The sequence below is a fragment of the Lactococcus petauri genome, assembly GCF_002154895.1.
GTDB classification, from domain to species: Bacteria; Bacillota; Bacilli; order Lactobacillales; family Streptococcaceae; genus Lactococcus; species Lactococcus petauri.
The window spans coordinates 1-57,671 of record NZ_MUIZ01000001.1 but is presented as its reverse complement, the minus strand read 5'-3'; the positions used below and the strand labels follow the sequence as shown (position 1 = coordinate 57,671).

Annotated in this window: 57 protein-coding genes and 2 tRNA genes (1 of these 59 running past the window's edge); 56 read left to right on the top strand and 3 right to left on the bottom strand. The window is 36.9% G+C overall.

Going from position 1 to position 57,671, the window contains the following annotated elements; all coding sequences use genetic code 11:
- From BZZ03_RS00310 to BZZ03_RS00240, 14 genes are all read left to right on the top strand, one after another.
- Positions 1–1,084 carry the 3' portion of a YceG family protein gene (locus BZZ03_RS00310; protein WP_086581927.1) on the top strand. 542 nt of this gene lie to the left of the window's left edge, so the window shows 1,084 of its 1,626 coding nt (coding positions 543–1,626); its start codon lies beyond the left edge, outside the window; it ends in the stop codon at positions 1,082–1,084.
- A 17-nt stretch (positions 1,085–1,101) separates the two neighbouring features.
- Positions 1,102–2,265 (top strand): toxic anion resistance protein, encoded by a 1,164-nt coding sequence (locus BZZ03_RS00305; RefSeq protein ID WP_086581925.1) that lies wholly within the window; start codon positions 1,102–1,104, stop codon positions 2,263–2,265.
- A 62-nt stretch (positions 2,266–2,327) separates the two neighbouring features.
- Positions 2,328–2,954 (top strand): TerD family protein, encoded by a 627-nt coding sequence (locus BZZ03_RS00300; RefSeq protein WP_086581922.1) that lies wholly within the window; start codon positions 2,328–2,330, stop codon positions 2,952–2,954.
- Positions 2,955–2,966: 12 nt separating this feature from the next.
- On the top strand, positions 2,967–3,542 hold the full coding sequence (locus tag BZZ03_RS00295) for a TerD family protein (protein ID WP_086581920.1): 576 nt from the start codon (positions 2,967–2,969) through the stop codon (positions 3,540–3,542).
- A 14-nt stretch (positions 3,543–3,556) separates the two neighbouring features.
- Entirely contained in the window at positions 3,557–4,132 is a 576-nt protein-coding gene (locus tag BZZ03_RS00290) for a TerD family protein (RefSeq protein WP_086581918.1), read from the top strand.
- Positions 4,133–4,276: 144 nt separating this feature from the next.
- Positions 4,277–5,350, top strand: a complete 1,074-nt coding sequence (locus tag BZZ03_RS00285) for a DUF475 domain-containing protein (protein ID WP_086581915.1) — start codon at positions 4,277–4,279, stop codon at positions 5,348–5,350.
- A 633-nt stretch (positions 5,351–5,983) separates the two neighbouring features.
- Positions 5,984–7,702, top strand: coding sequence for a glycoside hydrolase domain-containing protein (locus tag BZZ03_RS00280; protein WP_086581913.1), 1,719 nt, complete (start codon positions 5,984–5,986; stop codon positions 7,700–7,702).
- A 498-nt stretch (positions 7,703–8,200) separates the two neighbouring features.
- Positions 8,201–8,926, top strand: coding sequence for a hypothetical protein (locus tag BZZ03_RS00270; protein ID WP_086581908.1), 726 nt, complete (start codon positions 8,201–8,203; stop codon positions 8,924–8,926).
- Between the two features lie 11 nt (positions 8,927–8,937).
- Positions 8,938–9,549, top strand: a complete 612-nt coding sequence (locus tag BZZ03_RS00265) for a hypothetical protein (protein ID WP_086581906.1) — start codon at positions 8,938–8,940, stop codon at positions 9,547–9,549.
- A gap of 215 nt (positions 9,550–9,764) precedes the next feature.
- The gene (locus BZZ03_RS00260) at positions 9,765–10,772 is read left to right on the top strand and encodes a LacI family DNA-binding transcriptional regulator (RefSeq protein WP_086581904.1); all 1,008 of its coding nucleotides are present in this window, start codon (positions 9,765–9,767) and stop codon (positions 10,770–10,772) included.
- 208 nt (positions 10,773–10,980) lie between these two features.
- Positions 10,981–11,826 carry a 5-dehydro-4-deoxy-D-glucuronate isomerase gene (gene kduI / locus BZZ03_RS00255; protein WP_086581902.1) on the top strand — a complete coding sequence of 282 codons (846 nt, stop codon included), beginning with the start codon at positions 10,981–10,983 and terminating at the stop codon, positions 11,824–11,826.
- A gap of 32 nt (positions 11,827–11,858) precedes the next feature.
- Positions 11,859–12,665 (top strand): gluconate 5-dehydrogenase, encoded by an 807-nt coding sequence (locus BZZ03_RS00250; protein ID WP_086581900.1) that lies wholly within the window; start codon positions 11,859–11,861, stop codon positions 12,663–12,665.
- 30 nt (positions 12,666–12,695) lie between these two features.
- Positions 12,696–13,664, top strand: a complete 969-nt coding sequence (locus BZZ03_RS00245) for a sugar kinase (RefSeq protein WP_086581898.1) — start codon at positions 12,696–12,698, stop codon at positions 13,662–13,664.
- Positions 13,664–14,308, top strand: coding sequence for a bifunctional 4-hydroxy-2-oxoglutarate aldolase/2-dehydro-3-deoxy-phosphogluconate aldolase (locus BZZ03_RS00240; protein WP_086581896.1), 645 nt, complete (start codon positions 13,664–13,666; stop codon positions 14,306–14,308). The genes BZZ03_RS00245 and BZZ03_RS00240 overlap by 1 nt, the downstream gene beginning before the upstream one ends.
- Positions 14,309–14,378: 70 nt before the next feature.
- Here the strand turns inward: BZZ03_RS00240 and BZZ03_RS00235 are convergent, their stop codons facing one another.
- A complete protein-coding gene (locus BZZ03_RS00235; RefSeq protein WP_158092854.1) occupies positions 14,379–15,356 on the bottom strand; it encodes an AraC family transcriptional regulator in 978 nt (325 codons plus the stop codon).
- Between the two features lie 320 nt (positions 15,357–15,676).
- Here BZZ03_RS00235 and BZZ03_RS00230 point away from each other — a divergent pair, with 320 nt between their 5' ends.
- The 38 genes from BZZ03_RS00230 to BZZ03_RS00035 all read left to right on the top strand — a co-directional run bounded on the left by BZZ03_RS00230 (position 15,677) and on the right by BZZ03_RS00035 (position 51,807).
- Entirely contained in the window at positions 15,677–17,092 is a 1,416-nt protein-coding gene (locus BZZ03_RS00230; RefSeq protein ID WP_086582379.1) for an MFS transporter, read from the top strand.
- Positions 17,093–17,112: 20 nt separating this feature from the next.
- Entirely contained in the window at positions 17,113–17,355 is a 243-nt protein-coding gene (locus BZZ03_RS00225) for a hypothetical protein (RefSeq protein WP_023889185.1), read from the top strand.
- Between the two features lie 17 nt (positions 17,356–17,372).
- Entirely contained in the window at positions 17,373–18,491 is a 1,119-nt protein-coding gene (bglB, locus tag BZZ03_RS00220; RefSeq protein WP_086581892.1) for a beta-galactosidase BglB, read from the top strand.
- Positions 18,492–18,506: 15 nt separating this feature from the next.
- The gene (locus BZZ03_RS00215) at positions 18,507–19,337 is read left to right on the top strand and encodes a sugar phosphate isomerase/epimerase family protein (protein WP_086581890.1); all 831 of its coding nucleotides are present in this window, start codon (positions 18,507–18,509) and stop codon (positions 19,335–19,337) included.
- Between the two features lie 165 nt (positions 19,338–19,502).
- Positions 19,503–20,954, top strand: a complete 1,452-nt coding sequence (gene rhaB / locus BZZ03_RS00210; protein WP_086581888.1) for a rhamnulokinase — start codon at positions 19,503–19,505, stop codon at positions 20,952–20,954.
- A 12-nt stretch (positions 20,955–20,966) separates the two neighbouring features.
- Positions 20,967–22,223 (top strand): L-rhamnose isomerase, encoded by a 1,257-nt coding sequence (gene rhaA / locus BZZ03_RS00205; protein ID WP_086581886.1) that lies wholly within the window; start codon positions 20,967–20,969, stop codon positions 22,221–22,223.
- Between the two features lie 13 nt (positions 22,224–22,236).
- Positions 22,237–23,058 carry a rhamnulose-1-phosphate aldolase gene (gene rhaD, locus BZZ03_RS00200; RefSeq protein WP_086581884.1) on the top strand — a complete coding sequence of 274 codons (822 nt, stop codon included), beginning with the start codon at positions 22,237–22,239 and terminating at the stop codon, positions 23,056–23,058.
- A 15-nt stretch (positions 23,059–23,073) separates the two neighbouring features.
- Positions 23,074–23,382, top strand: coding sequence for an L-rhamnose mutarotase (gene rhaM, locus BZZ03_RS00195; RefSeq protein WP_086581882.1), 309 nt, complete (start codon positions 23,074–23,076; stop codon positions 23,380–23,382).
- 24 nt (positions 23,383–23,406) lie between these two features.
- Entirely contained in the window at positions 23,407–24,558 is a 1,152-nt protein-coding gene (gene fucO / locus BZZ03_RS00190; RefSeq protein ID WP_086581880.1) for a lactaldehyde reductase, read from the top strand.
- A gap of 321 nt (positions 24,559–24,879) precedes the next feature.
- On the top strand, positions 24,880–25,173 hold the full coding sequence (locus tag BZZ03_RS00185) for a hypothetical protein (protein ID WP_086581878.1): 294 nt from the start codon (positions 24,880–24,882) through the stop codon (positions 25,171–25,173).
- 506 nt (positions 25,174–25,679) lie between these two features.
- The gene (locus BZZ03_RS00180) at positions 25,680–26,387 is read left to right on the top strand and encodes a hypothetical protein (protein WP_086581876.1); all 708 of its coding nucleotides are present in this window, start codon (positions 25,680–25,682) and stop codon (positions 26,385–26,387) included.
- Positions 26,384–27,514, top strand: coding sequence for a PARP domain-containing protein (locus tag BZZ03_RS00175; RefSeq protein ID WP_086581874.1), 1,131 nt, complete (start codon positions 26,384–26,386; stop codon positions 27,512–27,514). The genes BZZ03_RS00180 and BZZ03_RS00175 overlap by 4 nt, the downstream gene beginning before the upstream one ends.
- Positions 27,515–27,570: 56 nt before the next feature.
- The gene (locus BZZ03_RS00170; RefSeq protein ID WP_086581872.1) at positions 27,571–28,650 is read left to right on the top strand and encodes a hypothetical protein; all 1,080 of its coding nucleotides are present in this window, start codon (positions 27,571–27,573) and stop codon (positions 28,648–28,650) included.
- 9 nt (positions 28,651–28,659) lie between these two features.
- Complete coding sequence (locus BZZ03_RS00165; RefSeq protein WP_086581870.1) at positions 28,660–31,053, top strand: SNF2-related protein; 2,394 nt, start codon at positions 28,660–28,662, stop codon at positions 31,051–31,053.
- Positions 31,054–31,214: 161 nt separating this feature from the next.
- Entirely contained in the window at positions 31,215–31,517 is a 303-nt protein-coding gene (locus BZZ03_RS00160; protein WP_086581868.1) for a hypothetical protein, read from the top strand.
- Positions 31,518–31,528: 11 nt separating this feature from the next.
- A complete protein-coding gene (locus tag BZZ03_RS00155) occupies positions 31,529–31,849 on the top strand; it encodes a hypothetical protein (RefSeq protein WP_086581867.1) in 321 nt (106 codons plus the stop codon).
- A gap of 183 nt (positions 31,850–32,032) precedes the next feature.
- Positions 32,033–32,386, top strand: coding sequence for a hypothetical protein (locus tag BZZ03_RS00150; RefSeq protein ID WP_086581866.1), 354 nt, complete (start codon positions 32,033–32,035; stop codon positions 32,384–32,386).
- 1 nt (position 32,387) lies between these two features.
- On the top strand, positions 32,388–32,918 hold the full coding sequence (locus BZZ03_RS00145; RefSeq protein ID WP_086581865.1) for a hypothetical protein: 531 nt from the start codon (positions 32,388–32,390) through the stop codon (positions 32,916–32,918).
- Between the two features lie 8 nt (positions 32,919–32,926).
- Entirely contained in the window at positions 32,927–34,903 is a 1,977-nt protein-coding gene (locus BZZ03_RS00140; protein ID WP_086581864.1) for an ATP-binding protein, read from the top strand.
- Positions 34,903–35,232, top strand: coding sequence for a hypothetical protein (locus BZZ03_RS00135; RefSeq protein ID WP_086581863.1), 330 nt, complete (start codon positions 34,903–34,905; stop codon positions 35,230–35,232). The genes BZZ03_RS00140 and BZZ03_RS00135 overlap by 1 nt, the downstream gene beginning before the upstream one ends.
- 2 nt (positions 35,233–35,234) lie before the next feature.
- Entirely contained in the window at positions 35,235–36,071 is an 837-nt protein-coding gene (locus BZZ03_RS00130; protein ID WP_086581861.1) for a coiled-coil domain-containing protein, read from the top strand.
- A gap of 133 nt (positions 36,072–36,204) precedes the next feature.
- Positions 36,205–37,164 carry a DNA/RNA non-specific endonuclease gene (locus BZZ03_RS00125; protein ID WP_086581859.1) on the top strand — a complete coding sequence of 320 codons (960 nt, stop codon included), beginning with the start codon at positions 36,205–36,207 and terminating at the stop codon, positions 37,162–37,164.
- A gap of 9 nt (positions 37,165–37,173) precedes the next feature.
- A complete protein-coding gene (locus BZZ03_RS00120; RefSeq protein WP_086581857.1) occupies positions 37,174–37,725 on the top strand; it encodes a hypothetical protein in 552 nt (183 codons plus the stop codon).
- A complete protein-coding gene (locus BZZ03_RS00115; protein ID WP_086581855.1) occupies positions 37,715–40,603 on the top strand; it encodes a hypothetical protein in 2,889 nt (962 codons plus the stop codon). The genes BZZ03_RS00120 and BZZ03_RS00115 overlap by 11 nt, the downstream gene beginning before the upstream one ends.
- The gene (locus BZZ03_RS00110; protein ID WP_086581853.1) at positions 40,596–41,903 is read left to right on the top strand and encodes a phage tail tip lysozyme; all 1,308 of its coding nucleotides are present in this window, start codon (positions 40,596–40,598) and stop codon (positions 41,901–41,903) included. The genes BZZ03_RS00115 and BZZ03_RS00110 overlap by 8 nt, the downstream gene beginning before the upstream one ends.
- Positions 41,903–42,508 (top strand): hypothetical protein, encoded by a 606-nt coding sequence (locus BZZ03_RS00105; RefSeq protein WP_086581851.1) that lies wholly within the window; start codon positions 41,903–41,905, stop codon positions 42,506–42,508. Before BZZ03_RS00110 ends, BZZ03_RS00105 begins: the two co-directional genes overlap by 1 nt.
- Positions 42,509–42,665: 157 nt before the next feature.
- Positions 42,666–43,367 (top strand): DUF2786 domain-containing protein, encoded by a 702-nt coding sequence (locus BZZ03_RS00100; RefSeq protein WP_086581849.1) that lies wholly within the window; start codon positions 42,666–42,668, stop codon positions 43,365–43,367.
- A 26-nt stretch (positions 43,368–43,393) separates the two neighbouring features.
- Positions 43,394–45,481 carry a DNA topoisomerase gene (locus BZZ03_RS00095; protein WP_086581846.1) on the top strand — a complete coding sequence of 696 codons (2,088 nt, stop codon included), beginning with the start codon at positions 43,394–43,396 and terminating at the stop codon, positions 45,479–45,481.
- Positions 45,478–46,023, top strand: coding sequence for a topoisomerase C-terminal repeat-containing protein (locus tag BZZ03_RS00090; protein ID WP_086581844.1), 546 nt, complete (start codon positions 45,478–45,480; stop codon positions 46,021–46,023). The genes BZZ03_RS00095 and BZZ03_RS00090 overlap by 4 nt, the downstream gene beginning before the upstream one ends.
- Complete coding sequence (locus BZZ03_RS00085; protein WP_086581842.1) at positions 46,020–46,736, top strand: hypothetical protein; 717 nt, start codon at positions 46,020–46,022, stop codon at positions 46,734–46,736. Before BZZ03_RS00090 ends, BZZ03_RS00085 begins: the two co-directional genes overlap by 4 nt.
- Positions 46,737–47,432: 696 nt before the next feature.
- Positions 47,433–48,314 carry a hypothetical protein gene (locus tag BZZ03_RS00080; RefSeq protein ID WP_086581840.1) on the top strand — a complete coding sequence of 294 codons (882 nt, stop codon included), beginning with the start codon at positions 47,433–47,435 and terminating at the stop codon, positions 48,312–48,314.
- Positions 48,315–48,337: 23 nt separating this feature from the next.
- The gene (locus tag BZZ03_RS00075) at positions 48,338–48,538 is read left to right on the top strand and encodes a hypothetical protein (protein WP_086581838.1); all 201 of its coding nucleotides are present in this window, start codon (positions 48,338–48,340) and stop codon (positions 48,536–48,538) included.
- Complete coding sequence (locus BZZ03_RS00070; protein WP_086581836.1) at positions 48,528–48,740, top strand: hypothetical protein; 213 nt, start codon at positions 48,528–48,530, stop codon at positions 48,738–48,740. Before BZZ03_RS00075 ends, BZZ03_RS00070 begins: the two co-directional genes overlap by 11 nt.
- A gap of 837 nt (positions 48,741–49,577) precedes the next feature.
- A complete protein-coding gene (locus BZZ03_RS00055; protein WP_086581827.1) occupies positions 49,578–49,829 on the top strand; it encodes a hypothetical protein in 252 nt (83 codons plus the stop codon).
- 27 nt (positions 49,830–49,856) lie between these two features.
- Positions 49,857–50,318, top strand: a complete 462-nt coding sequence (gene ssb, locus BZZ03_RS00050; protein ID WP_086581824.1) for a single-stranded DNA-binding protein — start codon at positions 49,857–49,859, stop codon at positions 50,316–50,318.
- A 105-nt stretch (positions 50,319–50,423) separates the two neighbouring features.
- Complete coding sequence (locus tag BZZ03_RS00045; protein ID WP_198943941.1) at positions 50,424–50,738, top strand: hypothetical protein; 315 nt, start codon at positions 50,424–50,426, stop codon at positions 50,736–50,738.
- A gap of 13 nt (positions 50,739–50,751) precedes the next feature.
- The gene (locus tag BZZ03_RS00040) at positions 50,752–51,087 is read left to right on the top strand and encodes a hypothetical protein (protein WP_086581822.1); all 336 of its coding nucleotides are present in this window, start codon (positions 50,752–50,754) and stop codon (positions 51,085–51,087) included.
- Between the two features lie 27 nt (positions 51,088–51,114).
- Positions 51,115–51,807 carry a hypothetical protein gene (locus tag BZZ03_RS00035; protein ID WP_086581820.1) on the top strand — a complete coding sequence of 231 codons (693 nt, stop codon included), beginning with the start codon at positions 51,115–51,117 and terminating at the stop codon, positions 51,805–51,807.
- Between the two features lie 140 nt (positions 51,808–51,947).
- On the opposite strand, the gene BZZ03_RS00030 is transcribed toward BZZ03_RS00035, so the two are convergent.
- Positions 51,948–52,529, bottom strand: coding sequence for a recombinase family protein (locus BZZ03_RS00030; RefSeq protein WP_086581818.1), 582 nt, complete (start codon positions 52,527–52,529; stop codon positions 51,948–51,950).
- A gap of 368 nt (positions 52,530–52,897) precedes the next feature.
- Here BZZ03_RS00030 and BZZ03_RS00025 point away from each other — a divergent pair, with 368 nt between their 5' ends.
- Positions 52,898–54,604: a DUF2325 domain-containing protein gene (locus BZZ03_RS00025; protein WP_086581816.1), complete on the top strand. Its 1,707-nt coding sequence runs from the start codon at positions 52,898–52,900 to the stop codon at positions 54,602–54,604.
- A 23-nt stretch (positions 54,605–54,627) separates the two neighbouring features.
- On the opposite strand, the gene BZZ03_RS00020 is transcribed toward BZZ03_RS00025, so the two are convergent.
- Positions 54,628–55,464, bottom strand: a complete 837-nt coding sequence (locus BZZ03_RS00020) for a hypothetical protein (RefSeq protein ID WP_086581814.1) — start codon at positions 55,462–55,464, stop codon at positions 54,628–54,630.
- Between the two features lie 242 nt (positions 55,465–55,706).
- Here BZZ03_RS00020 and BZZ03_RS00015 point away from each other — a divergent pair.
- The 3 genes from BZZ03_RS00015 to BZZ03_RS00005 all read left to right on the top strand — a co-directional run bounded on the left by BZZ03_RS00015 (position 55,707) and on the right by BZZ03_RS00005 (position 57,522).
- A tRNA-Leu gene (locus tag BZZ03_RS00015) sits at positions 55,707–55,790 on the top strand.
- Between the two features lie 95 nt (positions 55,791–55,885).
- Positions 55,886–55,958 (top strand) — tRNA-Thr (locus BZZ03_RS00010).
- Between the two features lie 1,129 nt (positions 55,959–57,087).
- The gene (locus tag BZZ03_RS00005) at positions 57,088–57,522 is read left to right on the top strand and encodes a GNAT family N-acetyltransferase (RefSeq protein ID WP_158092853.1); all 435 of its coding nucleotides are present in this window, start codon (positions 57,088–57,090) and stop codon (positions 57,520–57,522) included.
- Positions 57,523–57,671: the final 149 nt, after the last annotated feature.

Here is a 57,671-nt window from a genome sequence, read left to right as displayed (position 1 = left end):
GCGTATTCTCTTTTGGTATAAAACAACTCCATTAACGGACAGTCACATTTGGTTCATTGAATTAGCTCAAATTCTAGGATTTAGTTTGCTCTATATTGATATTACTCAAGAATATTTGAGCCCGGAAATGCTGAGTTTAAACTTGCCTCTAAGTTCTGATCCCTTGCCCTTTCCAACGGAAAAGAAAGCCATTGTATCTACTGTGGCTAAAGAAGCGTCCGTTGAATTTGAGGGGCTTATGAATCAAGAGAGTTCTCTCTTCTTTAAACCTTTTCAGTATAAGAATGCGAAGATACAAACGGTAAGATTACAAACCACATATGACGAATTAAAAATCATTGGAAACTCAGAGGCTTATTTGCGACCGGCCTTCCGTGCAACATCCCAAGAGGTGACCCTCCCCGTTCTTTTTTGTAAAGTCAATGGCGTATTGGATAATGAAGGAGAATATTGGGCACAGATTCAGAGTCTCAAAGGAAGTCTAGAAAATGTGCAATTTATTCAAGAGTTTCCTATTTGTAAAGCGCAAGCTGAAAGTTCTGAAAATCGAATTTTAGCACGAGATTATGCCATGCATGGCTTATTTATGGCAAGTGAAGACTTTGTCCCAGAAGCTCTCTTGAGTCAACCGGATTGGCCCTACAATAAGTTGCCTAGAGGTACACAATTGGCTTTGGCTGAACGAATAATTTCGTTTTGTATATCTCCTCCGGTTCGATTGAAGTACAAGGAAAAAGTAGAAGTGCTGCAGGCTCATATTTATGAAGTATTGCTTCATCTTCCAAAAGCCTGGGTAGAGGTCTTTCAAACAACAGACTATCCTCGTGCTGTACCGAAAATTTTGGCTTTTGTGGACAGTGCAGAAGATGAATTAAGTCGTGAAGATGCGATTCTCCTTTCTTTTATGTCATCAATTGGTTTTGATATCGTGATTTACAATCCTTTAGGTCAGAACGATATCGAAAGCTATATTGAAGATGACCTTATAGATATTCATTGGTTGGACCAATTAAAATCTGTGAGTCAAGAAGAAATGAACATACATCTCACAAAGAAAAAAATTAAATTTTTAAATTTTATATAGGAAAGTAAAGGAAAAATATGGATTTACACCAACCTGGAAAAAAAGTTGAGGAAAGTATTACAGCGCCTGAAGTTCAAACGCAAGCCTTTCAAGAGGTGCAGACACTGACAGGAGAAACTCTCCCCATCACAGTTGAAGAAGTGGCTCCGTTGGGAGAAGCACAGAAAGAATTGATGACAGACCCTCAGGTTGTTGCATTGGCAGGTCAAATGGACTTGAAAGATGAAGTCTCAATCATGGAGCTTGGAAAAGAGCCTGCAGAAGCCATTTCTTCTTTTGCCAGTCGTATCTTAGAAGGTATGAGTGTGGCAGATACTCTGGCATCCAATAAATTAATGGACCAACTGGGTAAGCTTATGGATCAGTTTGATATGCAAGAGGTCTTAGGAGAAAAGAAAAGCGGTATTGCAGGTTTCTTCCAGAAGAAAGGGCGGGATTTAAAGCGTCTCTTGGCTAAATATCAAACCTTAGGGGGTGAAATAGACAAGGTTTATCAGGAACTGGTCAAATATGAACAAACAACCAAGCAATCCATAAAAACAATGAAAGAACTTTCCGAACAAAATATAACTTATTCACAAAATTTGGATGGTTATATTGCGACAGGATATGTTCTGCAGAATAAATTGAGTCAAGAGATTCTTCCACAGCTTCAAGCAAAAGCAGATACGGGTGATCAAATGGCACAAATTCAGCTGGGACAAATGCAGACAGCACGTGATGCTGTGGACCGCCGTACGATGGACTTGGAAATGTCTAAAACAACGGCACTGCTTACCAGCCCCCAAATTGACATGATCCAAAAGAATAATGTGTTGTTATTGGCTCAACTTCATTCTGCTTTCATTACGACAATCCCTCAATTTAAAATTGCAATGATTCAGGCTGTAGAATTGCAAAAACAAAAAAATACTCAGGCAGGACTTGATGCACTTGCCGCAAGAAATAATGAGTTGATCAAACGAAATGCTCAAAATCTTGCTTCAAATTCTGTAAATATCGCACGTAGTGCAAACAAGACTTCAATTTCAGTTGAAACCTTAGAGTTTGCCTATAATACAATGAAACAAGCGATTGTGGACACGAAGGCTATTGAAGCTCAAGCACGAGCAGACCGTCAAACGACACGTCAACGTCTTAACGACTTGCAAAATATTATTCAAGAAGCAGCCTTAAATTAAGTATTGAAAAAACAGAGAAGACGCACAGGATGAGAGTATGTGCATGATTAAAGGAGAACACTATGGTTATCAATTTATCGAAAGGCCAAAAAATTAACCTTTCAAAAGAAAAAGAAACACTAAATAAAATTACTGTCGGTTTAGGTTGGGATCCTGCTACAAGTGGGCGAGATATTGATGTTGATGCGTCAATACTATTGCTAGACTCAACCACTGGTGGGGAGCGTATTGTAGAAAAGAAAGGTTTTTTGGGGTTTGGGAAAACACACCGTGTGCCGTTAAATAATGTTCCAGACCATGAGATTGTCTACTACGGCCATAAACGTTCAGGAGACGGAGCTGTCAAACATGCGGGGGACAACTTAACCGGAGAAGGTGAGGGTGATGATGAACAAATCTTTGTGGAACTTCAAAAGGTTAACCCTAAATTTGATACCTTATCTATCGTTGTAAATATCTATGATGCTTTCCGCCGCAGTCAGGACTTTGGCGAAATACAAAATGCTTATGTTCATATTATGGACGATAAGGGACATGAATTAGTACGTTATAACCTAACGGAAAGCTACGAGCAAAGCACAGGTATTTTAGTAGGAGAATTAAAACGTGTAGCATCAGAGTGGGAATTTAAGGCTGTTGGTGAAGGATTAAAAGTAAGCCAAGTTTCAGATTTCTTGAAAGAGTACTAGGAGGACAAACAAATGACAGTTTCATTAGTAAAAGGACAACGTACAGACTTAACAAAAACAAATGCAGGGTTAACACATTTGCATATTGGTCTTGGCTGGGATGCCAATGCAATGGATGGCGCAGCCTTTGATTTAGATGCTCAGGCTTTTCTCTTGAATACAGAAGGGAAAGTTCGAACTGACGAAGATTTTATTTTCTATAATCATAAAGCTTCTGAAAATAATGCGGTTGTGGCTGGAGAAGACAACCGTACGGGAGCTGGTGATGGTGATGATGAATATTTAAAAGTTGACTTATCAAAAGTTCCGGATGATATTACTAAAATCGACTTTACAGTAACGATTGATCAATATGAAGAACGCCGTCAAAACTTTGGAATGGTTAACAATGCTTTTATCCGTATTGTTAATGATGATACGAATGAGGAGCTGATGCGTTATGATCTTACAGAAGATGCCTCCATTGAAACCGCAATGGTAATGGGAGAACTCTACCGTGCCGGAAGCGAATGGAAGTTTGTGCCAGTAGGTGCAGGTTATCAAGGGGGGCTTGCCGCATTAGCTGTGGGCTTCGGTGTAAATATTTAAAGGAGTAGCGAGATATGGTAATTCGACTTGAAAAAGGAATGGGAATCAACCTTAATAAACAGGGGGAGACTTTAACAAAAGTACGGCTAGGTATGGGGTGGGACCCTTCTCGTAGCAGTGCGGCATTTGATTTAGATGCTTCTGCCTTTATGCTCGGTAGCAATGGTAAAGCTACACGGGAGGAAGATTTTGTCTTTTATAACAATTTATCTGATGCAAGCGGGGCTTTAGAACATTCTGTAGATGATCGTACAGGTGGCTCAAGTCTTGATGGAGACGATGAATATATCATTGTTGACTTGTCAAAAGTTCAAGAAAAATACGAAAAAATTATTTTTGTTGTAACTATAGACGAATATGAAAGTCGCCGTCAAAACTTTGGTATGGTGGATAATGCCTATGTCCGTTTAATTAATGAGCAGAATGGCAGCGAGATTGCCCGTTTTGATTTAACAGAGGATATGTCCACGGCAACTGCTCTCACCTTCTGTGAATTAAAGCGTGAGTCAGGAGACTGGAGTTTTAATATTATTGGACAAGGCGAAAATGTGAATTTAAATGCCTTTCTTATGCGTTATGGTTTAGCATAATGAATAAAACCTTAAATTTTTGATAAATGTGAATTAAAGTCGTTTAATGGTAAGACAACTACTGAAGTAGAAGACAGCGGTTCGATTCCGCTCTTTGATTTTTACTCATTCAGAGTAATAAAATATATTTTTAGGAGAAATTTTGTGAAACATTTTCGAGGTTCAATCCTTATCACAGTCGTCGCATTGATCGTCGCCTTTTTATATGGTGGGTTAAATGCATTCATCTTAGCTGCCATCTTAGGAATAATGGAAGTCTCCCTGTCCTTTGATAACGCCATTGTCAATGCTCGAATTTTAGAGAGAATGTCGCATAAGTGGAGAAATCTTTTCTTAACTTTAGGAATGCTTATTGCCGTTCTCGGGATGCGTTTCTTTTTCCCGCTTGTTGTGGTCTCTATATCTGCACAAATGAGCCCAGCAGAGGCTTTAAAACTTGCCTTTGCGAAGGGTAATCCCGAAGTACCCGGTACTTATGGTTATATCCTCGCACACGCACATCCAATGATTGCGGCCTTTGGGGGAATGTTCCTCTTGATGCTTGCCTTAAATTTCTTTTTTGATAGTGAGAAAGATTTTCATTGGTTTATCTTGCCCGAGTCTGTCTTAAGTAAAGTAGGGAACTTTCCAGCCGCAACACCATTAATTTCTATGCTTGTCCTTATGGTTTTGGATCACTTTATCGCAAAAGATTCCTTTACGGTCATGTTTGCGGGTGTTGCGGGTATGGCTCTCTACTTAGCAGTAGAAGGATTGGGTGCTATTATGGAAAACCATGGGGCATTAGCCGAGACTGCGGCAGAAGTAGAAGATGATTTTGAACATTCCTCAGGTCCTCATCAAGTCCCACTAGTCGCAGGTAAGGCAGCACTTGGGTTGTTCCTATACTTAGAGATGGTAGATGCCTCATTTAGCTTTGACGGGGCAATCGGCGCCTTTGCGATTACCCCTGACCCCATTATTATTATGTTAGGACTTGGGCTTATTGGGGCAATGTTTGTTCGTTCCTTGACTATTTTCTTAGTGGAAAAAGGGACTTTAAATGACTTAGTCTATCTGGATCATGGTGCACACTGGGCCATCTTGATTCTCTCTATCTTATTATTACTCTCTGCACAAATTGAGATACCAGAAGTTGTGACAGGATTAATTGGAGCTATTATTATTTGTGCTTCATTAATCTCAAGCCTTATCTATAATAAAAAGCATAAAGTATAAAATATCTCTGATATTTACTAAAGAGAAACAGTCTAAACATGTTGTTTGGATTGTTTTTTTTATGGTATGGTATCAGTTGTCTAACTATTCACAGAGTGCTATTATATATTTGCGAAAGCGAATACAATTTAAAGGGAGGTGAAATTTTTATCCGAAATGACAAATGTTTTCTACTAGAATATATGGAAGAGCCAATGGGAAAATATTAATATAATTAAATAGTTTTCTCAACCTAAAACTATTTAATTTTGACTGATATACTAATTTTAAGATAATTTAGAGGCCTCTGTTTATCTTATTGAACTACAGAATTAGAAGGAGACAATATATGGCAGATGAAATGGTGTTGGCTACGCAAAAGTGGTTAAATAAAACTTATTGAATTAGATATCCCAAATAATAGTCTTTCTCCAAATTTTGGACCAACAACTTCACAAAAATTTGATGAGCAAGTAACACCCAATTTAATAAATGGTTTTAAGGGCAATATAGTTTTTCTCATCCAAGGAGCTTTTTTGGTGTAAAGGTATTGGACCGGCAGCATTTGATGGAGTATTTTCGGACTATACACGGCAAGCTATTTTAGAACTTCAAGGTGATGCAGGTTTCGACCCGGATGGAGTATTCAGTTCTATGTGGGCAAAAGCATTATTTGATATGAGTGCATTTGTTCTTGTACCTGGGGGCGATAATAATATTCGTACTATTCAACAACAGCTCAATAAAGCATATAATGATTATTTTGGTATCTTACCATGCGATGGCATTTATGGACCAGGAACTACATCAAGGACACCTGTACTTTCTCCAGGAGATGACAATAAATTTGTTACTATTCTAGGATACGGACTTTATGTTAATGGCTTTTATCAGGATCATGATTTCATCCCTAATAAACCGGATACACTTTTCACAAGTGAAATGGAAAGTGCGGTTGTAGAATATAAGAGATTTATGGCACTAGGACAAGGTCCAGTAACTGGAATTGCTGATTTATCTGTTATGAAGGGACTATTATCAAGTGCTGGAGATACAGATAGACCAGCAAGTGGTGCTGATACAGCTACACAGCTTACTAAAGAACATATTCAAACTTTAGTAGATGAAAAAGTCACAGTAGTTGGGCGTTATCTTACTGGAAGCGTAGGTACAGGAGATGATAAGAGAGATAAATTCCTTACCATTGAGGAGCTACAAAATCTCTTCGAAGCAGGTATTAGCGTCTTTCCTATTTACCAAGATGGTGGTTGGTATGAAGAATACTTTACATCTGAACAGGGGAGTACAGATGCCAAAATTGCAGGTCAAACTGCATATGATTTAGGAATTCCAGTTGGAACAACCGTATATTTTGCAGTTGATGTTGATGTACAAGATGGAAATATTCCTGGTACAATTATTCCTTACTTTAATTCTGTATTTCTTTCATTAAAAGACTACGGATATGAAGTGGGTGTCTATGGTACTCGAAATGTGTGTAGTAGGGTTATCGAAGAAGGTTTTGCAATTAATGCATTTGTTTCTGATATGTCCACTGGATTTAGTGGGAATCTAGGATTCAAGATGCCTAAGGAATGGTCATTTGATCAATTTGTTGAGCTTTCAATAGGTGCTGGTGCTGGTCAACTTGACATTGATAGAGTTGCTGTATCCGGTCGGGACTTTGGGTTCAGTAGTTTCGAAGATACCAAATTACAAGAAATCCGGAAGAAATTGATAGCTATTGGTGATATTATCCCCATATTAAAGGGACCGGCAGTCGGTACAATTAGTTTTAATCATGAAGAAATGATTCCATATGGTCCTTACCATATTTATGTGAATTTAGAGGAAAGTGCGGTGGGAGATGATGGACCAACTGCAATCAATATAGAGAACGGGAAGATTTCTACAAAACTGACAGATCAACTAAACACATTCTACGGTAATATCGTGCTTCCAATTGAAAAACAAAAAATTGAATTTTACAATAAAATCGCAGAAAAAATTCAAACGGGTTCTATTACTGTTACTCGAGCCAACCGAGTTACTGAGTCAGATTATGGTGTAAAAACTGTTTATGAGTTTAAACCCACTGATGATACAAAGATTTCTACAAAATGGACGGTTGAGGTTTATTTACGTCGTAATACAGTTTCAGAAATACAACCTGATGATATGGATGCTTTTGAAAATTTGTTAAAATTAACTGGGCATGTTACGAATTCTAATGAAGCTGCCGATTTGGTGCGGATGTTCGAAATATTTTTAAGTATGACAGTCCAACCACCATCAGTAACTTGTCTTACGATTGAAGCAGGAGGAATGATTGCATCCTTTGCGTTAGAGATGTTACTTGTACTCGTCCTCTAAAAAGACAAATGTTGTATAAATGTATAAAATAGTTTAAGATATAGAAATGATAAAAAAATTAGTTTGTTATTTCTTTCTCTTATTGCACTCGTGACATTTTTTGGATGTACTGCACAACCTAAAAAAAATGTACTATCTTCGAATGAAAAATTTAATACCACTGGGCATTATATTAATGCACACTTCAGTGAGTTAAGGGATGTCTTTGGCAAAGATACGAGTTATGAAATGATATCACCATTTGGTGTCAATAATAATTATGACTTTGAACTGAGGTTAAAAAAGTAGAACCCATGTCTCAAAGTTCGTTAGATAATATTAAAGTAAAAGCAACCCCTTTTATTAGAAAAATCTTGAATAATATGAAAGAACTTGGAACTCAGAATCCAGAAATTAACTTGAAAATATTGAACGAGAACGGGTCACCATTAAAAGGGAGCGAAAATTTAATTACAACATATAAAATTAAGCTTTAAAGAAAGAGGAGAAATTGAGCTTATGAAAATAATAAAAGGGATTTTATCTCTTGGAACTCTATTTATTCTGTGTTTACTCTTATTTACTAATATAAATGTCTCTGCTTCTGCGAAAGTAGGAGAAGTTAGAGAAGGACAAGACCCCGCTATTACATTAAAAGAGGTTTTTAAAGCTTACAAAGACACTGACACTATTGTAAAATTGTCAAGTGGAGCTCTGGTACACGGAAAGGTTAGCATTGCTAATATATCTGACCCCGATAAAATTATTTTCTCTATAGATACAGATAAAGATAGTAGAGCAAGAACTGTAGCTGACATTAAAAAAGGTGTAAGTCTTGAAACTGTTAAAACCCCTGATGTACCTTCTTTAAGAGACCGTACAACGCCACCAACTCAGCTGATGAACCTTGGTGAAGATTCATCCTCAACTCTACATTGGACAGCAGGAGGTGGTATTTGGAGATATGCAGCCTATGCTTATCAACCTGTCCCTGTTACAACAGCGGTTAAGGGGTTATGTTTCCATGCCTATCATGATACAATGCTAGCTGGAGATTCACAAGACTGGAATGATACATATAATACTGGAGTAGGACATGGGGTATTTTGTTATACAAATGAGCAAGCGAGCTATGTTAGTCAATGGGTAACATCGAATTTGGGAAGTAATATTTTATCTTGTTGGTCATGGAGCCCAGCTGCGGGATCCTACTATACAGTAAAAAATGGTGAGATACCTTTTTAAGGAGAGTTTTAGTGTTAAGAAAAAGAATAATTATTATCCTGTCTCTAATCGTTATTACTTTAGGAGTGGCTGTTACAATAATCTTTAGAATGAATATGGACCACCAAAAAGTAATGACCAGCAAAAGTTCATCCAGTTCTACTCTACAGAGCTCCAAAGAGGTGAGCTTAGATGGTCCTGAAACAATAAAGTATGATAATGCGGCTCATAAAGTCATAGGCGACAAAGAAATAATTCAAGTCCAAAATTGGGAAATTTCGAAGGATTCGTCAGGACAGCCGGTTCTAAATGTTAAAGTGAGCTTTGAAAATAAAACTTCACAGACTCTTTACATGCAAGAACTTGTGAAAGATAAAATTAGAATAGGTCAGTTTCGTGGAGAAGTACCTGGAAGAATGGATATTAATCCATCCAGTGTAGCAGATGTTGTAATTGATCCTAATCAAAAAGCAGAAGCTACAATTAGTGCTCATCCTATTTTTGATGTCCCCTTTGATATGGAAGATATGTCAAAAAATCAATTTGTCTTTCAAGTAATAGCACACCCAGATAAATCAGAGTATAAGGAACAACCTATCGAGGGTCTTAAACTTGGGTTTAATAAAGACGGTGAAAATACTTAGTGTTACTATATCTTTTAAAATAGTATGATTTCCCCAGTTTGTTTTTATTTCGTCTACAAGACAGAATACTATCAAGACTAATGTGAAAGCAATCTGACAAATGGGTATATAATGATTAAGGGTGATAATTTCATATTATGACTATAAATGCAAAGTGGATTTTGACATTTCATAGTTTTTTTAGATTTTAACAAAAGTAGCGGTAATAGAGGCATATGAATAAAAAAATAACGATTAACGATATAGCAAAGTTAACAGGTGTATCAAAGTCAACGATATCTAATTTTTTAAATGGTAAATTTGAGGGGATGTCTAAAAAGACGCACGATCGTATTCAGGATAAAATTAAAGAACTTGATTATCGTCCGAATCGTCAGGCGCGTGCTTTAAAATCAAGTTATTCTTCATTGATTGGAATTTCGGTTACGGATATTTCAATCCTCTATACTTCACGTTTGTTAAAAGGAATGATGGAGAGGCTACAAAATACTAAATACCACACGATTATTATGAATTCAGACCTTGATAAAGAATATGAACAGTATAATATCGAAAAATTATTAGATGAAAAAGTGGACGGGATAATTCTTCAGCCTCTTAGAGCAGAGTCAACAGATTATAAATCTATAGATTCAAGTCTGCCACTTGTTCAAGTTGACCGCTATCTGCAACCTTTGATGTGGCCTGCCATAATATCGGACAATGCTGAGCAGTCACGACTACTGGCGGAAAAAATAGTGGAAAAAGGATATCAGAGAATCGTCATCTTAAGCCCACCAATGGCAAATTCTGCAACACGGTTAAAAAGATACGAAGGCATTAAACAAGCAATTCAAAATACCGAAGTTGAGATAGAAGTAGTACTTACTGACGAAGTACAGGGCGTATTTTCTAGCGATCAGACAATCTGGGGAAATATCCGTGATTTCTGTGAAGACGATAAAAAAACAGTGATTTATGCTTTCAATGGTGGCCTACTTTATGGGGTTATCAAAATTCTTAAAGAGAAGAATATTTCAGTACCCAATCAAGTAGGTGTTGTCGGATATGATGATGGTGCTTTAGGAGAATTAATCAGTCCTGGTCTGACTTCTATCGTACAGGATCCGATAAAGATTGGCTATGAAGCAGCTGAACTGTTGGTAAAAAATATTGAAACTAAACAACAAAGAGCAGAGCTTCTCGTTGTTGAATCAAAATTAAAAATACGAAATTCATTATAAAATATCAAGGAAAATATTTCCTATGATATTTTTTTTGGGTTTAAAAATATTTTATACTTGACAAAATATCTGAAAGCGAATACAATAGGTGTTAGTAAATCGGTTTAGTAAAACGGTTTACGTCTGCTGAAATAAATAGAGATTTGGCCAATCAGTCTAGGAATTTCATTAAGCAAAGTAAAATTCATTATATTTAAGGGAGAGTCAGATGAGCAATCAAACAATGGACACACGCTATACACATTCACCAAAGGATATTGCCAATTTCACAACGCAAGAACTTTGTGAAGAATTCGCCGTAGAAACTATTTTTGAACCAAATTTTATTCATTTGGTTTATTCTCACAATGACCGTTTGATTTTTGGGGGAGTTGAGCCCACAGAGCAGCCTTTAGAAGTTGTTCTGGATAAAGTTCTTGGTGTAGAGTATTTCTTAGAACGTCGTGAACTTGGGATTATCAATATTGGTGGTGACGGAAGTATCGTTATCGAAGGTCAAGAAGATGAAGTTCTTCATCGTGATGGTTATTATATCGGCAAAGGTACAAAGGAAGTTATCTTTAAATCCAAAGATCCGCAAAACCCAGCAAAATTCTACGTAGCCTCAGCGCCAGCACATCAAAAATATCCGAATAAGAAAATCGCTTTGGCCAATATCAATCCTTTAACCCCAGGAGATGACGAACATATGAATAAACGTAAAATCAATCAATATGTTCATCCAAACCAAGTTGAATCTTGCCAACTCCAAATGGGTTTAACATCACTTGCTCCTGGCTCTGCATGGAATACAATGCCGTGTCATACGCATGAGCGTCGTATGGAAGCTTATCTGTACTTTGAATTGCCAGAAGACAATGCCATTTTCCACTTTATGGGTAAACCTGAGGAAACAAAACATTTAGTGCTTCAAAACGAGCAAGCAGCAATCAGCCCAAGTTGGTCTATCCACACAGGAGTCGCCACAAGTAATTACTCCTTTATCTGGGCAATGTGTGGCGAAAATATCACTTATGATGATATGGATATCGTCCCAATGAACGAACTTAAATAATAAAAAATAAGCAAAAAAAGAAAGAGAAAATTATGACTGAGAATATTTTAAATGCCTTTTCACTTAAAGGAAAAATCGCCCTCATAACAGGAGCGACTTACGGTATCGGCTTTGCCCTTGCTTCAAGCTACGCCAAAGCAGGAGCAACCATTGTATTTAATGACATCAACCAAGAAGCAGTTGATCGTGGTATGGCAGCCTACAAAGAAGAAGGTATTACAGCGTACGGTTATGTTTGTGATGTGACAGATGAAGCAGGAATTAATGCCATGGTTGAGCAAATTGAAAAGGAAGTCGGTATCATTGACATCTTGGTCAACAATGCTGGTATCATTAAACGTACACCGATGATTGAAATGTCAGCTGAAGATTTCCGTCAAGTGATTGATATTGATTTGAATGGTCCATTTATCGTTTCTAAAGCTGTTATTCCGGGCATGATAAAGAAAGGCGGCGGAAAAATTATCAATATCTGCTCAATGATGTCAGAGCTAGGACGTGAAACTGTTTCTGCTTATGCCGCTGCTAAAGGTGGCTTGAAAATGCTGACGAAGAATATTGCTTCGGAATACGGTAAATATAATATCCAATGTAATGGTATCGGCCCTGGCTACATTGCAACACCTCAAACAGCACCATTACGTGAGTTACAAGAAGATGGTTCACGTCATCCTTTTGATTCATTTATTATTGCCAAAACGCCAGCAGAGCGTTGGGGCGAAGCAGAAGATCTTGAAGGTCCAGCAGTCTTTTTAGCTTCTAAGGCTTCTGACTTTGTCAACGGACATATCCTCTACGTCGATGGTGGAATCTTGGCCTATATTGGCAAGCAGCCATAAAATAAAGAGCTGAACCTTGGAGAAAGAATTATGCCAAAATTTATAACAATAGGTGAACCTCTGGTCGTGATGGCCTCACAAGATTTGGATGTCAGCTTAGATGAAGCAGTACATTTCAAGAAATATCTTGCAGGAGCAGAATTTAATGTTGCACTCGGTATAAATCGTCTTGAACACAGTGTCGGCTATATTTCAAAAGTCGGCTCAGATACATTTGGACGTTTTATTGTTGAAGCTGCGCAAGAGGCTGGTCTTGATACGCGTAATCTAATTTATGATGAAAACCTCTTGACAGGTGTTTATCTAAAGCAGTGTGTCAGCAAGGGAGATCCTGCTACATCTTATTTTAGAAAAAATTCAGCTGCTTCCAATTTGAAGATAGAAGATATCGATATGTCTGCTTTGAAAGATGTCCAAGTGGCACATCTTTCTGGAATATTTGCAGCCCTATCTGATACAGCTCTTCAAACCTTTAAAACTTTTAATGATAAGCTCAATGAAAATAAGGTCTTGACCGTCTTTGACCCTAATCTTCGGCCAGCGCTCTGGAAAAATCAAGAGGAAATGGTCTCCACGCTTAATGACTTAGCTAAAAAAAGTCAGATTATCCTTCCAGGCATCAATGAAGGAAAGATTCTTATGGGTTCAAGTGACCCAGAAGTAATTGCTGATTTTTATTTAAAGCAAAGTGATTTAACGACAAGTGTTGTGGTGAAGCTAGGTGCAGAAGGGGCTTATGTTAAGACAAAATCGGGACAAGCCTATACAGTTCCTGGATTTAAAGTTGCTAATGTAGTAGATACAGTGGGCGCAGGAGATGGGTTTGCGGTTGGTTTAGAATCAGCTCTGCTGGAAGGAAAGAGTCTTAAAGTGGCAGTACACAGAGCGTGTGCTATTGGAGCTTTGGCTGTGCAAAGTGCGGGGGATAGTGAAGGTTATCCGACACGTCAAGAACTTATGGGCTTCTATAAGAGTCAGAATTATCAAGGAGATTTATAATGCAAAGAGCAGAATTATTGGAAAAGGTCATCAAATCTGGTGTGGTGTCTGTTGTTCGTGCAGACAGTGCAACCGAAGCTATAAAGATTGTTGAATCTGTTGTAGAGGGCGGTATCAAGAGTATCGAACTCACTTACTCAGTGCCGCGTGCAAATGATGTCATTGCTGATCTTGTAGCAAGATATGCTGATACAGATGTCGTGATTGGTGCAGGTACAGTTTTAGAACCAACTTCAGCACGTTTAGCAATTGTCGCAGGAGCCCAGTTTATTGTCAGCCCAACTTTCAATAAAGAAGTGGCGAAGATGTGCAACCTTTACCAAATTCCTTATATTCCGGGAGTAATGACTCCTTATGAAGCTCAAAAAGCGATGGAATATGGATCAGAACTCATCAAGCTTTTCCCAGGAGATATTGCAGGGGCTGCGATGATTAAGGACCTTAAAGGACCATTCCCTTACATTAATATTATGCCATCTGGTGGTGTTAATGAAGGAAATGTAGCGGAATGGTTTAAAGTTGGGGCTACGGCTGTAAGTGCTGGAGGCGGGGTTACAGCGCCAGCATTAACGGGTGATTTTGCTGCTGTTAAATCAAATGCCGAAAAGTTTATGAGCGCTTATAGATCAGTTCACGAAAACTAATTTCCTAAAGTATATAATGAAAAATTTTCCCAAAAAAGCTTATATCGCTAGATATAAGCTTTTTGAATTCTTATTTTCTGTAATAGGTGGGAAGATGACCATAATGCTCTTTAAACAAACGGTAGAAGTATGACTTGTTATTTATACCAACTTGCTCACAAATGTCGCTAATGGAATCGCTGCTTGTTTGAATGAAAAGAAGGGCACGTTTCATACGTTCATTGACTAAATGCTCTGTAAAAGTATGACCGGTCTTTTTCTTGATTAAGTTGGACAGATAGTTTTTATTATAATGCAGTCGGTTGGCTAACTGCTCCAGTGTAATTTCAAAATATTCCTCTGAAATGAGTTGAAGTGTTTTTGCGATGATATGATTTTCGGCCCGGTCTTTTTGAGGGTGGTTCAACTCATAAGGCGTATTACCAATAAGTTCCATAAACAAGATGGGTATCATGAATTTCATAATCTCATTTGAGAAATAGCTGCCCGTATAAAACTTATTGATCAATTGATGAATAATAACTTCGACGTTCTCATTACAGCTGGTCTCAAACTTGATGTAGTTTCCCTTGGAATGTGTGGACAACTCATTCATAAGAAAATTGAATAAGGTGTTATTTTCTAGGCCTAAGTTATTTATCCAGTTAATATCAAAGGATTTATGAGGAAAGATGATATTGATTAAAATATCATCTTGCCCAAGAGCTTTTATGGAATGATGGCAGTTGGGATCTAGAAGAATGAGGTCGCCCTTATTTAAAATTATTTCTTTACCATTGAGCTTTTGATGACAGCTTCCACTTAGCATATAGTTAAATTCAAAAAATTCATGATCATGCTCAGGATAGTCAGCGAAACGATTGTGCTTAGAAAGAAAAACTTGATTATTTTTTATAAAAAATTCCTTGCTGAAAGAAAGAAGCTCTTTTTCATCATTGGTTGCTTTAGTAGGATAATCAAAAACAAAATTTCCATTTTTTCTCTGACTTATTTCTTTATTATTGAGCGTAAAGAGATATTCTTTTGCAATATCATTTAGTAGTTCCACTGGGGCCTCTCTTCTTGTGATTTTTTTATCTATCTGTATCATATCATAAAAAATTTAGATTGGAAACATCTGTAAATTAGACACTGTTTTCTAAATGTATGATATTTTATGAAATCGTTTTCTTTTGTAAAATAAAGATATCAATTAAATAATAAAGAAAGGAGAAGGGAGTTTAGAGAAACTCATTACAACTGATTAATCAAGGAAAATCGGTCATTATTTTTGTGACGGAGAACAAAGATAATGTGGTATTCAACTTAAAAGAAATTTACATTGTTATTTATTTTAAAGGAGAAAAAATGAGAGTCAAAGTAGGAGACATGTCACTAGACATGGAAGAAAAGCGGGAAGCTGTAAAAATTGCACCCTTTAGCTTGAGAGATAAAATAGGTTACATGAGCGGTGATTTGGCCAACTGTTTTATCTTGGGATTAGTAAATAGTTTTCTGATGATTTATTACACCAATGTGCTTGGGGTGTCGGGAGCAGTGGTCGGAAGTTTATTTTTCTTCTCACGTATTATTGATGCTTTCGCTGATGTGACTATCGGACGCTTGTGCGATGTTTCGGTATTGACAAAAGAAGGGCGTTTCCGTCCATGGATTCGCCGCATGAAATGGCCGTTTTGCTTGATTACGATTATCTTATTCTTACCTTTTGCAAATTCGTTACCAATGGGTGGGAAAATGGCTTATATCTTTGTTACTTATATTATCTTTGGGATTTTCCTCTCAGCCATCAATATCCCTTATGGATCTATGGCAGCAGCTATCAGCTCAGAACCAGAAGACCGTGTAGCACTTTCAACATATCGTTCAGTTGGCTCAGCTATTGGGGGTGCATCTACTGGTTTCTTAATTCCAATCTTTATGTATGTTACAGCAGCGGATGGTCAACAAGTTATCTCAGGGAACCGTTTCTTTATTATTTCAATTATCTGCGCTAGTCTCGCCTTTCTGTTTTATAATGTAACTTATCGTATGACTACAGAACGTGTGCAGGTTGGTAAAAGCGAACCTGTGAAAGCTAAACATCTTGTTTCAGGTATGCTCAAAAATCGTGCCTTAATTATCTTAGTTATCGTCGATGTTTTTATTGTCATTAATCAGATTCTTGCAGGAACAAATATGACTTATCTGTTTAATGATTATTTTCAAAATAAACAAGCTTTATCTATTGCTCTTTTATTTACCTATGGTACAGTGGCTGTACTTGCGCCCTTTGCTTCCAAATTAACCTCAAGATATGGTAAGAAAGAAGCCTCCATTGCAGCATTGATTTTATCATCTGCACTCTATGTTCTTATGTTCTTCATGAAGATTAGTAACCCATGGGTATACTTAGTTTTCCTCTTTGTAGCAACACTCGGAGCTGGTCTCTTTAACTTAATGGTTTGGGCTTTCATTACTGATGTTATTGATTATCATCAATGGACAACTGGTCAACGTGAAGATGGGACTGTCTATGGTGTGAATTCATTTGCCCGAAAATTTGGGCAAGCCTGTGCGGGAGCTATCGGTGGTCTGATGCTTTCAATTATTGGTTATCAGGCCTCAACAACTGGTGGCGCTGTGCAAGCACCTGAAGTGGTGAATCGTATTTATACATTGGCTAACCTCGTTCCTGCAGCATGTCTTCTAATCTCGGCTTTGATTCTCTTCTTTGGTTATCCACTTAATCGGGAAACCACAGAACGCATGGGTCGTGAATTACGTGAGCTTAATAAGAGTCATTAAATAAATAGAAAAGGACTAAAATGGCAGTAAATAAGATTAAAATTAACTCAGAAAAATTTGCTTATAAGGTGATTAATAATTATCAAGTAGAAAGTACGGATAAGGAGAGAATAGCGAAAGAACATCTTGCACTTTTTCTCCAAAGCTATTTACTAGCAGAAGAATTTAACCACTTAGAAGATGATAAATTTAAACTGAGTAAAGATCCAGAATTCAAAAAAATGATGCTGGCTATGAACAAAAATATTAATGGTTTTTATTAACAAGGTAAGAGGACGATATGGATAATATTATTTTAGAAAAATTATTTGTAGAAAAAAGTATAGTTGAAGAAAAAATTGACTTAATGGTTAAAAATCTAACAACTATTAAGGATAACAGTGGCGAGTTTTTGCTTAACTTAGGTCCAAATGGGCAAAAAGTAGATGATAAAAGCTGGACTATCTGGAATTGGCCACAAGGCGTTGGACTTTATGGTATTTATAAAAATTATAAAATCACCAAAAATGAAAAATCTTTGGCAGTCGTAAATGAATGGATGGAAGGACGTATGAAAGAAGGGGCGCCTCCTAAAAATGTAAATACGATGGCTCCTCTTTTGACAATGGCCTATCTTTATGAAGATACAAAAGATACCAAGTATCTTCCTTACCTTGAAGAATGGGCAGAGTGGGTTATGAATGATATGCCACGCACAAAGGAAAATGGCTTGCAACATGCTACTTATGGACCTGCAAATACTGAACAGCTGTGGGACGACACATTAATGATGACTGTCCTTCCACTTGCAAAGATTGGTAAATTGTTGAACAGACCAGAATATGTAGAAGAAGCTAAGCACCAATTTTTGATTCACATTAAATACCTGCAGGATCCTAAAACAGGTCTGTGGTTTCATGGGTGGACTTTTGAAGGAAACCATAACTATGCCGAAGCTTTGTGGGCACGTGGCAACTGTTGGTTGACAATTGCTATTCCCGAAATCATTGAAATTTTAGAACTCCCAAAAGGTGATTTTTTAAGAGACTTTTTAATCAACACCCTTGAAGCTCAGGTAGCAAGCTTGACTAAATTACAAAATGAGTCAGGTTTATGGCACACCCTTTTGGATGATGAAAATTCCTACCTTGAATCCTCAGCTACAGCAGGCTTTGCTTATGGGATATTAAAAGCAGTACATAAGCGCTATCTGCCTCAAGAATACAAAGAAGTAGCTTATAAGGCAATCGCAGGCCTCCTACAAGAAATTAACGAAAATGGTGAAGTCCAAAAAGTTTCTATCGGAACAGGAATGGGTGATGATCTCGATCATTACCGTAATATCGGTATTACCGCTATGCCTTATGGACAGTCTTTAACGGTTTTGGCTTTAACAGAACTCTTGATTTCATTCTGTTAAATAGAAAGGAATAATATGTGGCAATTCACAATTCGGGGACATGATTTATCAGACATCACATCAGTAAAGGAACTCGCTCAAGCTGCTGAAAAAGTGGGTATACATCATTTGCAATTAGCGATGGGAATGAGTTTTCCAGACTTGGTTGATAAACCTACTAAGCTTAATCCCGGTCTCGGCCGTTTTGTCAAAGATGAGTTGGGTAAGCATGATGTTGATATAGCCGTATTAAGTTGCTATATCAACATGATTCATCCAGACGCAGAGGAAAGAGAATTGCTTCTTGAAAAATTCGAATCTTTTGTTAAAAATGCTAAGGCATTTGGTGCTGCCATGGTAGCATCTGAAACAGGTTGTGTTTTGCCACAGATTCAATATACCGAAAAAAATTTCACAGAAGAAGCTTTTGAGGATATGCTTCAGGTCATTCAACGTCTGGTAAAAAAAGGAGAAGAACATGGTGTCATGATTGGGATAGAACCGGGTCTCAATCATCCGTTACATAGCCTCGAAAAAATTCAACGTTTAATTGATTATGTGAATTCGGACTACTTAGGGATTATTCTTGATCCAACAAATCTTATCACTAGTGAAAATTATCTAGAACAAGTAGAAATGGTAAAAAAAGCTTTTCAGATGTTTGGAGATAAAATATGCGCTTTTCATTTGAAAGACTTTATTATTAAGGACAAGAAAGTCCTGCCAGTAAATGTATTTGAGGGACAAATGAATATAAAAGAAGTTTTAAAAATTGTTGCAGACTATAAGCCTTATTGCTATGTCGCTCTTGAAGAAACAAAAGATTTAGGAATCAAGAGAGCCATTGATCAGCTAGTTAAATATTAGTCTTAAATTCAAAGAGCTAATTTAGTTAATTGGCTCTTTTTATATTGTGCAGAAATCCTTCTAAAAAAGTGTGTATCTAGGTTACTTTTGTCCTATTTTAAGTTATTGTTGAAAGAGGTCAAAAGCTTTAAACTAAGGGTATATCAATGAAAAAGGAAGATATATATGGACTACATTGCAATAGACATAGGAGCCAGCAGTGGACGGTTGATACACGCTCATTTTACTGGTCCAGGTGGATACGACATGAATGAAATTCATCGTTTCAAGAATGGTTTTCATTTTAAAGAAGGTAGAGAGTGTTGGGATATTCATCATCTTGTAAAAGAAATCCTTCAGGGCTTAGAAAAGGCAAAGCAGCTTGGTATTGCAGAATGTTATGTTGGTATTGATACTTGGGGCGTTGATTACTGTTTGATTGACGAACAAGGAGATTTACTTTCAGAAGCAGTTAGTTATCGAGACAAGCGTACACAATCTGCGATACAAGACTTTGAAAAGAAACTCTCTCTTAATAAACTGTATAAAAAAACAGGCATTCAGATTCAGCCCTTTAATACAGTATTCCAGTTATTAAAGGAGAACAAGGAATACCTGGACAAAGCAGATAAGCTGTTATTGATTCCCGATTATCTTGGCTATATTTTTACAGGGGCTGTGATGATGGAGGAGACAAATGCCTCAACCATGCAGTTGCTCAATTTAAAAACACGGCAATGGGATGCAGAAGTTTTAAGCTCGGTCGATGTAAAATCAGAGCTGCTTCCTCCAATTGTAGCAGCTGGAAAAATATTGGGAAAACTGCAGCAAGAAAAGTTTAAAAGCTATGACTTACCAGAAGTGACCTTTATTACAGTGGCTTCACATGATACAGCTTCCGCGGTTGTTGGTACGCCGGGGAAAGGTGAGGATTGGGCATATATTAGTTCAGGAACATGGTCACTTATTGGTACGGAACTTTCGGAGGGAATTTCTACAGTAGAAGCCTTTGAGGCTAACTTTACAAATGAATGGGGGATAGATGGAAGCATTCGCTTTTTGAAAAATATTATGGGCATGTGGTTGATTCAAGAAGTTGCTCGTGCCCAAGATTATCAATACAGCTACGCAGAGCTTTCCGAATTAGCTACCAAGGAAACTGCTTTTCAGCAGTTTATAGACGTTAATGATTCTCGGTTTTTAAATCCCGAGGATATGATTGAAGAGTTACAGAATTACTGCCGAGAAACTCAGCAGACGGTTCCAGAGACACCAGGACAGATTGCCCGCTGTATTTATGACAATCTTGCCTTGTGTTATGCTGTTGAGCTTGAAAATTTGGAAAAAATAACAGGCAGAAAAATTAAGAAACTACATATAGTTGGAGGAGGGTCAAATAATTCCCTCCTTAACCAAATCACAGCTAATACTTGCAACCTTACTGTTGAGGCAGGTCCAGGCGAAGCAACTGCTGTAGGGAATTTAATGGTACAGATGATAGCGACAGAAGGCTATAATAATCTTGCAGCTGCGCGTGAAGATATTCGGAATAGTTCTGTACTTAAGCTATTTCAACCACAGCATACTCGAAAAGAGTATGAAGCAGTTGAGAAATATAAAAAAATGACGAGAGGATAAAAGGAAAACAAAATGTCAGAAGTAAAAAAACGTTACGAAGAAGCAAAAAAAAGATATGCCGCTATAGGTGTAAATACAGACGAGGCCATAAAGAAGATGGCAGACGTGAAAATTTCGATGCATTGCTGGCAGGGAGATGATGTGAAAGGGTTTCTAACGCCTCAAGGAGAACTTACAGGAGGAATCATGTCTACGGGGAACTATCCTGGTGCAGCACATACACCAGATGAACTTCGTCAGGATTTGGAGAAAGCTTACTCTCTTATTCCTGGTAAACACAAGCTCAATCTTCATGCTATTTATCTCGATACAGATGAAGAAGTTGATTTGAATCAAATTGAACCAAAGCATTTTACAAAATGGGTGGAATGGGCAAAAAAACAAGGTATTGGCCTAGATTTCAATCCTACTCATTTCTCTCATCCAATGATGAAAGATGGTATGACCCTTTCTCATCCCGATAAAGAAATACGTGATTACTGGATTGAACATGGCAAACGCAGTCGTAAAATTGCGGAATACATGGGGAAAGAGACAGGACAAACATGTATTAATAATTTCTGGATGCCCGATGGAATGAAAGATAATCCTATAGACCGTTACACACCACGTAAACGCATGATGGAAGCTTTAGATGAAATTTTTGAAGAAAGATTAAACGAAGAATACACAATGGAAGCCGTTGAAAGTAAATTATTTGGACTCGGTGCAGAGGCTTATACTGTAGGCTCGCATGAGTTTTATATGGGCTACGGTCTCACGCGCAATAAGCTTATTTGTCTTGATGCTGGGCATTTTCATCCAACAGAAGTAATCTCAAATAAACTTTCTTCGCTTGCCCTTTTTTCTAAAGGGATTATGCTCCATGTCTCACGTCCCGTGCGTTGGGACTCAGACCATGTCGTTCTTATGGATGATGAACTCCAAGATATCGCAAAAGAGCTTGTTCGCAACGATCTTTTATCTCGCACAAATATTGGTTTAGACTTTTTTGATGCAACGATTAATCGTATTGCGGCTTGGGTTATCGGCACGCGCAATACACAAAAAGCCTTGCTCAAAGCCATGCTTGAACCTATTCAAGATTTGAAAGAGATGGAGCTTGAATTTGATTTTACTAAACGTATGGCCTACACAGAAGAGTTGAAAGATTTCCCTTATGCCGATGTCTGGAACTACTTCTGTGAGCAAAATGGTGTGCCTGTTGGTTTAGACTGGTTAGAAGAGGTTCGCAATTACGAAGAAGAAGTCTTGATGAAACGTAAATAAATAGGAGAGAAAAGTGAAAAAGTTAGATATTTTAACAGCGCCTTATGTGCAAGAAGTAATGAAAACAAGTGCCAATCTTTATCGATTAGGTTGGGATGAACGTAACGGTGGGAATATTTCTTACTTGCTAGATGAGGATTGGGTTACCCCTTTTCTAGACGTAGCACAAGTGATACGTGAAGTTCCGATAAAGTTTGATGCTAGCAAATTAGCGGGTCGTTATTTTGCCGTGACAGGATCTGGAAAATATTTTAAAAATATTCAAGACTTTCCTGCAGAAAATATGGGAATTATCCGCATATCCGACTCAGGTAATACAGTAGAATTACTCTGGGGACTCGAGAATGATGCTCTTCCTACAAGCGAGTTACCTAGCCATTTTATGAGCCACATTGCCCGTCTAGAAGTTGACCCTGAAAATCGGATTATCATGCACAATCATGCGACGCATCTTTTAGCAATGACATTTACACATGAACTGAGTGAACGTGCCTTTACAAGAACTTTATGGCAGATGTGTACAGAATGTCTAGTTGTTTTTCCTGAAGGTCTATCTATTATCCCGTGGCTTATCCCAGGATCAAATGAAATTGGGGAAGCTACAGCAAGTAAAATGAAAGAAACACGTCTAGTCGTCTGGCCACAGCATGGTATCTATGGCGCAGGTCGTGATATGGATGAGACATTTGGCTTGATTGAAACGGCAGAAAAGGCTGCACAAGTCTACACCTATGTTCAAGCACAGGGAGGAGTAAGACAGACTCTAGAAGATGAAAATCTTCAACGTCTTGCAGATGCTTTTGGTGTAACCCCACATGAAGGATATTTAGATTAAGAGAAAATAAAGAGAATGAAAAAAGCAATAAGAATGCGTGTATTTCCCGATAAACAGGCCGAATATAAAAAACGACATGATGAATTATGGCCTGAAATGTATGAAATGCTTAAAAAGTACGGGTGTACCAAATATAGTATTTGGTTAGATGAAAAAACAAATTATTTATTTGGGTATTTAGAAATTGAGAATGAAAATTTGTTCGCGAAAGCAGCCGATACAGAAATTAATCGTAAGTGGTGGGATTACATGGCAGATGTTATGGATACAAATATGGATAATTCACCCGTATCTGTAGATCTAGTACAAGTTTTTGAATTATAAAAAAATAGAAGGAGCAGTGAAATAATGGTAAATCGAATGATTTTAAATGAGACTTCTTATCATGGGAAAGGTGCTATCCTAAATATTCCTACAGAAATAAAAAATCGTGGTTATAGATGTGTAGCGGTAGTCACAGATAAGAGCTTAATGGATTTAGGGGTGGCAACAAAAGTGACTTCTATTTTAGAAGCTGCAGGAATTGCTTATACAATATATGATGGTATTGTACCTAATCCAACAGTTCAAAATGTTAAAGATGGAGTTGGGTTTATTAAGAGTTGCAATGCTGATGCAATAGTTGCTATTGGAGGGGGTTCCCCACAAGATACAGCAAAGGCGATCGGGATTATTATCACAAATCCAGAATTTAGTGATGTATTAAGTCTTGAGGGTGTAGCAAATACTAAAAACCCATCTCTACCAATTTTAGCAGTACCAACCACATCTGGTACTGCCGCTGAAGTCACGATTAACTATGTTATTACTGATGAAGGGAAACATAGGAAGTTTGTTTGTGTGGATCCTCATGATATCCCGTTGGTAGCATTTGTGGATAGTGATATGATGATGGGAATGCCTGCAGGACTTGCGGCGGCAACTGGTATGGATGCGATGACTCATGCGATTGAAGGGTATATTACTAAAGCAGCATGGGAAATGACGGATATGCTTCATATCCGGGCTATTGAAATTATAGGGCGTTCTTTACGTGATTCTGTCAAAGGAGATGAAAAAGGACGTGAAGGAATGGCTTTAGCTCAGTATATTGCTGGTATGGGTTTTTCTAATGTTGGACTTGGTTTAGTACACGGAATGGCTCACCCACTAAGTGCTTGGTATAATATTCCTCATGGTGTAGCATGTGCAGCTCTTTTGCCGACTGTTATGAGATACAATAAAGACTTTACGGGGGAAAAATACCGTGATATCGCTGTGGCACTAAATATTGATGGAGCAGAGAAAATGTCTCTGGATGATGTACGAATTGCGGCTTGTGATGCGATTGATCAATTGAGTATAGATGTGGGTATTCCAGCAACAATTTCTGAGTTGGGGGTGAAAGTTGAAGATTTGCCACAAATTGCAGCGGATGCCTTTCAAGATGTTTGTACACCAGGTAATCCACGTGATACATGTACTCAAGAGATTATTGAGTTATATACAAATTTAATGTAATAAAGTATAAATTTTTTTTGGGGGGGAATGAGGATAAAAACTTAATCTTTTAGCTTAATTACGCCATAGAAGTGAGAAAAACAGGTTATAATGTTGTAAAACTACCATTTGTGGTAGTTTTTTATTTACTGAATTACAAAATAACGATGAAAAAATCATATTAGGTGTAAAGGCACCAGAGGATGGAAAACTTCTTCTTACTCTACTTGATTCATATTTTTACAATTATTATTCCAAAGTGACCATTAAAAATACTGGTCACAAATCAAACTGGTTAGTAATTTAAAAAATGCTATAATTATAAAGAATAATATTTTAAAGATGGGAATTCAACTAATGGCTCAAAGAGATATGAATACAAACTTCTTACTTGATAGTGTAAACAAAGATATTCGGTTATATGGAAGTGGCTTTAGAGTCTATGTAGTTTATAAACAGGGGGTCATTATCTCTTATGTAGAAGCAGATAAACCAGTAAAAGATGAGGGGGAGAAGGACTCTATTTATGCTCTTAAGTTACAGGAGTTCAAGAAAAATATAAAAAAGATACAAGGGGCTCACAAAAAATTGATGACTTTAGGAGAGTTTCAAGATATATTAAATTTAGATTCATGACGGTGTTTGTTGAGGAAAGATAGTAGTTGATTTAATTGTTTAGATTTTGTTATAATGAGATATAAAATAATTTTTTATTTACTAATCCTTATAGCGCTTGGAGCCCTGTCACTCACTTGAGTTACTTTATGAACATGTCATAATGCGCAGAATGACTAGCAAAATCAAAATGAAAGCCACAATGCTTTTTGAATTGCGAATAAAAAGAAGCGAGAAGCGTAGCCTAACTTGTTTCATTTGTGAGCTTGACTTGCTTTGGTCGAAACTCTCTTAAACAGCTACACAACTGTGCAACATCACTATTTTTTTGTGCACACTAAAACCCAAAAATACTTCGGACAACTTGCTCCGTTTTATGAAAAAGCTTATAACAGGAGAACTCAACTTGAGTTTTCTTTTTATATATAAAAATATTACAAACTATCAAAAGAGAACCATACTTTGATTCGAGAACATTATTCTCAAGTCAGAGGTGGTTTTTTTGCGTTCTAAAGGAGGACAAAACAATGAACACACTAATGCATCAACCACAGCTGCTATATTACGGTGAAGTTGAAAAATTTATCACAGCTCTTATCTCTATTTCAGACCCTAAGGACCTTTATGAAAATGAAGGCTTTACCCCACAGTTTATTGAGAGATTTAAGAAGGAGAAAAATCTTGAAGGTATAGATATACTTGATTTCTACCAAGAAAGAGTACTCGCCTTTATCCAAATAGAAAAATGGGGAGAACACCTTATCCCTCTCTTCTTTAGAGGAGAAGGAGGCAGCTATGCTTATGCGGTTGACGTAATAAGAAATGATCATAGAGAAATCATTGGCTATAAGTGGGCAATTATCGATGGAGAGCTGAGAAATAGGTTTGGATACAAGTCTGAATGTGCTTTAGAATGGGCACGTGCCTATGAAGACTCTCCACTTGCTCAAAATATACCCGTCTATGCCGGAGAAGCTGATTTTCAAAAGGATAATGAAACTCAGGACGAACTATGCGTGAGCACAGAAGTTTCCTATGTGACATTATCAAGTATAAAACAGAAACTCTTGAACCATCTTAAAGAAAAACAATTTAAAGTAGAGCATGAGGCGCGACGTATCAATGCCTCTGTTTCATTTATCTTTGAGTCTTTGAGCTGGGAACCTATATCTGAATTTATTGATCAACAGGAGTGGGAAGAGACATTTGAAACAAGAAAAGGAGAACAAAAATGAATGAATTCATGAATTTTATCACGCAATTAAATAAAGTAAAAACTAAAAGCGATCCAGAATTTACCTGGTTAACTGATTTTAGCCACTATGCTTTTTTATCAAATGGAGGAGCTGAAGAAGAGAAGTATTTGGGCTTTGTCTCAAATCTTATTGGCTCTTACTATGAGCTCCTTTTAAAGCCATTTGTTAATGAAGAGGAAATCAAAGAGGGAAAGCATAAGAAGAATGCTGAAGCCTCACTTTTAACAAGTAGTAGAGAAGTCAAAGACCTTTTGACTAAAATTGTTTTAAGTGATGTTTGGCATATTATCGGCGAGTCTGAAGTTCAAGAATATAGCGGCTCTAATACCATTCGCGATCTTGTCCTTATTGGACTTCTTGTCGTGATGAATAAGCTAGAAGCCTTTGACGAGTTAAAAGCCATTCTTACCTTTATATCCCAAATAGAAATTCATGAACCTCATGATTTAATAGCAGTTTATGAATTACTTGCTGTAAGATATGAAACAAGAGAAGAGGACGGCTCGATCACAAGAAGAAGTGAACAAGATAGAAGTGTGGACTTACTTAAAATTCTACCCTTACTTTCTTTTAAAATTGAAGAAGCAGACTGTACCTCAAAAGAAATGCAGCTGATTATCTCTGAACTGGGAAAAAGTCATCATGTGAAAGATTATTTAGTAAACTTAAACAAACTTCGGGTTTTTGAGGTCCACTCTCAACAACAGAGTGATAATTTCAATCCGAAAAAGTTAAAGACAAGACTCTTTGTACATGGCACACGTAATAAAAATGTTTTATCTATCTTAGAAAACGGTATAGAGTCATCCCCTCAAGTTATTGCAACGGGCTCCTCCCTTGGTGTTGGTGCGTACTTTGCTAAAATGACGGAGGTAGGTAAATCTGCTCAATACTCAGATGACTATTTAATTATTGCGGAAGTTGCCGTAGGGAAAAGGAAATATACTAATCAAGTCCATGATTTCCGGCATGAAATTCTGGACCCAAGAACTCCTTATCAATCGATTCATTATCAGGGGGGAGCGTATTCTTCTTTTTCATACGATGAAATTGTGGTCTACAGTAATTCACAAATTAAAGTCAAGTATATAATGCAATTAAAATAATAAATAGAGAAGTAAGGGAATATGAAGAATCTCTTGCTTTTTTTTAGGAGAAAAAAATGAAAACAGTCAAATTACCCGGTCGTTTAGCACCTGGAATCTTTTTTGGTTCTAAAGCGATATTAAAAAATAATGAAGTCTCTGCAGTATTTATGGAAGAGCTACAAAAACAATTAGCAGGAACTCAATTTTCTTTTGAGTTCACTGACTCTAAAACGGAAGATGTGAGTAAAGATATTGAGGGAAACACTGAGGATTCAAGAGATAAAAAACTAGCGAATGCTTGTCTTTTATTTATTGAAAAATTTGTAGAGGGACTTTCTAAACAAAGAACGAGTTTGGATTTTAAAAACGGTTTGTCCTGTCTTTTTCTTGTTCCAGATCAATTAGAAGTTGAATTCAATTTCTTTGAACGGATCAATGAGCTTTTAGACGAAAAAGAGGTCGCCCTTAATTATTTCATAATGAAAACTTCAGAATATCTTTCCGCAAGTAAAGCACACGCATACTCGGTAGTCACTGATATTGTCCTTGAGTTTAGTCTCCATCGATCCTTTCTGATTACTAATTCTCAGTCTTTTCAGATGGGACGCCTAAAAGACACTTTGATTATTTTTTCAGAGCTTTTTAAAAGAGACGATGGCTTCGAAGCTGGTTATGCCTATTCTTATAAAGATTACTCTGAATATGGGCTGAGTAGTAAAGATTTAAGAAGTACCTTTTTTGCTTATCTGAGTGATGTAAAGAGTAATAATCGGTGGTTAAGTGATGCATACGAAGAGTCGAAAAGTCAACACTTTTACGACAGGTGGAAGATGTTATTGAAGGATATTGCTTATCCACATTCTTATTATCAATATTATCTTTATAAGGAAAAACCGTTTGATTTTAATCAGGCATTAGAAAATTATGGAGAAATGCAATCCGCACAGGCTCTAGGAAAAATCCAAGATTCTCATCTGCCATTTATTACTGCCGCACTAAATGCAGTACAATTTGGGGAATTAATCAGTTTTGCGGACTCAAATCGTGAAGAAATTAAAGATGAACTGAATTATAAAGAAGAGCGGAACATTGTAAAGCCGACTCTTGCATACGAAACATTTGGAAAAAATGGTAAAGCTTTTTACCAATTATAGGAGAAAAACATGAAGAAATATTACTTAAATCAACAACAACTCAATAAATACTTTCCTGTTAGAGATACAATCTTGACAAGAAATAAAGAAGAAATTTTGGAGAACCTTTCTCGAAAACTGTCCTTATCTAAGGAGATGGTAGGGCGTTTCTTTAATGCTTCACATATTGAAGAAGTAATGATTAATGAGCAACCTCTCTATTGCCTAAAGAAAAAGAACAAGGATACTTGGGGAAGTTATTTTTCAGAACAATTTAAAGAGAAGTTTTCTAATTTATCTTGGGAGAGTTTAAAAGAAGAGTTGGAAAAAGAACATATTGGTGTGATTAACATGCCTAAAAATATCACTGAACTTTTTAATAGTCATGAGATACTACATTCGATTTCTGAAATCAAAGAAAAAATTATTCAACCCGTACATTCATTAACACCAACGATAAAAGATGCACTTTTGGCTTCACTCTTTAAAAATATTTCATTTTATGAGGAACAAAAAAGAGCAATCAAAGAAGGAGTGAATGCCTGGCTACTCAATCGTCACGCGTTCCTCTTCCTTGGTGAGATGGGTGTCGGAAAAACAATGTGTACGACTGCAATGGTAGAAGTTTCTAAACACCTTAGAAATACTCCTCAAGCACAAACACTTGTGATTGCGCCAGACCATTTATTAACGAAATGGCGAGACGAGATACTTTGGGTATCACCCAGCATACAAGTTGAAATTTTAGATCAAAAAAAACTTGAAAACCTTTGGGAAAATAACCAAATGCTCCCTCAAGCAGAATATTATATTGTGCCACAGAGTGTTTTAGCTGTTGAAGTAGAAAAATCTTATAAATCAATGCTGATTCTTGAAGCATTATTTAAACCAAGCTTTAAACAACAAATCACCTATGCAATATGGGACGAAAGCCACTTGTTGTCAAGACCACTTTTTTCAAGTAAGCTACAAAAGTTGGCCAAGCTTGCAAAGTATAATGTTTTAGCAACAGGGACTTCTATTGCAGGATCAGTCGCAGATTTATTCCCACAAGCTCATGCATTTTTCCCGAAAGATGCAATTCGTCCAAAATCTGAACGCATTCAATTTATGGTTTCTGAACGAGTAAAATGGATTTCTGCATGTGAAAAAGCATTTGTGGCAAAATTTGGGGCTTACAGTATAAATGCAAATGGTAGAAATAAACAGCAACTACCGGGCTATAAACCTGAGATTGGTGTATCAAGTGAGTTTATTACGGAGTTCATTTTACCCAACAGTATTTTTCTTACGACAGAACAGGTTTGGGAAGATAAGATTGAAAATTTAATCTTTCCTCCCCTTTTGGTTGAAATGACAGAGGCACAAAAACTTGCGATGGCTTCATTAGATTTGGTCGCCAAAAATGCAGCAGAAAATGATAATAAACGTATCTTTGGACGCTACTTAAAGGTCGCAAACGAGTACCTTGACAATCCAAATGTGAAAGACATTACTTTTAAAGAAGAACTTCTTTGGTCCCCTGTCCCCTTCCAATTGGTTTATAAATTTGATGAAACTCTTCTGCCCAAAGAAGAAAAACTTATCGATGTTTGTACCATGGAAAAATCTCAGGACCGACCAGTAGTCGTTTTTGTAAAACATTTAGATCGCTTAAAGAATAGACTGACAGAAGTGCTTACGCATGCGGGTTTTAAAGTGGGGAGTCTTCCAGATTCAGTAAAAGCAGTAGATCGTCAAGATTATATCAATAAAAAACTGCTTAATGAAAAATGTGATATCATGCTTATTAACCCTGCAAAAGTTGCTACGGGTACAGATTTACTTTCTGCACCAACTGTCCTTTTCTTCAATACGGGCTTTAGTTACTTTGAAGTAGGGCAATCAGAAAGACGTTCTTATCGGATAGGCCAAAAGCGTCAAACTCGTGTTTACTATTTGGGATACAAAGGTGAAGGGCATTTCTCGGTACAAGAGCAGGTCCTTCGAATGATTGCAGAAAAGAAACGTGCCATGGAGTCTATTCAGGGAAATATTGATGAGGAAGGTCTGTCTTCTCTTTTAGGGAAAAACCAATCGTCAATTTTAAACCAACTGGTAGATAATATGAACGGATACACAGAAAGTGAAGAAGACCAAACGGTTGATTCAAAAGTGCAATATTATATGGATCATTTTGGAGAGCAATTGGAACTTGAAGATGAAGGACGCCCAAGTTTAGATGAGCATTTAAACTTTGTATGGCCTGAGAAAACAAGTACTGAAACTAAAAGAACACGTGTAGTATTTTCTGAAGCTCGTTTTGTGAAGTTTAGAAAAATTTCAACAAAAGAAGAGAGTAAGGAGATAAATTTTGAAAGTGAAATATTTAGTTTTGACGAAAGCGGAGAAATGAGCTTGTTTGACCTTTTACAACCAGCTTAAAAAATTGAAAAGAAGAGGAGAAAAAACATGGAAAACAAAATATTAAAAGAATAAAAAGATTGAGAGCATCAGAAATGATGCTTTTTTTTATCCCCTTTTTGGGTTCTGAATAAAAGGGGGTGTGCTATAATAAAAAAGTTGAATTTACAAGGGAGAAAGACATGCTCATCACAGAAGAAGAACAAATCAAGAACCAGATAGGGTTTGTGACTCAATCACTTGAAACATTAAAGTTGGAGTTGAAGTATTATATTCGCATTTGGCAAGGGTCACAAGGCCTGGGATCAGTGGATATTATTGTGGCAGGAACCAATACTATTATTTTAAAAATTCAATTTGAATGGCTAGAAATACGCTGCCCTGATGTTTTAAATGAAAAAACAAAAAAAGAACAAGAACTTATTTTAGAGACTTTAAAATCAAATAAGTCCTTAAAAAAATATAAAGTATGTGACTATTATTGAGGAGAATAGAGATGACGTTGAGAAAAATAAAAAAATGGATAAAAAAAAGACCAGAGCTTGCTGTACTCACGGGAAGCAATCTCATGACCGCAGGTTACTTGGGAACAGTTAAAAGTATGTTTCAAGGAGGCTATCATACGGCTTCTGAATATATCATGCATCACCAAGGTATTTTTGCCCAAAGTGTTGCGACGATTCGTATGCATCCTCTTATTCTAGTACCCATTGTCCTTGTCCTGCTTTTTATTTTAAGTATGGCAAAGCGTGTGATTGGTCTTCTCCTTTCTTGTTTGAGTCTTTTATTTATGGCTAAATTGGTTGGCCTTTTCTAGACTGGTGTGTAGCCACTCATTGCTAAAGTTCTAAAGAGTATTCTGTATCGAACAGAATACTCTTTTTTTGCGCTTTTAAAAGAAAAAATCCTTATATTACAAAACACTGGATTGACGACGTGGGTAAAATGGTCTTTTTTTATTTTTTTATAAACTAGAAAAATAGACAAGGAGACCTATCAAATGAATGAAGAAAACGGACATCAAAAGAGAATACGTAAGATGCAAGAAAGACTAAAGAGTAAAGAAGAGAAGCTTCAAAAGAAAAGTTTAAAAAAAGAAGCTCGAAAGACGACGCGAAAAAAATTCTTTGACTTTTCGATGATTTCGCTGCGATTTTTAAAAGAACATCCGCAAGGTTTACTTTATACCTTTCTAGTTCTCTTCTACTTGATGATGAATATTGGAATCTGTATTTTAGCATTAAAAAGTATTGGTATATTGCCGGCCTTGTTTTTTGCCGGAGAAACACTTTTACAGTTGGTTGGTTTATTTTATGCCCTGAATTATCTCAATATTAGAGACGTGGAGGAGTAATATGCAAAGGCAAACAAAACACATCGGATATGCGGTTACCCCACAAAGTTTCGATGAAGAAAAAGCTTTGATTCAAAATCAGTATAGAGATCAGGTTTTTTATTCTCAAATTTTCCAAATTAGCGGGACAGATTTTTCAGAGTTTATCACTCAAGACGACAAAATATTTTACGGTGAAGAAGTAACCTCCTTTTTGGACTCCAATCTCTTCCAAAGTAATATAACAATTGGAAATGTTCCGATTAACTTGAGTAAGCAGATTAATTTTTGGACACATAAAATCGGACGTTCCAGATATGAGGAGACGGCGAATCAAGCCCGGTATCTGCGAAATATGATCAGTAATTTGGCTCAAAAATATAATGAGCCTTCCTACTATATTGAAATGTTTAACTCAAACCAAGAAGTATTTAAAAATCTGGAGTACATGCTTCAAACTTCAGAGCGTATTATGCTCAAAAAAGTTACAGACCAAGAAGAGATAAAAAAAATAAAGCGTTCTGCTTTAAATCCAACCAGTAATCTAAGATAAGAGGAATCATGAGAACAAATAAAAGAACAATTAACTATACAAAAGAAGATAATAAACTTATGAATGAACGCAAACGCGTTCAAATCGAAAAAGAAGTGATCTCACGTCGTGGAGGTGATTTAGACTTTATCAATGCCATTGCCCCGCAATCCCTAGACCCGCTGCCAGATGATTATATCAAGACAGCGACGGGCTATAGCACTTGTATTCATATCGTCGATCTTCCAGATTTGGTGCATTATTTTTGGATACGCGATTTGTGTGCTTTTCCCAACTCAATTTTTACTCTTACCATGGCTAACGGCGATAAATCAACAGTGATAAAACAAGCAAACCGTGCGTATCAAGAATATAGCAGCCGTATTGGTAAAGTCAACTCACCTGAAAAAGAAATTGAGGCACGCGAACAAGCTGACAAGATGTGGACACAAATTCAAACCTATCGAAAAAATAATACATCTATAAAAAAAGCAGTCTTACGTATCTTCCTGTACACCAATACCTTAGAAGAATTAATGAATGAGCGAGACAAGGCATTAAAAGAACTTTTAGATAAAGGGTACGAGGCTTGTGTCTATGCCATGTATCAAAAAGAAGAGTATGAATCCCTTTCTTTACCCTTTAATGTTCAAACTTCGCTCGCAAAGCCCTTAGAGCTTAAAACAAGTGATATTGGCTACGGTGCGCCTTTTGATAAAGTGGATTTACTCGATCCCTTTGGAGCTTATATTGGATATACGGCATCCGGTTTAGTTTTATTTGATTTGCATCATGTGGACAATAAACGAAAAGCCGCAACAGGCGTCATTTTTGGGCAAATGGGATCAGGGAAATCCAATCTCACAAAGCAGATTATTGAAGCAGAACTGGCCAAGGAAAATAAAATACGTATCTATGTTATTAGTGATGAGTACGATAATATTATTGAGCAATATGGCGGGGTTATGATTAATATCTTTGGTGAGGAGAACAGAATCAATCCTTTTCAAATTTTTCCAACGGTTACAAGTAAAGCAGGTAATATATTAGAACATGGTAGCTTTACCGCACACATTTCAAAACTGGCCACAATGTTTAGAATGCTAGGGCCAACCATTGACAGTTTGGACCAGAATGTCCTAAGTTCTCTTCTTTTAATGTTTTATCAAGATTATGGTATTTTAAAATTTAAAAATTCAGAGTTCACAGAAATTGAACCTATTACTAGTCTTGAAAATGACGTTTACCCAATTGCATCTGATTTCCTCAACTACCTTGAAGAGAATGTAGAAAGTATTAAAAAGGCTTTACCTCTCCAAAAGAATCTGATGGTCTCCCTTGAAAAAATTAGTAGTGTTTTACAAATTATGACGGGGCTTCATGCTTCTATATTTAATGGTCCAACAGTACTTGAGTATGATGAGAATGAATTATTGGTGTGTTATGACATGCGCCAACGTGATATAGCAAGTAAAGAAGTTCGTGACTGTCAATTTTATTCTTCTTTAATGACCATTTCAAAGGAAGCTATTAATAAGGGACTAAGAGAGAAAAAATTATATACCACTAAAGAAAAGGACTTAGAAGATGTTATTCACATGACTGTCATCATGGATGAGGTTCAAAACTATCTGAATGCAGATATGGGCTATGCGGTGACCATTATCGCTAACTTTGTAAAAGAAATGCGGAAACTATTTGCAGGTTTATTGCTCATCACGCCATCTGCGCAACAATTTTTCCCAACCACGACGGATAGCGAAGCAGCGACACAAATGAAACAGATTTTCAATTTGTGTACCTATAAATTTTTCTTTAAAGCAAATGAGGGGGATATCAAACTTTATTCTGAAATCTTTAATAGTGCAATGAACCCCTCTCGATTGAAAAGCTTGACACAGTTTGGAACGGGAGATGCTTACCTTATTATTGGGGACAATAAAACCTATCGCATCAGGGTTCAGTTTGACCCAGAAAAAGATATGTTATACGCAGGAGGAATCTAATGATTGAAATAGATAAAACCACGACCTTTGATTATGTCATTGGGGGACGTTTCGGGATGAAATGGCTGGCTAAAATGGCCCTATTTGTTACATTGGCTTTAATTTTATCCAGTGTATTGCAAGTCAATATTGTATCGAAAGTATTGATCACTATTACTGCTTTAATTTTTGGAGTTTGGGCAACCGCAGATGCTTCGAAGATGAAGGGATGCTCGAATGGGAAGATGATTTTCCGAGCCTTTATTAAAGAGAAGAAGTATTTTGAAAAACCCCCTTATTTTAAAGAACGTGAGTACCTAGAATCCGATTCAAAAGAGGAGTGGTTTTAAAAATGATTAAACAAGCTCTAAAAAATATAATTCTTGGACAAAAAAAGAAAAACAGGAAGAACGATCTTGCAAGGAAGTACCGGAGGATTGGCATTGCGGTTGCCTCGCTTTTTCTAGTCGAAGTGATGATTGGTTACGTGGACGGTGGCTCAGGTAAAGTTACTTATGCGGCCCCAAAGCAGCTTTATATGACTCCAGATGAAGGTTCAAGTTCAATAAAAGCAGAGGTTTATTCGGTTGAAACTCTGCCGGACCACTCAAGCCGCACGATTTTTTATCTTACCACTGGTGAATATGATTATCATGAGAAGAAAATAGAAGCCAAAGCGGATAAAAAGGTCATCAAGGGAGAAATCCTGAACGATAGGTATTTTGCCGTAACGACACCTAAAGAGTGTGATACAGAACATCTCTCTGTGACCTTAACTTCAAATAATGGAACAGAGAATGTTCAAGTGATTCATTTTAATTTCTCTGTCAATACAGACAAATCAAGTGAGAACAAGTTTTCTCCTTATGACAAGAAAACCTATGACCTCCTCTATGTTCAATCACGTATCGAAGAAAGTCAAAAAAATGTAGAGCATTATAAAAAAACCATTGATGAGAAGAAAAAACAAATTCAGCTTAATAATGTGCAAATTACTTCGTTGAATAAGTCCTTGAAAGAAACCACGGTCAAGACGGACCAGAAGGATATTCAAACTCAAATTGATAATCTCCAACAAGCCATCCAACAATTAAATGGAACAGTGAAGGAAAATGAGAAGCATTTATCGGATGAAAATGGGCATCTTGATCAGTTGAGAAAGGAGAAAATTGATTATGAGAAAAAATAATTTTGAAGATAACACTAAAATAGAGGAAGTATTAAAAGACAAGAAAAACTTAATTTTTCTTTTGGTTCTTAGTATGGTCCTCTTTATCTTTTCCCTCTATATGCTCTTTAGTCTTTTTATATAGGAGAGGAAAATGGCAAGAAATAAAAATGTTACGCCTCCTGTCAATGAAAGCATAACAAGTAGCTTTATAAGACATGTTCTAGGACTCATCATAGGCTCTGTAATCCTTATATTTATATGGTCACTTATGATTTCATACGGGATTTTTAGTAAGGGAGAATTAAATGTAGGTAACGTGGAGCGTTTGGGACAACAAATGCTCAATGTGGCTCAAGGTAAGGCTTCAATAAAAACGTTGTTGCCAAATAATTACACGCTACCTGGTGGAACGACACTCAATACCGATTTGTTACCAGCACCTAAAAACCCCCCTCAAGAACTACCAAAAGCAGAGGAAAAGCAAGAAGTTTCTATCCTCCCCTTTACAAAGCAGAAACAATTTACAAGGAGTGCCTTTGATAGCTTAGGACGTTCAGTCAAAAGTCAGATTCAGTTACAATTCAAGGATATGGCTTCACAAGAAGGCTTAGAGCGCCCTCAACGAATAAATTATAATCCGGTCGGGTGGCATAATTATAAATTTTCTTTTGAAAAGGACGGAAAGAAGCGTAAGGCTTGGTTGATGAATCGTGGTCATTTAGTGGGATATCAATTTTGTGGCATTAATGATGATGGACGAAATTTATTTCCTGAAACGACATGGACCAATGCAGGAGATTATGAAGATATGGATGATTCAAACCAACAAGGACAGCTCTACTATGAAAATAGACTGGCACGTTGGCTTAAAGAACACCCCAGTGATTGGCTTGATTTAGAGGTGACCCCCCTTTATAGAGGTCACCAACTTGTTCCAGACAGGGTAAGCTTAAAATTCATCGGCTTATCTAAAGACGGAAAGAAAATTCCCATCACGATTCCAAGCAGTTATGCAAGTCGCCTGAAGGACGGTGGGGAAGAGGTTATTCTCAGTAATTCTAGCCCAAATGCTGTTATAAATTATGCGACAGGACAAGCAACAGAAAGATAAGGAGAAACTTTGAAAGATACAGTTACCGTTGTTTTTAAAAAGCAACGCCATGGGGAGCGAAAACTAGAGCGTTTCCTCAATAGAAAATTGAAAAACAGTGTTTTGAGCTTTAAGCAAATTGATCAACTCGACATTGCGTGTCGGATTTATAACAGTCATAAACCAAATGCCAAAGCTTTAAGACCAAATTACATTTTTATCGTCAGCTTTAGCAACTATTTTTTAAAAAGTATGGAGATTAGTGTTCAAAGTAATCCGGATGAGCGTTTAAGTTTAGAAATACTTAAAGCCGTTGAAGAACGTTTGGGTCGGAACTTCAAGGAGAAAAATCTTCAGGCTCAAGAAATTGTAAAAAAGGACCTTGCAGAAGTCTTCCAGAGTTTTTTGAACAGTGGCTTCTTAATGACTTCTAAAACATGGTCAGAAATGTTGTATACCGCACAAGCTGGGTATAAGATTTGGGAGCAGAAGAAAGGTGATGTGCCCCAAGCTTTAAGGCGTAAGATCAATCAAATGTTTGCGATTAATAAAAAAGAGGAGGTGCTGAACTTTGTTCGATAAACTGCTTCAATTTCCTTTTTTAAACACCATTGGAACAAATTTAGGGAGCTATTCTTCTAACGATATCCAACGTGCTGGGGTTGATATCCTGCATGCCTACAGTCAATATTTCCAAAAAGGTACAATCTTAGGGATGATTTTTAGATGGGTAGAATCCTTTCTCTTTATGGTTCTCTATAACATTGACCAATTGCTCACAAAAGTGATATTTACTGTACTTGGTGTGAATACGGCAAGTGACACGAGTAATGTTACCGCCGATAGTTTTCAAGGGAGTATTATTGGCTTACTTGGCAATGGCGAGATTCAAAAATTTATTTTGCTTGGTATGTCTATTGGGCTAGGGATGTTGGCGCTGGTATCTATCTACTTGTATGGGAAGATTCTGTTGGGTCACCGCGTAGAGATGTCTAATGTTCTCACCAATGCCCTCACCTCCCTCGTTCTGCTTGTTTCAATGCCCATTCTTTTAACTGTTTCTTTACGCATTGGTGCTTATTTCTTTGTAGGACTTGCGACGCGCGATATTTCACCTACGGCAAATGGTGGCTACCAGGTCAATGCGAAGAAAAATAGTATTGATGATTTCGTTTGGGATGTCACAAAAGGCGGGATTGTTAATGTGGGAAATGCGGTCTATGCACGGGATATCACTAAGGGAAGTGGCCCTTATTATCAAACCTTAGGGAATGCGAGTCTTCCTGGTAATCGCCCGGATGACAGTGTGATTGACGATCCTACAAAATCGAATGAACCTGCAGAAGATGCCGTTTTTGGAAATTTTCCGGTACGTTATGTACAAAATAGAGGAGCACAGCCTACACAAGTTGGTGAGAGTAACCTCGTTTCAGTTATTGGTGCCTCAGATAAGAATATTGTGACCTCTAACTGGATGGGACAATTGTCCTCTTTGATGGTTACCCCTGCGGACGCTAAGAATTTGAATGAGGGGCTAAAAGATGGTGGCTCTGGAGGCAAAAATGATGGCGGCATATTGGCAAAAATTGGTGGCTTTTTTAAAAAAGTTACACAAGTTGTGACCAATGGCTCACCAGATGATCCAGATAATCAAAATACATTATGGGGGGCCCTTTCAGCTTATACTTATAGAGATGCCGCTTATGATCCAACCACCAATATTCAAGGGGGACGCTCTCTTCCTCAACCTGTGGGGATGGCAGATGTTATTCCAGCCATGTCTCCGAACAGAAACTTTCAATATGCATTAAACCCTGCTTATCTTGTCGTCTTAGTTTGTGTGGGCCTCTTGTTATTGGATATCTTCTATAAACTTTTAGTTGCTTTCTTTGATATTTTAGTGGCCTTCTTTTCTGGGCTCACGGGCATGGCAATGACTGTGGAGTCAGGGCGTGGTAATGTCGTCTTTATTGAGAGTGTCTTAAACTACGGCAAGATATGCTTCGTTTCAGGAGCCTCAATCTTTCTTTTTATCACGACACAAGCCGCTCTTCCTCTGATGTTTAGTATGTCCGGCCTCACAGGTTGGATGAGAGTGCTCGCAGAGCCTATTACTATGTCTGTCATTGCAATCATTTTCCTTAATGGCTCACAAGTCTTTGTGAAAATGTTTGGTGCAGATGCAGGCTTTGGTGTTGCAGGAGGTATCTTTGGGGCTTATCTTGGTAAAGGTGCGGTCAGTAAAGCTGCAGGATCAGCTGGGAATGCCATTAAAGGCCTCACGAAAAAAGGTGCAGGCTCTGCCCGTGATCGTATGATGGGCGGGCAATCAAGAGAATCGCAAGAGTACTTGCAAAACTTTGAAAATAGAGCACTTGAAAAAAATGCGGCTAAACTTGAAAAGAACCCCAATGTCTCTCGTGAAGGTAAGGAAGCAAGTTTTGAATTGGCGAAAAACAAAGGATTTGCAGGAAGGAAGAGAACACCTCTTCAAGCTGCCAATGCGGAAGCCTCAATTTTACGTGGGCGTAAGAAGGCTGGTGCTGAGTTGACACCAGAAGAAGAGACAAAACTTAACGACTACAATATGGCGGCTACCAACCGTGTAGCACGCTCTCCACTTCAAAAAGTTACAGGCCTTAGTCGACAACGTGCAGATGAATCAGCTCGTTCAACAAGCAAGACTACTGGCTTTAATTCAGGTCCCATTGATGCGGCAGGTTTACAACGCATTAACCAAATCAATGAACGTCGTGAACTTATGCAAAATAGAAAACAAGATATGGTTCAAGATGGTCAAGACACCAAGGATTCTTCAAAAGTTTCTTTGAGAAAAATGCGACAAGCGAATGTTTCTGGCGAAATGAAAGAGCCTCAAGGCGTTCAAGACTCAAACTTTGATTTTGAAAGTTTAAACATGACACCCCCTCCAGGTGTTGAAGAATTTAATCAAGAAATGGCTGGACCAGATGCACGTGTGAATGTGAATGTAGGAAATGGCAAAGTTGAGACTATCGTCAACGATAAACGTACGCTTCAAACTTCTAAAGTGGATATTCCAAAACTCGATGCTTCAAAAGTTCGTGCGGAAGCTTCACAATCCAAACTTGAGCGACTTAGTCAAGACGCAAAAGGAGCAGATTCAGAAGTTGATGTACGTGTTGAAAATGGCCGTGTAGAGAGTAAAGTGGATGACCGTCGTAGACTCCAAACTACAAAAGTCGATTTGCCTCAACCAGATACTTCAAAAATACGTGTGGATGCATCTCATCCCCAATCAGCACGTGTGACAAAAGAAATACAAGGCGCAGATGTGGAGATGGATGTTCGAGTAAAACAAGGAAAAGTAAATACTACAGGCAGTGTTAAGACTCCTGCAGTCCCTAATCTGGCACAATCCAATAAGGACTCTTCAGGTCTAAAACTCCCACAAGCCCCTCAAGGAGGTATAAATGATTAAAAACGCACTAAAGGCAAAATTTAAATTTTGGCTTTTAGGGTTATTCCTTCCTATCGGGAGTCTCATAGGAGGTGTGTGTCTTGTCGTCATTGTCCTTGCATCTATTTTTGCGGCGCAAGGGCCGACCAATACTTGTGATGCCACCACAGATGGTGGAAACAATTCAAATGTACCCGTCAATGGGGATTGGACCCACAAAGGGACAAGTGCCTATAATAATGCCAAAGAAATTTTTGATCACCTCACAAAAAAACAAGGCTTTTCTGGAGCAGGTGGGTCAGGAGCAGTAGCGGTTGCCAATCGTGAATCTGGCTTTGATCCTCAAGCAAAAAACCCGGGAGGTGGTGTTGCAGGTGTCTTTCAGTGGTCGGGATGGGACAATACGATCAATGGGAATCGGATTCACTCTGAGGGCTCCATTAAGGGTACTGACAGCTCAACCTTAACAATGAGTAATGAGATGAAACTTGTAGATTTTGAGTTAAAGGGGGGGTATAAAAAAACAAGGCAAATTGTTGGTACTGCAACCGATCCCACGCAGGCTGCACTCGACTGGTCTGTGAACTATGAAGGTGTAGCACTTTCTGATGGGCAAACCAATAAGGATAAAATAATTTCAGATGCAAAAGCTGCCTATATCTTATTTGATGGCGCCTCTATTCCAGATGAAATCATTGATACAGGAGGTGGAGACGACCCTTCAGATGATGATCAAGACTCTTCTTCAAATGATGCATGTGATTCGGATTCTGCAGTTACAGATGGCGATATTTTGCCTGATAAATTTAAATCTGGGGGAACATGGAAGCCTAAGGATTTACCGGAAGAGTTAAAAAAATATGCACATGATCCTAAAGCATTAGGTTTACAGTTTGGGAATGATTCAGGTTGGGACCGTCCGGGTAATCAATGTATCCATCTGACCGTTTCTTATTTTAATAAGATATGGGATGTGGTTTATACACACTGGCCAGCTTCTGGTTTATACGGTTATGAAACCGCAAGTCATTTGGCTAAACAGTTTGGCGGAAAGGTTTCTAAAAATCCTGTAAGTGGTGCTGCATTTCAGATTCCTGCGGGACAAGATTCTACAGGAAGTGCAGGACATACGGGAATTGTAGACTATGTTTTCAAAGATGGCACCCTTATGATTACGGAACAGAACTACCATAATATGTCAGGTGAAGCCAATGGAACAAGTGATACATGGAATTTCCGCTTGGTTCCAAAATCAGAATATGGAAAGACTGGATGGGGATTTTATGTGCTTGAAGGTCAAAAAGCAAAATGGGGTAAATAATGAAAAAAAATATTACGATTGGCCTACTGGGGCTCATTCTTGTCGGCGTATTGGTATTTAGTCTTGTAAAGCTAAATAAAACATCGACTAAGATCAGCTCACTCACACGTGAGTTGAAGCTAGAAAAGAAGGAACATGATACTTCTAAAAAGGATTTGGAAAACCTTCAGGTTGGTTATTCTGAACTAGAGCATAAGAAAAATAATTATGTGGTCACTGATCTAACGGAAGCTGCGACTACATTCTTCAATGCTTACTTAACGTTGAACTATCAAAGCGGAAATAATGAAGCAAACCAAACTGATTATAATAAGCGTAAAGCAGAAGCACAAAAAGTCGCTTCCCAAGAAGTTATTGATAAGTATTTCCAACCGGCAGCTTCTAGTGCTGCGGTGAGCTCCGAGCTGGAAAACCTACAAGTCTTTGTGGAAAATAAGGAGAACACTATTGTTACCGCAATTGTAACCTACAACCTGCATGTAACTGTAGGAAATACACTTAATCGAAAAACTGGTTTTTATAATCGCATTCAATTTGATACAGCTACTAAAAAAATTATTTCAGCAACTAATGTGGGACAGGTTCCTTCAACGGTGAATGAATAATTGATTTATCCTTATGTAAATTAAAACTTACATAAGGCTTATGGTACTTCTATGTGTATAGTTGCCACTCACGAGCGCCAAGAACTCAAAAAGTGAGTAGTAAATAGGGTCGCACCCTATAGGTATCTTTAATCTGGATAAAGTAAGGGACAATAATATGAAGACAGATGCAATAATAAAAAAAGTCAAAGGGTTATTAGCACTCGCACGTGATCATAAGGACCAGTCTACCGTTGATGAGGAAAGTCAATTGGCTCTTGTGATGGCTAAAAAACTCATGTTAAAGTATCACATAAAAAAGGAAGATTTAGAAGATACGGAAATAGAAACGGTGGAGGTCGCAACTTTTGATCATTTTAGCTGGTGGGAAGAATCCATGAGTAGTCTTATCGGTCAGCATTTCCGAGTGAAAGCCTATTATTCTAAGGGAAGTCAATCAAAAACTGTGTTAAAATATTATGGTTTGAAAAAAGATGTGACACTCGCCAAAGACTTATATTTATTGGCTCTAAAAAGTGTCGCTTACTATACGAAACGTTTCATTACTATTAATAGTAATAGTAATAGTAATAGCAATGCACAAGACTATATTATTGGTTTTTTGGCAGGACTTCAAGAAAAATTTAATCGATTTAATCAAGAAGTTAGAGCGATTGCATCAAGAGAGCTTATACTCTCGCTAAACGTTCCTGAGCAAGTTGAGAAATCTTATACGACACTCTCTGCTCAATTTGAAAAGAGTGATCTCTCCCTTCCTCAAGTCGAGGACATTAAGAGCTATGAAGAAGGATTTTTTCAAGCGAGCTTATTACATTTTGATCAGAATAGACAATCAGAGATAAAACATATTACGGTTTAAGCCGAATTGAAAGAAGTAGTAGAAGAATGAAACTATTTATTTTAACAGAAAAAAATACCCAGCAAGCCAACCCTTTTGCGGAGGCGCTGTTTGGTCATACAAAGAAAAATGAAGATGGCTTTTACGCAGGATTCTGGCAAGGCAAGGAGACTGTGATTGGTTATTTAGGTGGCCACCTTTATGAGCAGTTACTGCCAGAAGAATATACGGAATCTTGGGATTCTCAGTTGGTTACTGCACGAGAGCTGATTCAATGTCAACCCCTTTTGCCATCGGTATGGAAAGTAAAGCCTAAAAAAGGAAAGGTTGGTAATCAGACGATTGCGCGCTTATTAAAAAAAGTTCAGAAATGGGGACGTTGGGCAGATGATATTTACCAGGCAACAGACCCAGATAGAGAAGGGACAGTATTAGGACGGGAAGCACTCCGAGAGCTTGGTCTTCTAGAAAAAACCAGTACACGTGTCTATGTGAATGATATGGCGAAAAGTCAGATTGTTCGTGCTTTCTTAAAACCAAGTCCTCTTGCGACGGATGATTTACTTTTCCTTGCGGGCCAAGAGCGTAGAAAAGTTGACTGGTTAGGTGGGATTGCTTGTTTTGGGCTTATGAAAGCCGAAAATCAGTTGCGAGGGCTTGAAGGTAAGGGAACAGGCTCCATTGGTCGAGTAAAAACAGGGGTAGCTATTTTTATCTACAATAATAATCAGACGATTGACCATTGGGACCCTGAGCTTCCAGAAAATAACAAGTATGGGATTGCCTTTCAAACTGAAGATGGCTTAATTTTAAAGTCAACGACTCAATTTTCGACAAGAGAGGAAGCCGAGCAATGGGTAAGGCAATATGGTCACACGTCACATGTTAATGTAGAGCGTAAAGACAGTATTGAGGATAACCAAGCACCTGCCTTATTAAAATTAAATGATATCCAGACTTGGGCAAAGGCACAAAAAATAAAAAAAGCGGTCTTGCCTTACCTCGAAGATTTGGCTTTAAAGGGCTATATTACGTATCCCAGAACTTCCGTTAATGTTGTATCTTCTTCATTTCAAGATGAAGCATTAGCACCTGTTGCAGAGCAGGTTCGCGATCTTCTTGGCTTAAGTATTTCCTTGCCTCAAAAAAACACCTTTGAGAAGCCGTGGGTCAATAATGCTAAAGTAAAACATGCGGGACACACGGCCAATACGTATGGAAATAATATCCCCTCTCAAAGTACTTTGGAGTCGATGGAGAAAGAGACACAAATGCTCTACCGTTTTATTTCTCTTCGTACTCTAGCACCGATGATGCCAGTAGGTAAGGATAATGTGGCTCACTATAGTGCTGTCATAGGAAATCTTACTTTTAAAGCGAGGGCTACTCAAGTCAAGGAATTGGGCTGGCGAGAAGTTCCAGAACTCACGAAATCAAGTAACAAGAGTGGAGAGTTGGATTCTCCTTTTATTTCTGGTGGTCAAAAAGCGATTCGTTTAGGCATCCAACGGATTAGGAAGAATCCACCTGTTCGTATTACGGAAAAGAACCTTCCAAAACTAATGGACAAATATGGTTTGGGTACCCCAGCGACTCAAGAAGGTATTATTAAACAAATGTTTGATTACAAACAAATTGAAAATAAGAAAGAAGGGAAAGGTAAAAATTACTTGATTGTCACATCAATTGGGGAAGGCTTGGTTCATAATCAACCGTTGTATACGTTTGAATATACCAAAGAATTAGGTTTGATGTTACAAGATATTCAAGGCTTAGGAGAGAGTGATACCCCACTCCCTGCTGGAATTGCCCTTCAGAAAATGGCTGAAAAGATAGTAGTATGGCGAGAATCTCTTTTGGAGCGTGTTTCACCTTCTATGACTTTCTTTAAGGCCAAGCATTCTATGAAAAATAAAGAAGGAAAAGCTATTTCCTTTAAACCTGAGTGGTCCACTCATAAGTTTACGGATACAGAGTTAGAGCAGTTGGCAAGGGGAGAAGAAATCTCATTTGTTAAGGATGGGAAAACAATTACTGGAATGCTAAAAAAACAAACCTATAAAGGCAAAAAATTTATTGGTTTTATGCCAGATTGGAATGATAAGTATGAAAAAGCAAAAGGAGTAGGAGAATGAGTGACTATAATAAGCGATTAATTTTAAGGTATGTCAAAGAAAATGGCTATTTGGATCGTGAGATGTATCAGGCTGTCTTATTGTCCTTAGATTTAAAAGAAAATGGGATATCTGTAAGTATGAGTAATGCGGTAGCCTATGGTAAACATCTTATCGGTGAAACTGCAAAAATTGATGTGAATGTTTATAATCAGTTGGTCTCACTTTCTAAAAATATTTGGCGGCTTCGTAACATGAGTACGAAGGAAGAAGAGGATGAATTACATTGCCCATTATGTCACCATCCCGTTCGTGTTATGCAGGAACATGTTGTGTGTGAAAATAATTTGTTAAAAAACAAACGAAGCTGTCCTTTTTATTTTCCTCGGACCTTTGTGCAGCATACTTTTAACGAAGAAGAGATTAAACTCTTATTGGAGGGAAAAGTTACGCCAGTAATTACTGACTTTCAACGCAAGAACCAAACAACATTTCAAGCACGCGTTTATCTAAACAAAGAAAATAAACTTGAATTTTATTCAAAGAAAAAGGAGCAACAATGAGAAGTAACCCTCGAAATTTACAACCCACCCAAGAAGAAGTACCACAATCTTCTCGTAAAAAATCAAGAAAAATACTTTGGGCAAGCATAGCCCTTTTTACTGTAGTGCTTGTAGGTTCAGCTATAGTCATGTTTAACCAACAAGAAGAGCATTTTAAACAAATACGAGAGAAAAATGTGGATCTCTATGCGACACAAAAGACTACTCAAACGTCTTCATCTTCACAGAAGAAAGATGAAAAGCCACAGAAAAAGACTGATAAAAAATCTGAGAAGAAGAAAACGTCAAGTTCAACAGAAAAAGTTACCCACTCCACACCCCTCTCAAAGGCCCCAGTTGAGGAATCTGAAGTTACCTCACCATTGAAAACCACAGAAGCGGCCGTAGAGCCGATAGAGGAGCCAATAGATGAAACACCTCAAGTTTCTACTGTTGATAAAGCAACAGAAGCGAATGAAGGCTCAGAAGGGGAAACGTCAGTAAATTCTTCTGAAGTAGAACCTACAGTTCCACAAAAAGTAATTATTCGTCCAGCCCGAGATATTGATTTAAAAGTGTATATTGGTCAAGATGTAGAATCAGTCACCGATGAATTGGTTAAAGAAGGTGCGGTTGTAATATGGAATTTTGTGAATGCGCCCTCCACACCGTCTCATCAAATTATGAGCGTTGAAGGACATGATAATGTGGCAACCTTTACAGTTGCAAGTTAAGTTCAGTGAGCAAAAAAACTCTCCCAATAACATAGATTTAAAAAGTTTGATTTTAATTGTAATCAAGCTTTTTTTGATGGCTGCGATAGTATGCATTGCATGAATAAATAGGTTTTGGTATAATATCTTTATAAATATTTTTTTAATTACCATTCCTTATAGCGCTTGGAGCCCTGTCACTCACTTGAGTTACATTATAAACATGTCATAATGCGCAGAATGACTAGCAAAATCAAAATGAAAGCCACAATGCTTTTTGTATTGCGAATAAAAAGAAGCGAGAAGCGTAGCCTAATCTTGTTTCATTTGTGAGCTTGACTTGCTTTGGTCGAAACTCTCTTAAACAGCTACACAACTGTGTAACACCTCTATTTTTTTGTGTGCACTAAAACCCCAAAATACTTCGGACAACTTGCTCCGTTTTATGAAAAGCTTATAACAGGAGAACTCAACTTGAGTTCCCTTTTTATATATAAAATTACATATACTACTAAAAGAAGAACCATCCTTTGATTTGAGAACATTATTCTCAAACTGAAGGTGGTTTTTTTGCATTTAAAAGGAGAAAAAAATGAACACCCACAAAGAAGAACCTTGATTTTAACGCATAAAAATATTTTTGTGTAAACACTGTATTACCTGTATCCATAGGATACCTTAACCCGTTAAAGTCCAAAAATTAGAAGGAGGCATACGATGACGGAAAAACAACAACTCATTATTGATTTATTTTTGAATAAAATTCAAAAAAATATCTTAGGCTACTCAGAAAGAGTACAAAACGTTCTTAATTCTTTTGATTACCAAGAGAAATTGGAATTTCAATTTTCAAAAGAAAGTAAAATGTATCCAATTTTTGTAAAAATGTTTAAGAACGATTCTCTAGAAGCCTTTCAAGATTATCAATTTTCAGTTTTCTCTCAACGTCCGAATCCTGAATATGATTTTCTTGATTATGGTGTTCAAGAAATTGTAGGGCAACTGATTGAAGATGATAAAGCAAAAGAGTCTGAGGAAGTGTATCAAAAATTACTTGCTCGTATGACTGGAAAAACTGATGCAAAAGAAGTTGATGTGATCAACTTAACTGTTGCTCAAATCATGAAGAAAGCAAAATCAGAGATTGAAAAAGCTCAAAGCTTTGGGTCAAAACTCTATAAAAATTTTGGAGAATACTCTTGGGATGGCAACTTATCTCAAAACTTGATGATTGGCCAAATTATGGATAATAAAAGCACGCTTACGAACATTGCCAATAAGTTAGAAAAAGCTTACTGGATGTATGGTCGAACTTCAGCGCTTGAAATTAAAGCTCGCACAAAAGTCGCAAGCATTATTAGTTTTATCCAAGGACTTGTCTCACAGTTTAATCGTTTATTTAAAACGGCCCAAGCTGTTAATCGGAGAACCTTGGTCGAAAGAGAGGATCTCATTGAGGCCATGCTCGATTTAAATGTACCAATCCACCAATTGGAACTCGTTGAATACAACGTTTGTTCTGGAAAATATAATGAAAAAAAGAACTTACTTTGTTCTAAACCGACTCTAACCTTAATTAAGGGTCAAAAAATTGCGTAAACTCATACTAATAAAGGAATAAAATGAAAAAAAATATTTTAAAAGCATCTGTAATCTCACTGTCTATACTTGTTGTACTGTTCATAGTTAATACTCTATTTTTAAAGGATTCTTTGAAAATGGTCGGTATTAGTTGGGGCTTATCAACACTCTATATGGTGTTGGCATTAGCAATGAGCGGACATTTTAAATTACATTCTAAGGGAGAAAAAAATGAAAAATAATTATATGAAGGCATTGAAATCAAGCTTCAGCATTCTCAACTGTTTGGGTTATGCAATAGGAACTCTCCTTGCGGGATTACTCAAGCACGAGTCGATGACTCTTTCTACTCCTCTTATAGTTTTAGAGGTGGTATTAATAGGAATATTTGTCGTGAATCCTTTGCTTGAAATGTTCAAGAATAGAAAAATAAAAACTAAATAACAACTCTTGTCAATGATAAGACTGTTGCACTCAGCCCACGAAGTTGTGGCTGTCAATTTCTCTCTATAGAGTAGAAAGGAGGGTGTGCTTATGCATAAAAAGCATAAAAACACTCGGTGCACGAGGTACTACAAACTTTCTCGCGTTCAAAAGAACAAAAGAAAAAGCCCTCAGAAAGTAAACGGCTTTCTGAAGGCAGTGGTACTGGGTTTGGCAGTGAAATACAGTGGTGATTTAATCATTACTGTTGTTCACTTCCTAACCGGTCTTATCAACTAGATAAGACCAGTGTACCAAAATATGCTCACGGAGTCAATTTCTTCGTGGGTTGGGCGCAGCAGTCTTGTTCTAGGCCAAGTAAATAAAACGGACTCTCACAATAGAGTAGTCAAAAATAAAAAATCAGAAATTTAATAACAACTCTTGTCAATGATAAGACTGTTGCACTCAGCCCACGAAGTTGTGGCTGTCAATTTCTCTCTATAAGAGTAGAAAGGAGGGTGTGCTTATGCATAAAAAGCATAAAAACACTCCGTGCACGAGGTACCTCAACTTTTCTCGCGTTCAAAAGAACAAAAGAAAAAGCCCACAGAAAGCCGCAAACTTTCTGAAGGCAGTGGTACTGGGTTTGGCAGTGAAATACAGTGGTGATTTAATCATTACTGTTGTTCACTTCCTAACCAGTCTTATCTCTAGATAAGGCTAGTGTACCAAAATATACTCACGGAGTCAATTACTTCGTGGGTTGAGTGGAGCAGTCTTGTCTAGTTCAAGCATATTGTCTTCTGTTTTTTTGATATAATATAAGTAAATTCCCTCTATTAAGGAAACTAAAAAATGATAATAAAATATTGTAATGGTCTCTCTCAGCAACTTGAGGAACACCAAAAGGTGAAAGAAATCCTTCAGGCATTGATTGAGCTTCCAGAGGATGCGGTTATTTTATTTTGGGATGAAAATCATCTCGAAAATTTCATAAGTTTACCGCTTCATACCTTGGATAAAGAAGATTTGGATGAGCACCATCCGATTTTACAAATCTTTGTATCCGATATGTTAGTCTATGCTGGACAACCATTAGAAAATTAACAACTAAAAAGAGAAAAGAGAATAAAAATGATAAATAATGTTACCTTAGTCGGACGTCTTGTACGTGATCCTGAACTCCGATATACTCCCCAAAATACTGCAGTAGCGACTTTTACTATAGCAGTAAATCGTCGCTTCAAAAATGCACAAGGCGAGCGTGAAGCAGATTTCATTAATTGTGTTATCTGGCGTCAATCCGCTGAAAACTTGGCCAATTGGGCTAAGAAAGGGGCATTAATTGGTGTGACCGGAAGTATTCAAGTACGAAATTATGAAAACAAAGAAGGTCGACGTGTATATGTGACTGAAGTATTGGCAGAACATTTCCAAATGCTTGAGAGCCGTGCAACACGTGAAGGTGGACATCCTGCAGCACCTGCAGCACAAAATACTACACCTGGACAAACTGGTACTCCAGACTTCGGGCGTAATAGTGATCCATTTGGAGGCGAACCTATGGAAATCTCTGATGATGATCTTCCATTCTAAAGCACCTTATTTAAAAGTTTAAAAATTTAATAATTAAAAGAAGAAAATACCTTATAACAAGAAAACCTATTTTTTTGTTAAAGGTATTTTTTTATGGAGAAGAGAATGTGTACAGAAATTAATGGCAAACAATTAAAAAGTAGCTTTTGGTTAGATTTTAGTATTGCGGAATATTTTGGTTCAAAGGCAATATTAAACTACTATTATAGAGCGATGCAAGATTGGGGAACAGATGTATCCTATGCGAAAGAGCTTGTTTTGGTGCTCAACCATAAAATTGCTCAGTATTATGAAAAAATGCCGCTATTTGCGGAACTATATTATGATTTATGGGAAAAAGCAGATGAACAATGTCGAACTTATTTTTCTGAACCAGGGCGTGAGTCTTCATTAGAAGAATATTTAAACTTTCTAGACTAAAGAGGGAGAACAAATGATTAAAATATATTTTGATGGTGAAGAATTAGAATTGAGAAAATCAACGTATTCAGAAAATAATGCTGTTTATATTGGTGCTTATAATTCTAAAGGAGAGCTCTATACAGATATTACTACCAATGTACAAACGTTTAACCCGTTCCTTGATTTTGAGTCAGGTGTACAGTATTTCAATGCTAATGGGTTACATGCGCAAGAGTTAAAAGAAGTACTAGTTCAAGAAAATATCATTGATTTAGATGAATGTGAAATGAGTATTCAAAGTGGTTTTGTTCTGTATCAGGCCTACCCTTTCCATCGATTAGAGGAAATGAACTCAGTTGAAGATTAAATATAGAGATAATTAAAAGGAGAAAAAATGACAGCAAAACTTTACAATACAACCTGGGCTTACGAGAGTATGATGGATAATTATACTTATCTTGATGAATCGTCATTTGACCTTGGTCAAGGAGATACGGAACATGAGAACACCGTAAAAGAATGTGAAATCTGGAAGCAATTGTATTCAACATTCCTACCTGCTTTAAAAAGTGTCTATTTCAATAAATTTGGAGAAGATTGGGAAAACACAGATGTTTATTTGGATTTTCTTATGGTTGATAATAAGACTTTACTTATAGGGGTTCGAAACTGGGGGAGTCCTAGTGATGAGAATACGTATTTCGAGATTAAACCCGATAAAAAATATTTCCCTTCAGGTTTTGAACTAATCGAAATGGGAAATAAAGAAGCATTGGTTAGTGTCATTAGTGACGGACCAGTTAAAATGAATAAAGAATATTTTGAGACAAATTTTTCGATTCAAGAACGTTTAGAACATGTCGTGGAATACTTCAAACTTAACTTCAATAACATTGCGATTGGAGATTATACTGGAGATCCATGCGATACATATTATGATGGTGCAGATTCTGACTTTCTTTTGTTTGATATGCGTAATGGAGCAGATGAGGTTATTGATTTTCCAACTATTGATGGAAGTTATGATCTCTTTGAGTATATTTATGAGCAATTTGGAATTGATTATAGACTTCAAGATAAAAAATAAATTTAGAGAATAAAAGATAAGACTTCAAAATAATTTGAAGTCTTTTTTTATTTATCTTATTGGAGCAAATCTAGGAAATTACAAATTGATTAAATAGAGTAAATTAGCAATTGTAATATTTTAGACTTAATATAATGCTTTCATATTAAATACTTTTGTTCATTATTTGGGTATTTGTTCATGTATCTATAAATCGTAGTTCTTGAAGCTCCCCAAGAATCTGCAATATTCTTGATTGGTGTTCCATTATCTACAAGAGTCTTAAGCAGTGCTATATCTTTTTCTGTAAATTTCTCAGGCCGACCGCCTAATCGGCCTCTTGCGCGTGCTGCAGCTCTCCCTGCAGTAGAACGTTCAAGAATAAGATTACGCTCAAACTCTGCAAATGCTGCGAATAGATGAAACATGAGTTGCCCAGTTGAGCTTGATTTATCCATCGTGATATTTTCTTGCAAGCTATGGAAACTCACTCCTTTATCATTTAGTGAGTTGACTATGCTGATTAAGTCCTCCATATTTCTTCCCAATCGATCTAATCGCCAAACAACAATTGTGTCACCAGGACGAGAAAATTCTATTGCGGATTTTAAACCAAGTCTATCTTTTTTACTTCCAGACATATGATCATTAAATATTTTTTCACAGCCATATTTTTTGATACTATCTTTTTGTAAATCTAAATTTTGTAGCCCAGTCGAAACTCGTGCATATCCAATATTCAAATTATTGCACCTCCGTTACTTTAATTGTATCATAACTTAAAAAATCACTTATAAATGAACATAGATTAAATTATGGGTTAATGACAATAAAAACACAAGATATTGTTGAAAATTATCAAAAATAATAAGTGTCCATAAAACCTCCATTTTATGAACACAGAATAAAAGCACTATTTAAAAGTTGTAGCTTTAAATATAGATAGCTTGATATTTTAATTTTTAAAAAGTGATAGAATCCAATTAACTTTTATTATAATTCTTTACCAAAAAAATATTTTCAAATATTACGAAAACACTTTTTATTCTCACCCACGAAATGTATATTGTATTGGTTTTAGTATAATAGAGACTATTGTAAGGAGACCATAATGACCACAAGAAAAGAAATGACAGAACTCTTAATAAGAGAAGTACAAGAATCAGCTCTATTAATTAAAGAAGGAAGATATGAGCAACTCAGACTCCTTAGAAGAGACCAGGATAAATTTATCAATTTACTTGAAAGTACCAGTTTTATAGAAGACTTCTCATCATGTAAAGAAGAACAATTCTCATCAAAAGAAGAGCATGCAGCTGACGTGGTGCGACCAAATGAAATACAAACTGAAATAGAGAAAACTAACCAAAGCGAACCAGAATCAAAACATCCCAACGACTTTATAATTAATAGCTATTCGGGCCCATTACTGGATTTCTTTAAAGGCCGTGATCTTGAACTTGTAAATAAATTCATTGACAATGAACTGGAGGACCACAAACAAAAAGAAGAAAGATTTAAGAAATATATTGACCAGGAAGCCGTCTTTAATAAATCTGGTATTGCACTTAATCCTGCAGCATTCGCACTTCAAGATTTTAGAAACTTGGCGCGTGAAAAAGAAGAAAATATAAACGCAAAAAGGGATGAAAATAAAAATCATCCAGAGGAGACAATCCTTAAGAAGGTGGAACCCTTAAATATAAAAGTGGTTAAGCGGGCTTCTACAGTTAAAGAGGAGAAAGAGAGAGAACCAAAAGTTTTAGTTGAAGGTGCTTTTCATAAACATGTATCTGGAGGAAATGTAAAAGACCATAATATATCTGAAGCTATTATACGTAGTATGTGTCTTGAGGATGGAGAAGTCCTTCGAGTGATAAACTCTCCACTGGGTGCTTGCCCGTATACAGTGGAGCGAACTGGACAAAAACAAGAAGTTAAGCCCTCTACATTACAAATTTTTAACCTTGCAATTGTTGAAAAAGACGAGCAAGAAAGATTATTTATCCAGAGAACTGTCAATGGTGAACTTCTAAGTGAGAGAACAAACCAATCAACTTTTTATCCAAATTCAAGGATGATCACACGTCATTTTTTAGAAGAAGGAAATCTTGTAGAGCTGAGATGGTTCAAGAATAGTCCTGAATCTATGAATGTGAGCTGGGTGTACAAACAGGAGGAAATAACGCCAATCCAACACTCAGAAAGAACCCGGATAATAAAAAAGGACAAAGCGCCTTTAAGCACAGCTCCAATCCAAAACTATGCATTTGACCTTCAGGGGTTAAAAGTATTGATCGTAGGGGGAGCACCATTCTGGCCAAATTGGAAACAAAGTATTGAAGCGAATAATGGGGAATTGACTACTTATGATTCTAAAAACAAAAAACCAAAACGTGAAATCTATGAAGCTCGTATTGCTAAGGCCGATGTCGTACTGTTTTGTCAAAACATGTTGTCGCATGGGACCTATTATATGGGTAAATCAATTTCAAAAAAATATGATGTTCCATTTACAAATTTCACGAGTTATGGCATCGGGAATATTTTTGAAACACTGAAGAAGATGAAAGAACAAGAACGAGTACTTCAGGATAATGAAGAACCTGCAGAACTTGACTATGAAAAATTCTTATCATGGACTAATCGTATGATAAAAGAAGTCTTTAGAGAAGAAGAAAAGTCACGAAAAAAAGAGATGCTCTCCGACTGGACAGCCTCTTATAATAAAAATAAAGGACACTTTAATCGGGAGCAACGTCGTAACCTCTCAAAACTTCATAGCAGCATGGACAAGTTCTCGGGAACCATAAGATAAACGAAAAAATGACTAAATTTAAGTTAGTCATTTTCTTGTGTCATTTTGTTTGCATCTTTGAGTAGTTCCTCTACCCAACGCCCTGAGGCTTTGAAGCCATAGACATTCTGTATATCAAGTGCATCTAAGTTATGCTTTGCGATATAAGATACGCGAGCATCATGTCGTAGTGCCCCATGTTTATGAGGAAGATTAAAGATTGAGAGTGCTTTACTTAATCGACTAAGAAGTGTCATATGAGGCATTTTACTCCCTTGGACATTAATAAAAAGAAATTCTTCTTCTGAGAGATGGCGAGGATATTCTCGTAAAAAAGCAGCTTCTTTTTTAGTCCATTGAAATAAGGGAAGAAGATGTGCACTATCAGGTGTCCCCATCATCTTTGTAGACCATCCTTTAGAAAAAAGAAGGAAGGCTAATTGAGAGTCTACTCTTAAATCTTTATTTTCTAGAATTTGTTGGGCCATTTGTGTCCAATCAAGGTGAAGTGCTTGTTTAGCTCTTTGTATTTTTTCAGTAGAGATAGCCCAGGTTAGAGGAGGTACTGGAAGATGTAACTCAACAATAAGAAACTTATAGTATTGATTAAGACATTGGTGAATCTTGTTATAAGTTAAAGGGGAATAAACTTGACTTATAATCTCGAACTGTTGTTGTATATCCTCTATACTTATTGTTGTTATTTTGTTTGTTTTTTGGAAGATAAAATTATTTTGCTTTAGACGATCAAAAAACACGGCTAACTTCCCGGCATAAGCTTGCGCTGTCTCTGGAAGTATGGCATCATTTTTAATTTTATAATCTACAAACGCTGCTTCATAAGGGAAACGGTCTGAAGGTATTGTTTTGTATTGTTTCATTGAGTTTCCTCCTTTTAAAAGGTATACTATGTTCTCTCTATTATAACACTCCAGAAGCCATCTACCTAAGGTTTCCACATATACATCAGGTTAATGTGCCTTTTGAAATTTCCACTTATAGTTTGATAAGAACTAAGGCATTTTGATATAATCAATATGTTAGACAAAACCTAAATTCATCAGATTACGTTAGGTCTTGCATCTGTCTGGCATTCTTCCTTGGTAGTGTCAGGGAAGTGTATGCTCGAATGGCGGAATTGGCAGACGCTGCGGACTTAAAATCCGTTGAATAATAATTCGTGAGGGTTCAAGTCCCTCTTTGAGCATTTTATATATTTATTTGAGAAATCGTTTTCAAGATGTTATAATTACTATGTAAATTTAATAAACTCTTACCTTTGACGCTGTGTTAAAGGTACACGCTCCCTTAGCTCAGTTGGTAGAGCACTTCACTCGTAACGAAGCGGTCACAAGTTCGAATCCTGTAGAGAGCATTCCTTAGTCAAATTGCGGTGGTGCTTTGTGGAGGCTACCTAGGGTTCTCTGATGCGTCGGAGAATCCTTTTTTTATTTTCAAGGTATTCTCTGTATAATTGTTAGCAAAAGTATACAATTTGATTTAAGAACTGTGGTATATTAAATGGGACAAATAGAAATTATTCCAAGTAGTTTCTTGTTATACATCCTCTAGCTCACACCTTATAGGTGTGCTTTTTATATAATGATTTGATAATAGGCGTTCGCGATGGTATAATCAATAGTACAATAGTCGCACTCACATAAAACCACTCCACCGGTTTGTGAGTGTTTTTTTGTTAACATTAGCTAACTTTATATTGAATTAACTATGCTATATTATAGACGGCAAAAATATAATATATTTGAATCAATTTTTATTTCTATACAGACAAAAACTACACTTTGCCAATGTAGTTTTTATTTTCTTTGTATAGAAAAATTCCTATGTTCTATAATAATGAGGCGTAATTTCTAGCTCTCTTTAGTATCTTGTTCGTAAGAACAATTTACTAAGGGGAGCTTTTTTTAAACCGCTGCTTAAAAGGGAACAATAGACCTTGAATGGCTAACTATTCCCTTTTTTGATATAATATCGAAGTAGATGTTTTAATAGACGGTGGCTCATGAAGGAGGTGAGGCTTATGATTGTAAGCTTAAAATCCAACGGAAAGGAGCTTTCTTATGGTGGCTGTAGCAATGTTAGTGACTGCAATTTGTAGTTTTCTGATCAGTTTGCTTACGTTTGTCATCTTGTTGATTGATAAAATCACAAAAAAATAAGGACCGTCTGACTTTGGCTAGTTACAGGTCCTTATGATCTAAATTACGCCACCGACTTTTAATCGGCTACATTGGACTTGTTGGAAGCAAGTCCTTTTTCTTTACCTATATATTATCATGATATGTTACCTTATGTCAATATAGTTGATTAAAATAACGTATATTCATATAGAAAAACAAAATTTTAGTTCGAAATGCTTATTATTAAGCATTATTAGTACTACTTATAAAAAAATGATATAATAAAGCCCTGTTCTATTAGGTGAGTCTCTTCAATCAGGGGCTCTATTTTTATAAATTTATTTTGGAGGAAGAAATGAACGATTGGTTTATAGATCTAGATGGCAGTACCAACTTAAAGTCCTACATGGAGGAAAATGGATATGTATTTTTAAACAGGAAAACAATTTATTGTATTTGTTGCAGAGAGAAGAACTAAAACTAGAATTAGACTTCTATCTCTTACTACAAGAAGGTGAAATATACAAAGAAATTGGCTATATCAAAGGGACTTACGATAATCTTAAAGAGAGCCTTAATCTTTTCAGGATAGTAGTCCATCCTGAGTATAGAGATAAAGGATACGGTACAAAACTCTATAAATTACTGGAAAATGAAGCATTAAATATCTTTCCGATAAAAGAAGTAGATGGAACAGTAGCTCAACAACCTGATCTAGAAAAGAGAGAAAGATTTTTTGAAAAACTCGGATTTACACTTAGGGATGGAAAAGTTGGTAAAATGAAAAAAAAACTTTAGGATATCGATTCTGGTCTATATGTAATATTTGATATACTTACTCTGTTGTCTCTCTACTTCTAATATACCTATAGAATTTTCCAAAGTGAGGACGACATATTACCTATTCCCATAAGTAGGTATTCATTAAGTCAGACACAGAAACTCAA

Bases quoted from the DNA above. Each gene is read 5' to 3' on its own strand.
- BZZ03_RS00025 (WP_086581816.1), top strand. From the start codon at position 52,898: ATGACCACAAGAAAAGAAATGACAGAACTCTTAATAAGAGAAGTACAA.
- kduI (WP_086581902.1), top strand. From the start codon at position 10,981: ATGAGCAATCAAACAATGGACACACGCTATACACATTCACCAAAGGAT.
- BZZ03_RS00295 (WP_086581920.1), top strand. From the start codon at position 2,967: ATGACAGTTTCATTAGTAAAAGGACAACGTACAGACTTAACAAAAACA.
- BZZ03_RS00105 (WP_086581851.1), top strand. From the start codon at position 41,903: ATGAAAAAAAATATTACGATTGGCCTACTGGGGCTCATTCTTGTCGGC.
- rhaB (WP_086581888.1), top strand. From the start codon at position 19,503: ATGGACTACATTGCAATAGACATAGGAGCCAGCAGTGGACGGTTGATA.
- fucO (WP_086581880.1), top strand. From the start codon at position 23,407: ATGGTAAATCGAATGATTTTAAATGAGACTTCTTATCATGGGAAAGGT.
- BZZ03_RS00170 (WP_086581872.1), top strand. From the start codon at position 27,571: ATGAAAACAGTCAAATTACCCGGTCGTTTAGCACCTGGAATCTTTTTT.
- BZZ03_RS00145 (WP_086581865.1), top strand. From the start codon at position 32,388: ATGCAAAGGCAAACAAAACACATCGGATATGCGGTTACCCCACAAAGT.
- BZZ03_RS00280 (WP_086581913.1), top strand. From the start codon at position 5,984: ATGTGGGCAAAAGCATTATTTGATATGAGTGCATTTGTTCTTGTACCT.
- BZZ03_RS00270 (WP_086581908.1), top strand. From the start codon at position 8,201: ATGAAAATAATAAAAGGGATTTTATCTCTTGGAACTCTATTTATTCTG.
- BZZ03_RS00140 (WP_086581864.1), top strand. From the start codon at position 32,927: ATGAGAACAAATAAAAGAACAATTAACTATACAAAAGAAGATAATAAA.
- BZZ03_RS00185 (WP_086581878.1), top strand. From the start codon at position 24,880: ATGGGAATTCAACTAATGGCTCAAAGAGATATGAATACAAACTTCTTA.
- rhaM (WP_086581882.1), top strand. From the start codon at position 23,074: ATGAAAAAAGCAATAAGAATGCGTGTATTTCCCGATAAACAGGCCGAA.
- rhaA (WP_086581886.1), top strand. From the start codon at position 20,967: ATGTCAGAAGTAAAAAAACGTTACGAAGAAGCAAAAAAAAGATATGCC.
- BZZ03_RS00040 (WP_086581822.1), top strand. From the start codon at position 50,752: ATGATTAAAATATATTTTGATGGTGAAGAATTAGAATTGAGAAAATCA.
- BZZ03_RS00215 (WP_086581890.1), top strand. From the start codon at position 18,507: ATGTGGCAATTCACAATTCGGGGACATGATTTATCAGACATCACATCA.
- BZZ03_RS00165 (WP_086581870.1), top strand. From the start codon at position 28,660: ATGAAGAAATATTACTTAAATCAACAACAACTCAATAAATACTTTCCT.
- BZZ03_RS00155 (WP_086581867.1), top strand. From the start codon at position 31,529: ATGACGTTGAGAAAAATAAAAAAATGGATAAAAAAAAGACCAGAGCTT.
- BZZ03_RS00250 (WP_086581900.1), top strand. From the start codon at position 11,859: ATGACTGAGAATATTTTAAATGCCTTTTCACTTAAAGGAAAAATCGCC.
- BZZ03_RS00090 (WP_086581844.1), top strand. From the start codon at position 45,478: ATGAGTGACTATAATAAGCGATTAATTTTAAGGTATGTCAAAGAAAAT.
- BZZ03_RS00160 (WP_086581868.1), top strand. From the start codon at position 31,215: ATGCTCATCACAGAAGAAGAACAAATCAAGAACCAGATAGGGTTTGTG.
- BZZ03_RS00135 (WP_086581863.1), top strand. From the start codon at position 34,903: ATGATTGAAATAGATAAAACCACGACCTTTGATTATGTCATTGGGGGA.
- BZZ03_RS00095 (WP_086581846.1), top strand. From the start codon at position 43,394: ATGAAACTATTTATTTTAACAGAAAAAAATACCCAGCAAGCCAACCCT.
- BZZ03_RS00150 (WP_086581866.1), top strand. From the start codon at position 32,033: ATGAATGAAGAAAACGGACATCAAAAGAGAATACGTAAGATGCAAGAA.
- BZZ03_RS00125 (WP_086581859.1), top strand. From the start codon at position 36,205: ATGGCAAGAAATAAAAATGTTACGCCTCCTGTCAATGAAAGCATAACA.
- BZZ03_RS00225 (WP_023889185.1), top strand. From the start codon at position 17,113: ATGGCAGTAAATAAGATTAAAATTAACTCAGAAAAATTTGCTTATAAG.
- BZZ03_RS00240 (WP_086581896.1), top strand. From the start codon at position 13,664: ATGCAAAGAGCAGAATTATTGGAAAAGGTCATCAAATCTGGTGTGGTG.
- BZZ03_RS00085 (WP_086581842.1), top strand. From the start codon at position 46,020: ATGAGAAGTAACCCTCGAAATTTACAACCCACCCAAGAAGAAGTACCA.
- BZZ03_RS00300 (WP_086581922.1), top strand. From the start codon at position 2,328: ATGGTTATCAATTTATCGAAAGGCCAAAAAATTAACCTTTCAAAAGAA.
- BZZ03_RS00175 (WP_086581874.1), top strand. From the start codon at position 26,384: ATGAATGAATTCATGAATTTTATCACGCAATTAAATAAAGTAAAAACT.
- BZZ03_RS00245 (WP_086581898.1), top strand. From the start codon at position 12,696: ATGCCAAAATTTATAACAATAGGTGAACCTCTGGTCGTGATGGCCTCA.
- BZZ03_RS00110 (WP_086581853.1), top strand. From the start codon at position 40,596: ATGATTAAAAACGCACTAAAGGCAAAATTTAAATTTTGGCTTTTAGGG.
- ssb (WP_086581824.1), top strand. From the start codon at position 49,857: ATGATAAATAATGTTACCTTAGTCGGACGTCTTGTACGTGATCCTGAA.
- BZZ03_RS00260 (WP_086581904.1), top strand. From the start codon at position 9,765: ATGAATAAAAAAATAACGATTAACGATATAGCAAAGTTAACAGGTGTA.
- BZZ03_RS00055 (WP_086581827.1), top strand. From the start codon at position 49,578: ATGATAATAAAATATTGTAATGGTCTCTCTCAGCAACTTGAGGAACAC.
- BZZ03_RS00230 (WP_086582379.1), top strand. From the start codon at position 15,677: ATGTCACTAGACATGGAAGAAAAGCGGGAAGCTGTAAAAATTGCACCC.
- BZZ03_RS00075 (WP_086581838.1), top strand. From the start codon at position 48,338: ATGAAAAAAAATATTTTAAAAGCATCTGTAATCTCACTGTCTATACTT.
- BZZ03_RS00080 (WP_086581840.1), top strand. From the start codon at position 47,433: ATGACGGAAAAACAACAACTCATTATTGATTTATTTTTGAATAAAATT.
- BZZ03_RS00130 (WP_086581861.1), top strand. From the start codon at position 35,235: ATGATTAAACAAGCTCTAAAAAATATAATTCTTGGACAAAAAAAGAAA.
- bglB (WP_086581892.1), top strand. From the start codon at position 17,373: ATGGATAATATTATTTTAGAAAAATTATTTGTAGAAAAAAGTATAGTT.
- BZZ03_RS00070 (WP_086581836.1), top strand. From the start codon at position 48,528: ATGAAAAATAATTATATGAAGGCATTGAAATCAAGCTTCAGCATTCTC.
- BZZ03_RS00290 (WP_086581918.1), top strand. From the start codon at position 3,557: ATGGTAATTCGACTTGAAAAAGGAATGGGAATCAACCTTAATAAACAG.
- BZZ03_RS00100 (WP_086581849.1), top strand. From the start codon at position 42,666: ATGAAGACAGATGCAATAATAAAAAAAGTCAAAGGGTTATTAGCACTC.
- BZZ03_RS00020 (WP_086581814.1), bottom strand. From the start codon at position 55,464: ATGAAACAATACAAAACAATACCTTCAGACCGTTTCCCTTATGAAGCA.
- BZZ03_RS00045 (WP_198943941.1), top strand. From the start codon at position 50,424: ATGTGTACAGAAATTAATGGCAAACAATTAAAAAGTAGCTTTTGGTTA.
- BZZ03_RS00180 (WP_086581876.1), top strand. From the start codon at position 25,680: ATGAACACACTAATGCATCAACCACAGCTGCTATATTACGGTGAAGTT.
- BZZ03_RS00305 (WP_086581925.1), top strand. From the start codon at position 1,102: ATGGATTTACACCAACCTGGAAAAAAAGTTGAGGAAAGTATTACAGCG.
- BZZ03_RS00035 (WP_086581820.1), top strand. From the start codon at position 51,115: ATGACAGCAAAACTTTACAATACAACCTGGGCTTACGAGAGTATGATG.